Source organism: Nitrobacter sp. MLSD-S21 (assembly GCF_058809865.1).
The window spans coordinates 504,554-560,316 of the sequence record NZ_JBXASZ010000002.1; the positions used below are offsets into that span (position 1 = coordinate 504,554).

General features: G+C 56.9%; 59 protein-coding genes and 6 pseudogenes (2 of these 65 running past the window's edge). 37 read left to right on the plus strand and 28 right to left on the minus strand.

Annotated elements, in window-relative coordinates:
* On the plus strand, positions 1-257 hold the final stretch of the coding sequence (locus AC1RT6_RS08195) for an acyltransferase family protein (RefSeq protein WP_309773894.1). It extends 877 nt beyond the left edge of the window; only the last 257 of its 1,134 coding nucleotides appear in the window; the start codon falls outside the window, past its left edge; the stop codon is at positions 255-257.
* 812 nt (positions 258-1,069) lie between these two features.
* On the opposite strand, the gene AC1RT6_RS08200 is transcribed toward AC1RT6_RS08195, so the two are convergent.
* From AC1RT6_RS08200 to AC1RT6_RS08210, 3 genes are all read right to left on the minus strand, one after another.
* Positions 1,070-1,297, minus strand: a complete 228-nt coding sequence (locus AC1RT6_RS08200) for a hypothetical protein (protein WP_309773893.1) — start codon at positions 1,295-1,297, stop codon at positions 1,070-1,072.
* A complete protein-coding gene (locus AC1RT6_RS08205) occupies positions 1,290-1,463 on the minus strand; it encodes a hypothetical protein (protein ID WP_309773892.1) in 174 nt (57 codons plus the stop codon). Before AC1RT6_RS08205 ends, AC1RT6_RS08200 begins: the two co-directional genes overlap by 8 nt.
* 385 nt (positions 1,464-1,848) lie before the next feature.
* The gene (locus tag AC1RT6_RS08210) at positions 1,849-2,337 is read right to left on the minus strand and encodes a ferritin-like domain-containing protein (protein ID WP_472791223.1); all 489 of its coding nucleotides are present in this window, start codon (positions 2,335-2,337) and stop codon (positions 1,849-1,851) included.
* Positions 2,338-2,990: 653 nt separating this feature from the next.
* Between AC1RT6_RS08210 and ku the strand changes: the two genes are divergently transcribed.
* On the plus strand, positions 2,991-3,845 hold the full coding sequence (ku, locus tag AC1RT6_RS08215; protein ID WP_309775996.1) for a non-homologous end joining protein Ku: 855 nt from the start codon (positions 2,991-2,993) through the stop codon (positions 3,843-3,845).
* Between the two features lie 117 nt (positions 3,846-3,962).
* On the opposite strand, the gene AC1RT6_RS08220 is transcribed toward ku, so the two are convergent.
* Both AC1RT6_RS08220 and AC1RT6_RS08225 read right to left on the minus strand, forming a co-directional pair.
* Entirely contained in the window at positions 3,963-4,289 is a 327-nt protein-coding gene (locus AC1RT6_RS08220; protein ID WP_472791222.1) for a hypothetical protein, read from the minus strand.
* A 632-nt stretch (positions 4,290-4,921) separates the two neighbouring features.
* The gene (locus tag AC1RT6_RS08225; protein WP_309775995.1) at positions 4,922-6,652 is read right to left on the minus strand and encodes a hypothetical protein; all 1,731 of its coding nucleotides are present in this window, start codon (positions 6,650-6,652) and stop codon (positions 4,922-4,924) included.
* A gap of 635 nt (positions 6,653-7,287) precedes the next feature.
* Between AC1RT6_RS08225 and AC1RT6_RS08230 the strand changes: the two genes are divergently transcribed.
* From AC1RT6_RS08230 to AC1RT6_RS08255, 6 genes and pseudogenes are all read left to right on the plus strand, one after another.
* Positions 7,288-7,479, plus strand: coding sequence for a hypothetical protein (locus tag AC1RT6_RS08230; protein WP_309775994.1), 192 nt, complete (start codon positions 7,288-7,290; stop codon positions 7,477-7,479).
* A gap of 107 nt (positions 7,480-7,586) precedes the next feature.
* Positions 7,587-7,778: a hypothetical protein gene (locus tag AC1RT6_RS08235; RefSeq protein WP_309775993.1), complete on the plus strand. Its 192-nt coding sequence runs from the start codon at positions 7,587-7,589 to the stop codon at positions 7,776-7,778.
* A 443-nt stretch (positions 7,779-8,221) separates the two neighbouring features.
* The gene (locus tag AC1RT6_RS08240; RefSeq protein WP_309775992.1) at positions 8,222-9,277 is read left to right on the plus strand and encodes a hypothetical protein; all 1,056 of its coding nucleotides are present in this window, start codon (positions 8,222-8,224) and stop codon (positions 9,275-9,277) included.
* 101 nt (positions 9,278-9,378) lie between these two features.
* A pseudogene (locus AC1RT6_RS08245) lies at positions 9,379-9,492 on the plus strand (MBL fold metallo-hydrolase); the annotation flags it as partial.
* A gap of 303 nt (positions 9,493-9,795) precedes the next feature.
* Positions 9,796-10,011: a hypothetical protein gene (locus AC1RT6_RS08250; protein WP_309775991.1), complete on the plus strand. Its 216-nt coding sequence runs from the start codon at positions 9,796-9,798 to the stop codon at positions 10,009-10,011.
* Complete coding sequence (locus AC1RT6_RS08255) at positions 9,983-10,306, plus strand: hypothetical protein (protein ID WP_309775990.1); 324 nt, start codon at positions 9,983-9,985, stop codon at positions 10,304-10,306. Before AC1RT6_RS08250 ends, AC1RT6_RS08255 begins: the two co-directional genes overlap by 29 nt.
* A 1,641-nt stretch (positions 10,307-11,947) precedes the next feature.
* Here the strand turns inward: AC1RT6_RS08255 and AC1RT6_RS08260 are convergent.
* The 3 genes from AC1RT6_RS08260 to AC1RT6_RS08270 form a co-directional block, all read right to left on the minus strand.
* Positions 11,948-12,958 carry a hypothetical protein gene (locus AC1RT6_RS08260; RefSeq protein WP_309775752.1) on the minus strand — a complete coding sequence of 337 codons (1,011 nt, stop codon included), beginning with the start codon at positions 12,956-12,958 and terminating at the stop codon, positions 11,948-11,950.
* Positions 12,959-13,809: 851 nt separating this feature from the next.
* Positions 13,810-14,109 (minus strand): hypothetical protein, encoded by a 300-nt coding sequence (locus AC1RT6_RS08265; RefSeq protein ID WP_309775753.1) that lies wholly within the window; start codon positions 14,107-14,109, stop codon positions 13,810-13,812.
* A gap of 99 nt (positions 14,110-14,208) precedes the next feature.
* Positions 14,209-14,763, minus strand: coding sequence for a hypothetical protein (locus AC1RT6_RS08270; RefSeq protein WP_309775754.1), 555 nt, complete (start codon positions 14,761-14,763; stop codon positions 14,209-14,211).
* 458 nt (positions 14,764-15,221) lie between these two features.
* Between AC1RT6_RS08270 and AC1RT6_RS08275 the strand changes: the two genes are divergently transcribed.
* Entirely contained in the window at positions 15,222-15,527 is a 306-nt protein-coding gene (locus AC1RT6_RS08275) for a hypothetical protein (protein WP_309775755.1), read from the plus strand.
* 752 nt (positions 15,528-16,279) lie between these two features.
* A complete protein-coding gene (locus AC1RT6_RS08280; protein WP_309775756.1) occupies positions 16,280-16,588 on the plus strand; it encodes a hypothetical protein in 309 nt (102 codons plus the stop codon).
* A 200-nt stretch (positions 16,589-16,788) separates the two neighbouring features.
* Here AC1RT6_RS08280 and AC1RT6_RS08285 read toward each other — a convergent pair.
* Positions 16,789-16,991 (minus strand): annotated as a pseudogene (locus tag AC1RT6_RS08285) (IS21-like element helper ATPase IstB); the annotation flags it as partial.
* Positions 16,991-18,491, minus strand: a pseudogene (gene istA / locus AC1RT6_RS08290) (IS21 family transposase). The pseudogenes AC1RT6_RS08285 and istA, both read right to left, overlap by 1 nt.
* A gap of 167 nt (positions 18,492-18,658) precedes the next feature.
* Here istA and AC1RT6_RS08295 point away from each other — a divergent pair.
* The 4 genes and pseudogenes from AC1RT6_RS08295 to AC1RT6_RS08310 form a co-directional block, all read left to right on the plus strand.
* Positions 18,659-19,009, plus strand: coding sequence for a transposase (locus tag AC1RT6_RS08295; RefSeq protein WP_309775757.1), 351 nt, complete (start codon positions 18,659-18,661; stop codon positions 19,007-19,009).
* Entirely contained in the window at positions 19,009-19,155 is a 147-nt protein-coding gene (locus AC1RT6_RS08300) for a hypothetical protein (RefSeq protein WP_309775758.1), read from the plus strand. Before AC1RT6_RS08295 ends, AC1RT6_RS08300 begins: the two co-directional genes overlap by 1 nt.
* 42 nt (positions 19,156-19,197) lie before the next feature.
* Entirely contained in the window at positions 19,198-19,806 is a 609-nt protein-coding gene (locus AC1RT6_RS08305) for an IS3 family transposase (RefSeq protein WP_472791498.1), read from the plus strand.
* Between the two features lie 75 nt (positions 19,807-19,881).
* A pseudogene (locus AC1RT6_RS08310) lies at positions 19,882-20,078 on the plus strand (Na+/H+ antiporter NhaA); the annotation flags it as partial.
* Between the two features lie 500 nt (positions 20,079-20,578).
* Here AC1RT6_RS08310 and AC1RT6_RS08315 read toward each other — a convergent pair.
* Positions 20,579-21,607 carry an IS110 family RNA-guided transposase gene (locus AC1RT6_RS08315; protein WP_309775759.1) on the minus strand — a complete coding sequence of 343 codons (1,029 nt, stop codon included), beginning with the start codon at positions 21,605-21,607 and terminating at the stop codon, positions 20,579-20,581.
* Positions 21,608-21,728: 121 nt separating this feature from the next.
* Between AC1RT6_RS08315 and AC1RT6_RS08320 the strand changes: the two genes are divergently transcribed.
* The 6 genes from AC1RT6_RS08320 to AC1RT6_RS08345 all read left to right on the plus strand — a co-directional run bounded on the left by AC1RT6_RS08320 (position 21,729) and on the right by AC1RT6_RS08345 (position 25,048).
* Entirely contained in the window at positions 21,729-22,166 is a 438-nt protein-coding gene (locus AC1RT6_RS08320) for a hypothetical protein (RefSeq protein WP_079445532.1), read from the plus strand.
* Between the two features lie 347 nt (positions 22,167-22,513).
* On the plus strand, positions 22,514-22,828 hold the full coding sequence (locus AC1RT6_RS08325; protein ID WP_244553389.1) for a hypothetical protein: 315 nt from the start codon (positions 22,514-22,516) through the stop codon (positions 22,826-22,828).
* A gap of 493 nt (positions 22,829-23,321) precedes the next feature.
* A complete protein-coding gene (locus AC1RT6_RS08330) occupies positions 23,322-23,681 on the plus strand; it encodes a hypothetical protein (protein WP_472791218.1) in 360 nt (119 codons plus the stop codon).
* A 295-nt stretch (positions 23,682-23,976) separates the two neighbouring features.
* Entirely contained in the window at positions 23,977-24,141 is a 165-nt protein-coding gene (locus tag AC1RT6_RS08335) for a hypothetical protein (RefSeq protein WP_158081487.1), read from the plus strand.
* Between the two features lie 444 nt (positions 24,142-24,585).
* Complete coding sequence (locus AC1RT6_RS08340) at positions 24,586-24,795, plus strand: DUF488 family protein (protein WP_472791217.1); 210 nt, start codon at positions 24,586-24,588, stop codon at positions 24,793-24,795.
* Positions 24,796-24,880: 85 nt separating this feature from the next.
* Complete coding sequence (locus tag AC1RT6_RS08345) at positions 24,881-25,048, plus strand: DUF488 family protein (RefSeq protein ID WP_309775761.1); 168 nt, start codon at positions 24,881-24,883, stop codon at positions 25,046-25,048.
* Between the two features lie 143 nt (positions 25,049-25,191).
* On the opposite strand, the gene AC1RT6_RS08350 is transcribed toward AC1RT6_RS08345, so the two are convergent.
* The 5 genes from AC1RT6_RS08350 to AC1RT6_RS08370 form a co-directional block, all read right to left on the minus strand.
* Positions 25,192-25,404, minus strand: a complete 213-nt coding sequence (locus tag AC1RT6_RS08350) for a hypothetical protein (protein WP_079445528.1) — start codon at positions 25,402-25,404, stop codon at positions 25,192-25,194.
* A gap of 812 nt (positions 25,405-26,216) precedes the next feature.
* The gene (locus AC1RT6_RS08355) at positions 26,217-26,600 is read right to left on the minus strand and encodes a hypothetical protein (RefSeq protein ID WP_139372815.1); all 384 of its coding nucleotides are present in this window, start codon (positions 26,598-26,600) and stop codon (positions 26,217-26,219) included.
* Positions 26,601-26,890: 290 nt separating this feature from the next.
* Positions 26,891-27,346: a hypothetical protein gene (locus tag AC1RT6_RS08360; RefSeq protein WP_309775763.1), complete on the minus strand. Its 456-nt coding sequence runs from the start codon at positions 27,344-27,346 to the stop codon at positions 26,891-26,893.
* 318 nt (positions 27,347-27,664) lie between these two features.
* Positions 27,665-27,841, minus strand: coding sequence for a hypothetical protein (locus tag AC1RT6_RS08365; RefSeq protein WP_158081486.1), 177 nt, complete (start codon positions 27,839-27,841; stop codon positions 27,665-27,667).
* 71 nt (positions 27,842-27,912) lie between these two features.
* Positions 27,913-28,419, minus strand: a complete 507-nt coding sequence (locus AC1RT6_RS08370; RefSeq protein ID WP_244553388.1) for a YidB family protein — start codon at positions 28,417-28,419, stop codon at positions 27,913-27,915.
* A gap of 202 nt (positions 28,420-28,621) precedes the next feature.
* Here AC1RT6_RS08370 and AC1RT6_RS08375 point away from each other — a divergent pair, with 202 nt between their 5' ends.
* The gene (locus tag AC1RT6_RS08375; protein WP_079445526.1) at positions 28,622-28,939 is read left to right on the plus strand and encodes a hypothetical protein; all 318 of its coding nucleotides are present in this window, start codon (positions 28,622-28,624) and stop codon (positions 28,937-28,939) included.
* A 13-nt stretch (positions 28,940-28,952) separates the two neighbouring features.
* Positions 28,953-29,573 carry a hypothetical protein gene (locus AC1RT6_RS08380; protein ID WP_079445525.1) on the plus strand — a complete coding sequence of 207 codons (621 nt, stop codon included), beginning with the start codon at positions 28,953-28,955 and terminating at the stop codon, positions 29,571-29,573.
* A gap of 278 nt (positions 29,574-29,851) precedes the next feature.
* On the opposite strand, the gene AC1RT6_RS08385 is transcribed toward AC1RT6_RS08380, so the two are convergent.
* Both AC1RT6_RS08385 and AC1RT6_RS08390 read right to left on the minus strand, forming a co-directional pair.
* Entirely contained in the window at positions 29,852-30,910 is a 1,059-nt protein-coding gene (locus AC1RT6_RS08385; RefSeq protein WP_079445547.1) for an AI-2E family transporter, read from the minus strand.
* Positions 30,911-31,475: 565 nt separating this feature from the next.
* Positions 31,476-31,751 (minus strand): helix-turn-helix domain-containing protein, encoded by a 276-nt coding sequence (locus AC1RT6_RS08390; RefSeq protein ID WP_079445524.1) that lies wholly within the window; start codon positions 31,749-31,751, stop codon positions 31,476-31,478.
* A gap of 252 nt (positions 31,752-32,003) precedes the next feature.
* Here AC1RT6_RS08390 and AC1RT6_RS08395 point away from each other — a divergent pair, with 252 nt between their 5' ends.
* Positions 32,004-32,228: a hypothetical protein gene (locus AC1RT6_RS08395; RefSeq protein ID WP_210189115.1), complete on the plus strand. Its 225-nt coding sequence runs from the start codon at positions 32,004-32,006 to the stop codon at positions 32,226-32,228.
* A 140-nt stretch (positions 32,229-32,368) separates the two neighbouring features.
* On the opposite strand, the gene AC1RT6_RS08400 is transcribed toward AC1RT6_RS08395, so the two are convergent.
* Together AC1RT6_RS08400 and AC1RT6_RS08405 are read right to left on the minus strand one after the other, a co-directional pair.
* On the minus strand, positions 32,369-32,821 hold the full coding sequence (locus tag AC1RT6_RS08400) for a tyrosine-type recombinase/integrase (protein ID WP_309775768.1): 453 nt from the start codon (positions 32,819-32,821) through the stop codon (positions 32,369-32,371).
* A gap of 6 nt (positions 32,822-32,827) precedes the next feature.
* Positions 32,828-33,130, minus strand: coding sequence for a phage integrase central domain-containing protein (locus AC1RT6_RS08405; RefSeq protein WP_374708924.1), 303 nt, complete (start codon positions 33,128-33,130; stop codon positions 32,828-32,830).
* Between the two features lie 49 nt (positions 33,131-33,179).
* On the opposite strand from AC1RT6_RS08405, the pseudogene AC1RT6_RS08410 reads away from it, so the two are divergent.
* The 6 genes and pseudogenes from AC1RT6_RS08410 to AC1RT6_RS08435 form a co-directional block, all read left to right on the plus strand.
* Positions 33,180-33,413 (plus strand): annotated as a pseudogene (locus AC1RT6_RS08410) (DUF488 family protein); the annotation flags it as partial.
* 163 nt (positions 33,414-33,576) lie between these two features.
* Positions 33,577-33,804 carry a helix-turn-helix domain-containing protein gene (locus AC1RT6_RS08415; RefSeq protein WP_079445523.1) on the plus strand — a complete coding sequence of 76 codons (228 nt, stop codon included), beginning with the start codon at positions 33,577-33,579 and terminating at the stop codon, positions 33,802-33,804.
* Entirely contained in the window at positions 33,801-35,057 is a 1,257-nt protein-coding gene (locus tag AC1RT6_RS08420) for a type II toxin-antitoxin system HipA family toxin (protein WP_079445522.1), read from the plus strand. Before AC1RT6_RS08415 ends, AC1RT6_RS08420 begins: the two co-directional genes overlap by 4 nt.
* Before the next feature lie 27 nt (positions 35,058-35,084).
* Complete coding sequence (locus AC1RT6_RS08425) at positions 35,085-36,119, plus strand: DUF262 domain-containing protein (RefSeq protein ID WP_472791214.1); 1,035 nt, start codon at positions 35,085-35,087, stop codon at positions 36,117-36,119.
* 263 nt (positions 36,120-36,382) lie between these two features.
* A complete protein-coding gene (locus AC1RT6_RS08430) occupies positions 36,383-36,919 on the plus strand; it encodes an HNH endonuclease family protein (RefSeq protein ID WP_493029479.1) in 537 nt (178 codons plus the stop codon).
* 210 nt (positions 36,920-37,129) lie between these two features.
* Entirely contained in the window at positions 37,130-37,348 is a 219-nt protein-coding gene (locus tag AC1RT6_RS08435; RefSeq protein ID WP_079445520.1) for a hypothetical protein, read from the plus strand.
* Between the two features lie 252 nt (positions 37,349-37,600).
* On the opposite strand, the gene AC1RT6_RS08440 is transcribed toward AC1RT6_RS08435, so the two are convergent.
* From AC1RT6_RS08440 to AC1RT6_RS08450, 3 genes and pseudogenes are all read right to left on the minus strand, one after another.
* Positions 37,601-37,768, minus strand: a complete 168-nt coding sequence (locus AC1RT6_RS08440) for a hypothetical protein (protein ID WP_158081485.1) — start codon at positions 37,766-37,768, stop codon at positions 37,601-37,603.
* A gap of 445 nt (positions 37,769-38,213) precedes the next feature.
* Positions 38,214-39,119: pseudogene (locus AC1RT6_RS08445) on the minus strand (IS481 family transposase); the annotation flags it as partial.
* Between the two features lie 49 nt (positions 39,120-39,168).
* Positions 39,169-40,047, minus strand: a complete 879-nt coding sequence (locus tag AC1RT6_RS08450; protein ID WP_309775293.1) for a hypothetical protein — start codon at positions 40,045-40,047, stop codon at positions 39,169-39,171.
* 205 nt (positions 40,048-40,252) lie between these two features.
* Here AC1RT6_RS08450 and AC1RT6_RS08455 point away from each other — a divergent pair, with 205 nt between their 5' ends.
* The 3 genes from AC1RT6_RS08455 to ubiG all read left to right on the plus strand — a co-directional run bounded on the left by AC1RT6_RS08455 (position 40,253) and on the right by ubiG (position 41,634).
* Positions 40,253-40,492, plus strand: coding sequence for a hypothetical protein (locus tag AC1RT6_RS08455; RefSeq protein WP_201789004.1), 240 nt, complete (start codon positions 40,253-40,255; stop codon positions 40,490-40,492).
* A gap of 69 nt (positions 40,493-40,561) precedes the next feature.
* Positions 40,562-40,939, plus strand: a complete 378-nt coding sequence (locus AC1RT6_RS08460; RefSeq protein ID WP_493029440.1) for a methyltransferase family protein — start codon at positions 40,562-40,564, stop codon at positions 40,937-40,939.
* Complete coding sequence (gene ubiG, locus AC1RT6_RS08465) at positions 40,936-41,634, plus strand: bifunctional 2-polyprenyl-6-hydroxyphenol methylase/3-demethylubiquinol 3-O-methyltransferase UbiG (protein ID WP_079445518.1); 699 nt, start codon at positions 40,936-40,938, stop codon at positions 41,632-41,634. Before AC1RT6_RS08460 ends, ubiG begins: the two co-directional genes overlap by 4 nt.
* Before the next feature lie 42 nt (positions 41,635-41,676).
* Here ubiG and AC1RT6_RS08470 read toward each other — a convergent pair whose 3' ends face one another.
* Together AC1RT6_RS08470 and AC1RT6_RS08475 are read right to left on the minus strand one after the other, a co-directional pair.
* On the minus strand, positions 41,677-42,900 hold the full coding sequence (locus AC1RT6_RS08470; RefSeq protein ID WP_079445517.1) for a tyrosine-type recombinase/integrase: 1,224 nt from the start codon (positions 42,898-42,900) through the stop codon (positions 41,677-41,679).
* A gap of 266 nt (positions 42,901-43,166) precedes the next feature.
* On the minus strand, positions 43,167-44,060 hold the full coding sequence (locus tag AC1RT6_RS08475) for a LysR family transcriptional regulator (protein ID WP_079445516.1): 894 nt from the start codon (positions 44,058-44,060) through the stop codon (positions 43,167-43,169).
* Positions 44,061-44,227: 167 nt separating this feature from the next.
* Here AC1RT6_RS08475 and AC1RT6_RS08480 point away from each other — a divergent pair, with 167 nt between their 5' ends.
* Both AC1RT6_RS08480 and AC1RT6_RS08485 read left to right on the plus strand, forming a co-directional pair.
* Positions 44,228-45,202, plus strand: a complete 975-nt coding sequence (locus AC1RT6_RS08480) for an alpha/beta hydrolase family protein (protein WP_079445515.1) — start codon at positions 44,228-44,230, stop codon at positions 45,200-45,202.
* A gap of 470 nt (positions 45,203-45,672) precedes the next feature.
* Positions 45,673-47,730 carry a hypothetical protein gene (locus AC1RT6_RS08485; protein ID WP_420799258.1) on the plus strand — a complete coding sequence of 686 codons (2,058 nt, stop codon included), beginning with the start codon at positions 45,673-45,675 and terminating at the stop codon, positions 47,728-47,730.
* Positions 47,731-47,882: 152 nt separating this feature from the next.
* On the opposite strand, the gene AC1RT6_RS08490 is transcribed toward AC1RT6_RS08485, so the two are convergent.
* The 3 genes from AC1RT6_RS08490 to AC1RT6_RS08500 all read right to left on the minus strand — a co-directional run bounded on the left by AC1RT6_RS08490 (position 47,883) and on the right by AC1RT6_RS08500 (position 52,015).
* Positions 47,883-50,330 carry a TonB-dependent siderophore receptor gene (locus AC1RT6_RS08490; RefSeq protein ID WP_079445514.1) on the minus strand — a complete coding sequence of 816 codons (2,448 nt, stop codon included), beginning with the start codon at positions 50,328-50,330 and terminating at the stop codon, positions 47,883-47,885.
* A gap of 121 nt (positions 50,331-50,451) precedes the next feature.
* Positions 50,452-51,414: a FecR family protein gene (locus AC1RT6_RS08495; protein ID WP_079445513.1), complete on the minus strand. Its 963-nt coding sequence runs from the start codon at positions 51,412-51,414 to the stop codon at positions 50,452-50,454.
* A gap of 103 nt (positions 51,415-51,517) precedes the next feature.
* Positions 51,518-52,015: a sigma-70 family RNA polymerase sigma factor gene (locus AC1RT6_RS08500; RefSeq protein WP_173815892.1), complete on the minus strand. Its 498-nt coding sequence runs from the start codon at positions 52,013-52,015 to the stop codon at positions 51,518-51,520.
* 509 nt (positions 52,016-52,524) lie between these two features.
* On the opposite strand from AC1RT6_RS08500, the gene AC1RT6_RS08505 reads away from it, so the two are divergent.
* The 3 genes from AC1RT6_RS08505 to AC1RT6_RS08515 form a co-directional block, all read left to right on the plus strand.
* A complete protein-coding gene (locus AC1RT6_RS08505) occupies positions 52,525-53,526 on the plus strand; it encodes a SphA family protein (RefSeq protein ID WP_079445545.1) in 1,002 nt (333 codons plus the stop codon).
* Between the two features lie 548 nt (positions 53,527-54,074).
* Entirely contained in the window at positions 54,075-55,052 is a 978-nt protein-coding gene (locus AC1RT6_RS08510) for a formylglycine-generating enzyme family protein (protein WP_079445511.1), read from the plus strand.
* Between the two features lie 33 nt (positions 55,053-55,085).
* Positions 55,086-55,763, plus strand: the 5' portion of a protein-coding gene (locus AC1RT6_RS08515; protein ID WP_079445510.1) for an arylsulfatase. Its footprint extends 1,146 nt past the window's final position; the window shows 678 of its 1,824 coding nt (coding positions 1-678); the start codon lies at positions 55,086-55,088; its stop codon lies off the right edge, out of view.

The window sequence follows — 55,763 nt, forward strand, 5'->3', positions numbered from 1 at the left end:
GCATCACGTATCCCCTTTACCTGTTACACATGCAGCTCGGCTACGTCGTCTTCACGGCGCTCGCACCACAGCAACAAAGCCGGGCCTTGACCATGGGTATTATCGCCGGTGCTTTCGCACTCGCCGCTGTTGTGTGGCGTTTCTTCGACCGCCCGTTACATCGCCTAACAAAAGAAAAGCTTGCGACGCTAGCAAGCCGATCCGGACTCCAAGTCAGAGCAAGGCCAAGGTCAATGCGTATTTCTTCGGATCGCTGATTATCTGGCGCTCGCGATGAGAATCTGGGTCGTTCGGCACCTGGTCATTCGTCGGCCCTCACCGGCCTCTAGCCGGCACAGGCCATCAAGCTCGTCGCGATCCACTCAGTCCTAAGCAAGGATCGCCGCACCCGGCGTTCAGCCTATGGTTCAATACCATCCGAGCGATTCGATTGTGGTGAGGGTCAAAGATCGGATGGGCGAGAAAGAAGGCTTGATTAGAGCCCGCTATGCCGTCTCGGTTTTGAGGGTTGCGAGAGGTTCGCCTGCCCAAAACGCGCTTAGGCTGGTGGAAGGCCTAGCGAGAGACTTAGAGACTGACGGCGAAATCGCGGAATCCGAAACCACTTTCTTATACGCCTGTCGACAACTCGTCGGTGCCCTACAAGCGGGCGTCACGGCACAGATCGCATGGGACAGGGCAACCGCGGCGGCGGCTGCGTGGTTAGCGTTACTGGAAGCCAAGTAGCTCATTGCCTCCTTGCCCTGACGAAGCCGCGCTTGCATCGGGGGATGAATGACCTGCCGAGCCGGGGCCGTTGCTGCTGTATGCTATTGAGGTGACGAGCTTGATGGCCTTCTCCATACGCTCCACCAGAGTCGTGAAATATGAGCTGGGCTCGACCTTCACATTGATGCCCGGTCCGAGCTCGGCTTCACCTCTACGTCCACCTTCGCCGGTGCTGATGCGTTGGCATCGACAGGGGGCGGCGACCAACTCTCACCCTCATTGCGAGGATCGGGCATACGGAAATGGAATCCGCTCTCCGCTAAGCGTGCGCCGAGGATCTCGCATTGGCAGCGGGAGGCCGTCAGGGAAGTCCGGGATTTGATTTCGGAGATCGCTCGTCGGCATGGGGAAGAATTGAGCCGTCGGGCAAGCGCCGTGGATCGCCCTTCGGCATCGGGATCTTGCCCTCGAGCGGCGCGTCGTCACCTTTGAGCCAGTTGATAAGTTTGCCGCCACGGGATTCGAGAGGACAATTCCCGGTCTCGATCGTGGAGGTGAACCGTGACAGCGCATTGGCGAAGCTATTCATGCGCCCAATCATGAAACTCGTATTCCCCACCGTTCTTCTCGAGCAGACCGGCGGACTGCATCGCATGCCTTGATTGCTTGGTCTTCCGGCCACCGATCAAGGCCGAGTTGCTGGTCGCAAGCTTCACGCCGAAGCCCGAAGTATGACTTGCCAGGACTGGAAGCACGTTCTCTATGTAATCTTTGGAAAGCCCGTACTTCGCGGCGCCAGCGGCTGCGACGTCCGAACGGAACTGATCTCCGGTGTAGTCTGCGTTTGTCGATCTCGCTATCGACGATGCGTTGAGAAGGATTTGAACTGGTCAGAAATATTGGCTTGACATAACCGTTATCCGAGACCGGCCTTTCACTCGTGCTCATGCTGCTACATCCTACCAGCCGTGCTGTAGTCCAGCAGTAAGATCGCAGTCAATGAATTGCAATGCACAGCCGTAGCTGTCGTCAGATGTGCAAGGTGCGCCGGCTCGCAATTGACGAGCAGCAAAGGCTTGTTAGCTTGCCACAATAGAAAGACCCGCCGGAGCGGGTCTTGTCTGCCCTCACTCGATGAGGCTAAACATCCAAACGGCTGAGATATTTGCCCGTCAACCCCGGCAGATGGCTTTCAAGGTCATCAGCCATCGCAAGCTCTTCCTGCAGAATACCTTCGCAAACCGCCTTCGTTCGGCCATCTCCGACAGCTTCGGCAGCGGCAATTAAAACTTGATACGCCGCGACTTCCATGTGTTCAAACGTGTAGCTCGCCATCGCTCCCTTGATGATCTCATCTTCTACGAACATACCACTCATACCTTGGCCGAACGCGACCATCTTCCCCGCTACATCCTTCAAAGTCGACGTATCGCCACCGCGACGCTGAATGCATTCCTGAAGCGATTTAGCCTGCCTTTGGGTCTCGCCGAGATGCTTTTCGATGAGCGTCTTTATCTCAGGGTAGTCGTCGGTCCGGCCTGCCAAGGCCTTCAGCATCGTCTCGGCTTGTTCTTCCATGGCGTGCGCATCGCGAAGCCAAGCCATGAGGTTCTCTTCAGCCTTGGTCATATCAGGTCCTTCACTTTACCGGTCAGTATTGTTCGCGACTTATTGCGACGGTTGTCTTCGAGGCGGGACATCGCCTCAATGCCATCACCCCTGAAACGTTCCTAATTGGGAATGAGATTCAGAAGGATCCGGTAGCCTGGCTGCCGAGGCCCACCCACACTAGCTTGGACGCGGCCGCTTTAGTTGACGACGCTAGGGCATGCGGGAGCCTATCGGCGCGCATCGACAATAGCCGTTCACAGGACCGTGAGTATAACCTGAGGGGTTGAGGGCCGGACGCTTGCGGCTGAGTGATATAATCGGAGTGAAAATTGATTCGAGGCGACGTATGACCATCGCACGGCAACACAAGATTACATCCTCAGCGCCGGTTGCACATCGCGCCCGCCCGGCTTTTCGCACTCTGCATGGCTGGGCGCTCGGGACCCTTATTGATCAAGGTGCGGTAGTTGAATGTAGGGATCACGGACACAGGCTCGATCGTGCCGATCCTGATGCTTGGAACCGCGCGCGGGAAGAGGCTTGGCGAAACCCTTTCCCCGGTGCCACTCCGCATTCCTGTATAGCTGAGATGAATGCCATAAGGGACGGTCTCGGCGACACGTGCCCGGACTGTTGATCTGTTCGGACTCCTCTTCTTCCTGCCACGCTCTATATTCAGGCTCCCTGCAGCAGGAGTTTTTAGTTCATGGCCCCTCGCGCCATGCCCGATAGCCCTGTTTCCGGCTACCTCGGAGTCCGAAAAGGTCAGCTTCAACCAAATCAATCGCAACATAGGGCACCGTATCAAGTATCAGAAAGTCGATGCTGAAACCGGCGAGGAAGTCGCGAACGAAGACATCGTCAAGGGCTATAAGATCGATACCGACAGCTATCTCGAGATCACGAAAGAAGAACTCGAGAATATCTCCCTTGAATCCACACGCACGATCGACATCGATCAGTTTGTGCCGCGCACCGAGATCGATGACCTCTATATTGTCAGGCCGTATTTTCTGGTGCCGGATGGCAACGTCGGTCACGATGCCCACGCCGTGATCCGGGACACCCTTAAGGCGGCCGACAAAGTGGCGCTGGCGCGGGTGGTGCTGACAAACCGCGAGCACATCATTGCCGTGGAAGCACGCGACAAAGGCCTCATGGGTATGCTGCTGCGCTATCCATACGAGGTGCGACAGGCGGCTGATTATTTCGATGACATCAAGGACGTGAAGATCACCAACGACATGCTCGATCTAGCTAAGCACATCGTCGACCAGAAGAGCGGACACTTCGACCCGGACCGGTTCGAAGATCACTATGAGAACGCCTTGAACGAATTGCTTGCTAAGAAGCAAAAGGGGCTGCGAATCACCGCCCCTGAAAGACCCCAGGGCAGTAACGTGGTTGATTTGATGGACGCGCTTCGTCAAAGCCTGAAGCCTGGATCCGCGCCGAAGGCCGCCAAGGCGCCCGCCAAGAAGACGTCAGTCAGAAAGAAGGCAGCCAAGAAGCGCAAAGCAAGCTGAATTCCTTTAAGACATCGCGCCGGCTCAACCTACGCAGAAGTTCAAATTAACTGACGCCGGGACCTCGAACGCGCGCTAGGGCCAACGGCGGCTAGGCGAAGCATGGCACGTCGGAATTTAGTGCTGCGTGCCGTTACCGGTGGTGGCTTGGAGACGTGCATCGCGCGCTGCGATTAACGCAGCTTCCGCCATCGCTCGGACAGTCGCCTCCGGAAAATTGATCTCGAGCAAATTGAATTCGCTTTCGCTAAATTCTACCAGCGGCGATAACCGCCACGGTATTTGGGTCCATTCACTTCCTCTGAGGCTTTTGCAACCCCCGTCCTTCTTTACCTTGGGCAACTGGCTCTTGGACAACTGGCTGTTTAACAACTGACTCTTTAGCTTGGACGAATGGCCCGTCGATACATTTGAATGAAAGGGGAGAATGTTGTTGTGACTCATCCTCCCAGCGAGACCCGAATTGTTTTCCCGCGATCTCGCATAGCTCCTTTGTCTGATAGCCAGGAATGATTTGAAGTTCCTGGCCCCTAAAAACGAGGGAGATTAGAACCAAGATATATGTCATGAGCGACCTTCGTGGCGTGAGGCAGGGTTAGTTGGTCTGTTAGACGACCCTGGTGGAGGCGTCTGAAAGTGACACAAATCTCGCCCGCGTGCCAACGGCTTACGATGGCTGATGAGAGTCGTCATTCGATGGAACCGCCTTCGCGGCCGACATTTAACTGACAGCGTGGTCTCCAGACCGAGCTGGCTACAGGCCCACAGCACCGGTGGTGGAATGGCCCGCGCGAGGCTAATTCAGTCGTCGTATATCCCGCCTTAGAGAGTCCCTTGTGGGTTGTCATGGCATTCGCGCGGCTCCTGCTTCGCGAACAGCCTTTGGACGTCCCGCGCCAGTTCCAGCAGAGCGACTCCTTCGGAAAGATAGGATTGTCTGCGATCACGCGACGGACCGTCCCTTCGAGAGGCGCCTGAGGCGGCACTACCTTTGCTTCAATCTGACGAAAAGTGCCTCCCGCAGCGAAGCTTCGGGAGACTCATGCAGGTGGTATGCCAGACTAAGGTGCTCTTCATCAATGCGGGCGCCGATACGTCATAAATGCTCCTGCTTCCTGGCGATCTTGATGCCGAGCCGTTTGCACCTGTTCTTCGAGGTTACGAACCGCTTCAAGCCGCTCAAGGCGCGACTCGGCCGGAGCGACGCGCGTGAGTGCCTGCCGCGCTTTCGCGGCTGCCGTTGGCGGTCCTTGACGAGACGACGCGACCGCGCCCGCAGTTGATGAAGGAGTTGGTTGAATGGGCGCTGAAGCGGCGGGCCGCGGGGCAGCGACCGTCTTTGTTGTCGGGGCAACCTTATTTAAGAAGTTATCAAGGTTCTCGCACCGCGCCGGAAGAAAATGCTTTTCTAAGGCTTCTGACAGCTCCCTTTTCTCGGTCACATGCGTGAAGCCACCGGGGGCCGTCGCTGGCCATTTTACGTTCGGCGCAATCTCCTGGCCAACCGAGAACTGGTGGCAGCCACCACAGCTCACCGCCCCGGCTCGTGCCAAGATGTGCTGCGCCGTCAAAGTGGATCCCTGAGGAAGCCTGAAGTTCTTCAGCTCGGAATTCACGCCAGTGGGCAACCCGGTGTTTTCCGCTCGCTTCAGTGGATCATCGTTGTCGCCCTGCGAGATGCTCTCGAACGTGTTGGATCGATTGGGGAAGCGTGCTCCAACGCTAGCAAATAGCTCCGTCGGAGATAGTGTTTTCCCGTCTTTTTGAGCCCTGAGTTCAGTCTCTATCAGTTCGCGCACATGAATGCGTACAAAGTCGTCTTGAAAGTCGAACCGGAGGTCGCCGAAGCCCTCCGCTTCGTTTGTTGCGGCCGCTCCATACAGCGCCGGATGAGGATTGGCCTTCACTGTGTCGGGCACAAAAACGGCGCTGCCGTCAGGGCTGACACTGACGCGCCACTCACGCAGCATCCATGGATTGTTGCCGATGTCGCCGCTTGTCACGAACAGGTTGCCTCGAACTTGTCCGAACGGAAGACCGAAATGTTGGTGATGAATGACAGGCTGGATGTCCGCGGTCCCATCGCCGTCCGTATCGCCCTCATAGTAGAATTTCTCGAGCGCTGTCTTGAGTTCTGGTCCGGTTTTGCCTTTGAGGCTGTCCCAGAACCGCGCTATCCCGAGACAGCCCTCAGGTCTATTCTGTGGGTCAGGGTTGTCGACCGCTGCTTCAAAGATGAGGAAGAAGCGATTTGTCCGTTCGACAGGGTCACCCTTCGCATAAACGATGCGGTGCTCGCCGCAATATTTGAAGTTTGCGGGAGCTAGATCGAGTCGGTTGAACAAACCGACCGGGCGCATGCCTTCTACGTCCTGTGGTGTGAGCAGCTTCAGAGGATCAAGGGCAGCTTCGTTGGGGCGAATCTTAGCGGGCATCGCAACCTTGCTGTCGGGATTGATTCGGTCTGCCACGCGGAAGCTTCGGATCATGCTCGTAAGCAGTGAGACCCGCTCGGCCTGCGTGTTGACCAGCTTCTTTTGAGCCTCAGTTGCAGCGGCGTCCTGAGAGTTCGGCGTTACCGCAGAAGTCAGGATTGCGCCGAGCGTCCTTTCAAGCGAAAAGGCATCGTCTTTAAACACTTCCGGATCTGTGATGACGACGGTACGTCGCAGATCCGTTTCAAGGTGACCTGTGCCCTTCTCGACAGTGCACTGGACGCTGTAAGTAGACTGCTGTGCTTCGGCAGCAAAAGTCGTCAGGGCCAGCGCCGAACTTAACATACTTTTGAGAAAAATATATCGGGCCATAGCAGCACCTCTACCGCCTGAAATGGCGGGCGAGTGTTATCGTTACACAACCTTTTCGGAAGTCAACGGCCGTTCGACAGCAGCCCGCCCTCAGCGTTCGAGGTGACTTGGCACTAGCCCACTTTTACCTCTGATACCCTAAGCGTCGTTCTGGAAAATAATTTGCGACGCCTTTAAAGCTCCGCCCGTTGCTCCCTCCACTCCGTATTCCTTCTCCCGCTGCTCCGTTCGCTGTCCTTGGCTCCTTCCCCCTCCTAGCGATTGGCTAGGTCTAGAGAGGTCTTGTATGCGGCGGCGGCGACTGAAAGATTGTTCGAGCGGAAGCGCTGACCACCAGCAGCGCCAGCGTCGAACTGAGCGCTCTACCGACTGAGCTCCATTCATCCCGTGGCTTGTTTGATGTAATCCCCCGTGCCTTGCTCATGAATGGCGGGACTTGAACCCGCGCCCTGCAATCTTGCAAAGTACGCTCCGCCTCATGTGCCCGGTGTCGTGGAGGTATCCGTGTGGCTCGGCCCTACGCATTGTCCTGTACCGAGAATGGGCTGTCAGTCTAGCATTGCCCGTATTTCTGCCGAGCTAGTTAAATCGGCTCCTGCATCTCCGGTCATGGGTATAGTACAGGGGCTTTTCCCTTGGAAAGCACGGCTTCCAAGCGCATCATGCTGGCGCTCACCTCGCTCGCGGGCGTCATCGCCACGAACGCGATGACAGCGCCCGGTCGACCCAACATGGTCTCGAGCATCGTGCAGCTGATCGTCGAGGCGTTCGTCGCCTCCGGGCTTGCGCACTGCAGCTACACGCTGTTCGGAAGGCGAAGATATTGAGGGAGTCCGGTTGGAACCGGCGCTCGGGGGAAGTGTTGGCCAGAAGGTCAAAATGGTTTCTGCCAGGTTTCGTCAGCGTGGCAGGTTCCCAATCTTGGGAGTGCCAGATGGATTTATATCGGGCGTACGTATTTGACGACGATGGGTATATCCTCGGCTTCGATAAGATGATCTGCCGTGATGATGCGGAGGCGCTTCAGAAGGTCAGCCATCTGCTCGATGATCAGGAGGTCGAAGTTTGGACCGGCCCCAGGCTCGTTACTGTCCTAAGCCCGGAAAGGAACAGAGACGTTCTTTGATCGGCGTTCGTGGCTACTCTTAAGGTTCCGGCATCCCGGCCGAAGGAGCGAAGCCTGCGGGAATGCCAGGATTTCATCACGCCCCCAACTCGCCACGCTCAAGGCGAACGCGTCGAGCGGCTTTCACTGGCTCCACGAAATAAATAGGAAGGCTACCGGCTGCAGGTGCACGCGAGCGGCGGGCGCGCGCGACGCCTACACCCGCAAGCAGAATCTCTTGATCTGCATCAATTGACCCGGGCCGGAACGTGGCATCGGTTTGAACAGCGATCTCGACGGCGGACGACCATCCCAAGAATCAAGGATGTCGTAATGGCTATTGGCGCGGCCCAGACAAAACGTTTCGCAGTGGGGGCGCTGGCCGCTTTGGCGGCATCGGCAGCGTCCATCGCTATTTCTCGCGAGTCCGACTTCAAATTGGAATCAATTATGAGGGAATTGCGATGAAACATTTGCACCTTGCTAAACTCTCGTCGGCGGTGTTGGGACTAGCTTATTGGCTCGGCCCCGCGGGCGCCGATCCTTCGCTTGCGCAGAAGGCGAAACCCGAGGTTATAAAGACCGAATATCAATACGCCGCCAAAGTCGTTTGCTCGTTGATGCTCCCACACCAGGACGGAACGCTCGCGAAAGGCACGTATCGCACCATCGTCAACATGCATAATCCCGGTAGGAAGCCGCTCACAATCGCCGCGAAAGTCGCGCTCTCCGCGGATTTCGGCTCCGATCCAGGCCCGTTCAGCATCTCGCCCTTTAAGCAGGCCGAGCTGGCGCCGGACGGGGCCATGAAATTAAGTTGCTTCGACATTGCGGGCTATTTCTGCCCAATCAATGGCGTGTGCATCGATTTTGCGTTTCTTGAAGGCTTCGTGGTGATCAAGAGCCCCGAGCCGCTGGACGTGGTCACCGTTTACTCCGCAAGGCACACCGACGGCGAAGTGGAGACCATGGACGTCAATGCGGTACAGCCGCGCCAGATGCGCGAAGCCGTGGAGATCACTCCCGCCGAACCCAAGCCAGAGATCAAGGAACGCAAAGACTATCCGTCCAAGGAAAGCCCGGCTTACGGCAAAGATTATTCGAAGAAAATGTGCGGCGGCATTGCCAACATTCCCTGCCCGAAAGGCGAGAACTGCGAGGACGATCCTTCGGATACGTGCGATCCCGCCAAGGGGGGAGCCGACTGCCCCGGCATTTGCGTGAGCGATTATTCGAAGCAGACGTGCGGCGGCATCGCCGGCATTCCCTGCCCGAATGGCAAGAAGTGCGTAGACGACCCGTCGGATACGTGCGATCCGGCCAAGGGCGGCGCCGACTGTTCCGGCATTTGCGTGCGCGATCATCCGAAGCAGACGTGTGGCGGCATTGCCGGCATTCCCTGCCCAAACGGCAAAAAGTGCGTGGACGATACGTCGGATACGTGCGATCCCGCCAAGGGCGGCGCCGACTGCCCCGGCATTTGCCTGAGCGACCCAACACAAAAGCAATTGCGGCCCTGAGGCTTCGTCATAATCATTCCGAACGCGGGCGCGTTCTTCCGCGCCCTCGTTCGCTGTGGGGCTACAACGGCCGCCAGTTTGAATTCCCTTCACGCTAATTCGTGATCCTGCATTCGCTGCAAGTGAACATCCGGGGTGGCCGACTCCCCAAATCAGAAAACAATGGCAAACGCTTTCTCAAAATCCCGCTCGACGCTCTAGAAGGCGAGTCTTGAGACTGAACTAGGAGGTTACCGATGGAGCAAAGAGTGCGAAGGATCTGATGGCGGGAAGTTACCCGGAGGTGGAAATCTTCTCGGGAGAGGACGCCCTGAAGCTCGTTGACTAGCCGAGCGTGATTTTGGGGACGCGCTCGAGTGCGAAGAATTGCGGAAGAGGAAAGCTGAAGGGCGCAGTGCACGTCACACGCGGTCTCCTGGAGCACCAGGCCGACGCTCCGCGAAGCTTGGACACAGCTGGCGGAGCGGCCGCGTGCAGATTTCAACCCCAAGACCAACGAGGCTGCGCTTACGAAGCGCTTGAAGATCTACGTGGAGAACTACACCGCGAGGCAGCACGGGCTGTTCGGCATGTGGTCCGCCGAAGACGTCATCGGCGAATTTGATCTTGCGACAGGTATGCTGATCGAGGAGCGCAGGACCGACATCGTCTACGGCTGGAACGACGACGCGCAGGGCATGCGATCTCGTCTTCGAGTTCAAGCGCTTGGGCCGCTTCGTCACCGGCATCTATAGCCGCCGCCAGGCGGTGGCCGCGATGGTCGGCGTGCTGCTCGATCCCGAAGACGATGTCGTGCCGGCGATCCGCAAGGCGCTCGAAGACAGCGCGCTCGGCACGGTGCTGCGCCTCAAGCCGACGTCAGCGGGCAATCCGATCGCGAGGCCGTCGATCCTGTTCGGAACGGCGGACTTCGACACGGAGCATGAACGCGATGCCGCCCTGGCGCCAACTCATGGCACCATCCGAGTTTCACACTTCTTCCTCGCCTTCGGCTATCCGACATCGACCAAAAAGCCTAAGGCGGCATAGCGGAAGGCCCGCTTTTCGGCCGTCGCTCAGCGCTCTTTTTCTTCTTCGGCCCCATGAAGTGGAGAACCTGCTCGACGCTGATCGCAAATCGCCGAGGGCCGTATCGTCGAGCTTGCCTTTGCCGCCCGCGAGAGCCCACCTCAGGCCGGCGTGGTTCGCGGGCGATATCCTCGTGATCCGCTTGACTGCCGGCGTATCACGGTCGCGATCCGCGCGACCTAGCATCGGAGGGTTGTAAAGTTCGCCTAAACCAACACATGTTCAAGAACCGACGGGCCAGCACTAAATCAGCTCTACTTTAGTAGTAGATTTTGGTTTTACGTTCAATTTAGCACTGGAAGAGATCTTTTGTTCGATCCGTAGAACTTTCACCTTCCAAACGACACCGGGTTCGAAACGCGTTGAACGAAGCGCGCAACCCCATCACTGACGACCATTGAGATCGGAATCTCACATTCAGCGAGAAAACTTCCAACTAAAGGAAAGGTGTTCGGAATTGTTTAGCGATTTGACTTGGAATTCAGTAAAGACTCGGCGCTTTACGATTGCGCCGTTTATATCAGACGGAGCCGCGGACAAATGAACTCCGCAATCTGGCGGGCTGAAGTGTCTGGCATCAACATAGCGATCGATTTGAATACACCATCCACGGCGCCGTTGTCAGTACGGAGGAACAGGACAGGTCCACCGTCACGCTCCATGATAATTTCTCGGATTATCGGAAATTCAACATCACGCTGTCCCTTCGTTGATAGTCCGCGCTATGCAACAGGGGGTTTCGATAGATACCCGGCCGCTCCGGCCACCTACCGGCATCGACTGCAAAGTTATCTTGCCTGCTTATACGTAAGTTCGGGCATTTAATGGCCAAAGGGCCCAATGTGAACGGGCTATCCGGCGACGGGGGTATCCTGCCGCCTGAATCCCCTTTAACGGCCCACACAGCCTCCAGGATTGCCTAAAATAAAATCGCGCGGTCAATAGCCGGACAGCCCAATGCTAATTTCTTGGGGCTTTGCAAGCCCACAAACGGCAAACTTCCCTTAATTTCCCACGAATTCCCTTGTGTCCTAACCGGAAAAGAAGGGCGGGACAATTGTCGTTATCACTCTGCGAACCGAGGTGCACTTCGGTCGCCCGGACCGTCGTTGGACGACATGACGCTTTAAGCCCCCTTCCGTCGACCCTTGCAGAGCTATCACCGGTTCGAAGCCGAACCACGCCCAATGGTCGGACTAAGCAAACTCCTGAACAACTAGATCATAAATTCCGGAGCGCACGGGCTGAACGCATTACGCGCCATTCCGAAGTTTTGCTAAATCGAAAACAGTAATGGGTACGAGAAAACCAAACCTATAGCTTAACGGCCAACAATGCTTTTGCTGTAAGCTCCATCACTGATGATTGCCAGAACGAAATCTTCTCCCGTGAGGGTCTATTCTCTTGTCTCTTGCGGAGTTTTTCAGTGTTGGCCGAAAGCTCTATTATTAGTGATTGGACGGACGTTCACTGATGAGCGGGGCTTATGGCTCAAAATTCTCATCAGGTTGTTTAGCCGTGTAGCGAATGCGATAGCTGCGGCTCTTGTTGGTCCGATGTGTACATAAATAGCTAGAGTTAGCTCGATGTAAAAGGGTCTATTTAAGATGTGTTGGTATTGGTCACCATGAACATAATAAAGTAAGGTTTCAAAAATGGCCCTCGTCCGAACTTATCAGTGAAGCGCTGCAGCGACCTGCTTGGCCAATAAGCACTTTCAGGATGCAAAGAATAAATGCGATAAAGCAGATGACCCCGGTAGGAATCTCGGTTGACTCCGTATCTGTCGATGTACGGCTTTTTTCGCTTTCCGCCCGTACGGCGATTAGAATGCCAGCGACCGAACCGCTCCAGATCTATTTCGTAAAGTGTGCTCGCATGTTTCCTGAAGTATGCACTCAATGAAAATTGAGCTAGATCGCGAGGATGATCGATCTTTAATTTTTTTACGGCGCGTCTGCCCTCATGCTTTCCTTCGAAGTGAAAGCAATTAGGCTCGCGGTTGATCTTGCCCTTCTTGTCGATGTACCATTGAAACCAAAACCCACTCCGGCGACAGCCCTTCGTAGGGCATTTGCGCGTCGTGAATCCGGATAACCCAAGCGGAGGACCCGCAGAGGGGTAGACCTTAGCCTGCTTCCCACGATGGTGCGGCTGCAAAAAACCGATTAGGAACGCTTGAGCGATACGTTCCAGCTCCCATACATCCGGACAAATGACGTCACAAGCTACTTCGACATACGTTACGATCGCATCGGCCGGTAGCTCACAAAGGATCCGGAACGCCGAGCTACGAAGTTGATAGATCTCTAATTGGTGTCTGTAGCGAGGATCAAAGAAGGCGGACTTTCGTGTTTCTATAACTTTACCGCATGCCTCTATCAGCCGACAAATCAAAATCTTACAGATGATCTCCTTTGACCAAACACGAACTTTATCAAAATAATGATAGACCCTTTCAGGCTTGAACGCTTGGAGCCATCGCTTGTTTTCTATTCGCCATTGTCTCCCATCGAAGGCTTTGTATGCGCAAACTTCGCTCTCAAGAGCATGTTTTCTCGCGGTGAGAATTCGTAGACGCAATGGCAAAGTACGCTCTGTTACATGCGGCATGTAGTGCCTCCATGAGTGGTCGAAGTTTGCAAAGCTTTAGATTTGTCACTTGCCGCGAGCGACGATTGGGGACGGGAAAATTCTTCAGCTTGACGCCTCGCCCACGACCGGTACGACGCTATCTAGCCGTTCGGAATGACCTTTGGGTCGGGAATTAAGCCCTCACGACGCCCCTCAGGGAGCGCGGATGCTTTAAATCGATTGTAACGGGGGGAAAGGCCGGCGGATATTAGCCGCCACCCGTGCGCAACCACGGCGGCGCAGACGGCAGAGTTCCTTCGGCTTCCCACAAATTCCTTTGACTTCCTCGGGCAGATGGTAGTTGGAGCGGTATGGCGATCGCGTCGCCATTAGCATTAGGTGCGCCGGCTGAGTGGTGGCTTAGCGCGGCCCTTGACCACCCGAAGGCGTTACCACCCCTTCACAAGATTCCTAACATGAGCCGTTTCCATCTCGAGTACTTGACGACGAGCTTGAATAGTTTCCTGTTCGTCGCGGCGTTCTTTTAGGACAAGTTGTTAGCGGACTGCGATGCAAATTGGCCCATTTATCTAAATCAGCTATAGAATACATAGGGTGACGTCCAAAATATCGGTACTCGGGCCCTTTTCCATTTCGAGCTGCTGCCCAATTGGCTAGTGTCTTTGCTGAGCAACGGAAACCCAGTGTCTGCAGATATTCTGCTGCCTGTTTCCGATTTAAGCGCGGATCCTCAGAGCTACTAGTCATGAGCCTGTCCCCTTGCATTACGTGAACCATACGGGTTCGTGATTAGAATCGAGATGTCGATCAAGATTGTTTCAAGCGGTGCCGAAAAGTCGGATCGTTTTTTCGTCCGGAGCCCGTTATCGCTATCCGCGGGCGCCAGTTCGATCATGGATTTTGCGACGCGCGCCGCTCGATGCGTTGAATTTCCCCATCTCGCGCGTCAGGCTCTCGCGACGGAGCGCCTCAATCACCGCTTCAACTTCATCTTCGGCGAAGGCTATAGCTCTCGGGCCAAGGCGCACCGGGCGTAACCGCGGGATGCTGGTGCCGGGAATAAATTCGGCCCCACCTTCACGATAAACGTAATCGTCATTGAATTTTGTTCGGCCGACCGGCAACTTACCGTGTGGACCATAGACCGTGTTCCTCCGCAACAATCGCATGTGGTTTTCTCCGGACGTCAAAAAGTTGACGCGGACCATACCGGACGTTGTTGGCGCGGTCTTCACCGCCAATTCGCAATTAAGCGCGAAAAAGCAGGGTTACTTACTGCGGCGCTTTCCTCGACGGATAGAAGCCACCGCTTTCGCTTTGTTTATATCGACCTCGTCTCCCGCTTCGGAGCAAAAACTCGCGAAGCTTTCAACTTCCTCCTCGACGCTAACCCCCGACATCTTTCCAAACTTGCGGCGGCGCCTTTTTATGGCAGCTACTGCCACTCTCGTTGTGATAACCCCTTCACGTTCCTCTAGCGGTGTAAACCGACCCGGTTTTCGTCCCCTATGCGCCTCACGATCCTTGCCGGGCTTAAGTCTGAGGTTTATTTTACGGTCAATAAGTTCGGATAGGTCCTCCAGCTGTTCGTGATCGAGAGGCAAATCAGCGGAGCGAAGATATTCGCAGAGGCTGTGTATATCGCGATCTTTGGCCTTGGTGACTGCCAAAGCCCAGCTGCTTATCCTAAGCCTCCTTTGAAGCATTTCTGATGTTCGCGGTTTATATCGGAGGACGGATTTGCGCTTGACATCAATATAGCTCGTCGATGGGAGTTGCTCGTTCGCATGCGGGTGCTCTGCCGGTGCCGAATTTTCGAGCATTTCCCTGAGCTCCGTCACAAGGAGATTTTTGCCACGTCTTGGTCCTCTGCCAGTCTTGCGGCTTATCTTTCGTTCGATGAGCTCGGCAACCTGACCTCGCTGGATTGGGGTAAGCGAGCAATCGCGAGAACGCAAATGTTCACATAGATTTTTCGTATTATTGGCGTATGCGTCAAAGACGAACTGCGACCAATCTGGCATCGCTTTATAACCACCGAATTGATTTCAGAATATACGATTAGTCAATTGACGAAACGGGCGCGTAAGAGCGTATCCGTTTTACAGACAGATCGGCTTTTTAAATGCACTTCCCGAGTGCAGATCTTGCCCAATTGGCTGTCACCCGTCGACCGAATTATTTGGACATAGCCTTGCCGCGCGCGGCCGTTGTCCGGTTTGAGATCCAAGGCTGGAGCGACAAAAGGATAACTAGGCGAGTTTCAATCGGAGGGCCTTTCATGGAAATCATTCTCGGTATCGTGGCCGTTGCTATAGCAGGTTACCTAGTAGTCAACGGCAAGCGAAACTCTGATCCACTCAATCGAAAGTGCGCAGCCGAAATCTGCGCCTATCTGGCGGAGTCGGTTGAGCGTGACCCAACCAAAATCCTCGAGATTTTTATGACTAATGCTCGGTATCAGAAGCAGGCCATGCACGTCATCTCGATGGTGCCTGCGATTTTGATAAAGGCTGGCTATCCAAAAGAGCACGCCATGAGCGAAGTGCCTTTTATTCGAGCGGTGGCAATGTCCTTGCCCAAGTAACGGCCTATTTGCCTCTACGAGTGGCCGCGACGAGCTTACTCCGCGGCTGTACGAAGGCTATTACGTCACCATAAAAAGATTGAGGGAATTTCAAAGGGCTTTCAATTCATCGGACGTGAGCTGGTTCAGCAACTGACATAGTCGGTGATAGATTGCAGTAGGGAGCGGCTATCGCAGGTTCCCTGCGCTCTATTTGCCGCGGTCCGCCACGAATCAGAAGGTCACCTTAGCGCCCTCCGCCAGGCCAGTGATCCTTGACCTCTCCCCGGCGGATGCAGACCAACACGTCCTTACCGCCTCTCTGGCTCGAGGAAGCCATAGCCCTTTGTACTGATTGAACCACTTCACGGTGCGTGCATGTCGCGATTAGGTTGCCTCAAAGTCTTATCGACGCGACGGATGCATGGGCTGGGGAAATGAGGTTTTTCGCTTCGAAACCATACGCCCTTTGAAGATCCGGCTGAGACGAAGGGATGATGACGAAAACTGCGAGGGATAGAGTTTTGTCAAGCATCGCCATCCTCTCTTGCGGCTTTCGTGAGATCTGCCGTTTGAACTGACGAGCCTTGGTACTTTCGCGTTATTGACATTGAACCACGACGATAGACATTGCGATGATTGTCGACCTTTCAAAGTTGGTGTATCGGCGATTTGGTGGGCCCGTCGAGATAGGCAGTTGTCGGCGGTCGCTGGGCGGTGGTTTGGGGAGATCGGGCTGAAGGCGAAGCAATCAGCTTGGGAGGAGTATTTCGATGTCAGACGACCAAATTCGCGCGCTTGTAGAAAAGAACATCTTCGTTGCAAATCAGAACAACAAGATAGTTCAAAGTAAGTCGGATGAGGACGCTCAGATTTTCATGGACTCGTTGTTCGAACGTCATGACGTCGTCTGGGGCGTCTGGCAGAAAGAAGACGGCGGCATCGGCATGTTCCCGCTCAAAGGCGATGATGTTTTTCGAGAAGCCACCGAGACCGGCACGTCACCCCCACTTCGAATGACGGCGATCGTTTGCTCTCGGAAAAAAGGTGAGGCTGCCCAAGCAGCGCGGCGAACTGATTAGCCGCGCCCTTTCTCAAAGTGACGCCGCGTCCCGGCAGAATGAGCGGAAATTTGGTTTCGTCTATTATGATGCTGACTTATGCGCCGGGCGCACGCCCGTGCACATCGATCATCATTTTAAGGCTAGGTTTACCGACGGCGGGACAACTGACGAAAACGCAAGGTTATCGCTCAAGCACTAGATGATATGCTTGGCCGGTTGGCCGATGGCAGCTTGGCGATGGTGAGCTGGTACTTGATCGACCGCGCCTGCTTCTCGTTGATCTCGCGCTTAGCAGGTCGCCGACGATGTGCTGAGGTTCGTGCTGGCGCTTGACGGCCGTCGTCATGATCTCGTCGAAGGCAGCCCTCATGCCGTAGAGTTTGAGCTCACCCATGAGGTCGAAGATTTGGGTTCGTTCCATCAGATGGTCCTCCGGAGGTTGTCGTAGCGGGCGCAATCGGTGATCGGCGCATGGCGGAGGGTCAGTGCCGCCGGCGTCATGATGTTGGTCGGTGCAGCGGGTTCGCGTTGGCGAGCCAGGATGTTGAGAACGACGTCAGCGGAATGGACGCCGTGACCAAGCGCCTCGGCGCAGGCGGCTTCGACCGCCGACAAACCGTCCGTCAGCACCGCATTGAGGATGTGGACCATCTGTCGATTGCCGTCGTCGGTGCTGGCGAGCCTGCGCCGGATCCGTTCGATCGCGGCCGGCAACACCCAGTCCTTGAAGGGTGCGCCGTTACGTAAGGCCCCGGGTTTGCGCGCGAGCACCGGCATGTAGTGCCAGGGATCGTAGGTCGTCTCGCCGCGTCCGAACGATCGCGGATGCTCCGCAACGATGCGCCCGTCCTGACGGATCACGATGCGGTCGGCATAGGCCTGAACCTCGACAGGACGCCCGACGGCGCTGGCCGCGACCGAGTATTTGTTGTTGTCGAAGCGTACCAGGCAGGTTTTGGAGACCGATGCCGGCACCGCGTGGAAGCCGTCAAACCGACCAGCATAGGGAACGAGCTTGGGGCGCTCGGCTTCGAACACATCCCATATCGTCTGATCGGCCAGTTCCGGGTGTCGATGAACCTTGGCGTGGGCAATGCATTTGTCGAGCAGCCAGGCGTTTAGCTCGTCCAGTTTTTTGAACCGCAGCCGCGGCGTGAAGAAGCGTTCCCGGACCAGCCCGACCTGGTTCTCGACCTGGCCCTTCTCCCAGCCCGACGCCGGTGTGCAGGCGACCGGATCGACAAGGTAATGGCTGCACATCTGCATGAAGCGGCGGTTGTATCGGCGATCCTTGCCCACGAAGATCGTCTCCACCGCCGTCTTCATGTTGTCGTAGATGCCGCGACTGCAGGTCCCCTTGAACAGTGTGAACGCCCGATCGTGGGCGTCGAATACACCATCTCCTGCGTCTCGCGCGGATAGGCCCGAGCGAACAGCATGCGGCTATGGCACAGCCGGACATGAGCGACCTTCACGAGCATGGTCACGCCGTTGAGGAGAACGATCTCGTGGCTCCAGTCGAGCTGATAGGCTTCACCCGGCGCAAAGCTCAGCGGGACATAAGCCGCCGCGGTCGATTGCCCGCGCTCCTTGCTCCAACGCCTGGCGTAACGCCGTACGGCATCGTAGCCGCCGTCATAGCCGCGCCGCGCAACTCTTCGAAGATCCGGATCAGCGTCAGCTGTTCGCGAGCCGATTTGGCCGCGTTCGCCGCCAGCAGTTCATCAAGCTCCGCCGCCCAACGCCCGAGTTTGGGGCGTGGCTGGATCGAACGCTCATACTCGAACGAGGTCTCTCCTGACCTCAGCACCTTGCGGACCGTGTTCCGCGACACCTTCAGGTCAGGGCCGATCTCCTTGATCGTCTTGCCCTTGATGAAGTGTTCGCGCCGTATCCGCGCAATCGTCTCCACGATCAGCATCCCCGACCACCTGCTTCATGACAAAGCAGGCAGCGCAACAGCCAACCTATAGGGGGTCAATTTTGAATTTTGGACGCCGATCCCCCGGCCTATGGAGTGGGCCCCTGGTGCCGGACGGGTAAGCAGAGTTGGATTGACCGGGTGGCCGGGCTTTTGGAGAAGAGCCCATGCCGAGACACCGATCCCACAGCGTTGAGTTTAAGCGCCAGGTCGCTCAGGAGTTTCTGAGTGGCGAGACGCTTCACGGCCTGGCCAAGCGCCACGACCTTTCGCGTAACCTGATCCGCATCTGGGTCGAAAAGTACGAGACCGGCGCGCTGGACGACGACGCCCGCGCTGCAGATCTGGTCCAGGAATACGAAGCGCGGATCGCCGCGCTCGAGCGGTTGGTCGGCCGTCAGGCGCTCGAGCTGGAGTTTTTAAAAGGGGCTCTGAAAAACGCACCCCGGCAGAGAAGCGCGACTACATCCGTGATCACCGGCCCCGCGGTCTGTCCATCGCTGAAGGATGCCGGCTGATGGGCATCGCGCGATCAACCTATTATGATGCGCCTGCGGCGCGCATGGGCGATATCGAGCTATTGAACGCAATCACCGCGATCTGCGACGAGTTCGACGCCTATGGCTGGCGCCGCGTGCAGGCGCGCTTCGCCATCGCGGCGTGATCGCCAACCACAAGCGGATCAAGCGCCTGATGCGCGAGCACGATCTGCAGCCGCGCCCGCCGTAGGCGTTATATCGCCACCGCCGACAGCGACCATGATCAGCCCATCTTCCCGGATCGTTCGAAGGGTATCGTCCTTGATGGCCCGGACCAGCTCTGGGTAGCGGACCTGACCTACATCGCCGTCATCGGCGGCTTTGCCTCTGTGGCGATCATCCTCGACGCCTGGTCACGCCGCGTCGTCGGCTATGCGATCGGCAGGTCGATCGACGCGCGGCTCGCGCTCGCGGCGCTGAAGGTGGCGATCGAGCGACGGCGCCCGCGACCAGGATGCATTCATCATTCGGATCGCGGATCGCAATACGCGTCTGGTATCTATCAAGCATTGCTGGCGGCCCATGACTTGGTCGGCTCGATGAGCCGGCGCGCAAACCCGTACGACAACGCCAAGGCGGAGAGCTTCATGAAGACACTCAAGGTCGAAGCGGTCTATCCGATGGCGTTCGAGACCTTCGACGACATCGCCGAGCAACTTCCCAGGTTCATCGACGACGTTTACAATCAACGCCGCCTGCATTCCGCGCTCGGCTACATCAGCCCCGTGCAGTTCGAGGAGCAACATATCCGGCCCATGGTCAAATCAGCAGTCTGATCCCGTCCGGCACCAGGGGCCCACTCCAGTACCGGCTTGAGCGACGGACATGGGATCTCCTAGTTGTGTCGGAGAGCCTATGCAACATGGCCTCAAATGGTCGGCGTTTCGCTCCTCTGCGACATCGGCTTCACGATGAGTCTCTTCATTGGTCTGCTGGCCTTCGAAGATGTAACCCTGCTGGCTCGGGTAAAGTGCGGGATATTACTGGTTTGGTGACTTCAGGGTTGGCGGGGTATTTGGTTCTCCGCCTGTTTCGCTTTTCTCGATAGCGCTGCCTCTCATCGTGAGTTGGTGGCTTTTCGGTTTGCGAGTAATGCCTCAGCGCTGCGTTTGATGCGTTGCTGGCGATACGGGCTCCTTGCAAATTTAAGAACGATCCGAAATCAATTTGTCAAAGGCGGCGCGCGTTGGATAATAAAAGTCCCAACTTGGAGAGAAAAATGTTGAGGGGCTCAATCATCATCGCCGCCGCGGGAGCCGCGTCGGCAATAGTGGCGTTTCCGTCTGCTTCGGAATCCACGCGCACCGATGACATTAATTGGGATATTTATTCGGTCCTTTAATTGCGTGATGTTGTCAAGCTTCCTTGAGATGCCGGCGCTGGGGTCATGGTCCTTTCCGAGGTCGCCAAGCGCCTCATGATGATGTCCGGGTCGGACGCCTCAACGTCTGCAGCGGAGTGCGGACGAGCCGCCACCAGCCGAATAAACGAGGTCGTCGCAACTGCCGTCCCAGCGGGGACATCGCCAGCCCAGCTTGCCGGTAGAGATCAGGCGGCGCCGGCCTGTCCCCATTCAAAGGAAGTACCATCAACCCAGATGCAGTGAAGAATGACGGCGATCTTGCGGGCAACGGCAACCTTTGCCTTCTTCATGCCGACCCGTTTTGCGAGCTTCATCCCCCAGGCTTTGAGAGAGCACCATTTCTTGGTTCGATAAAGCAGGACGGTGGCCGCCTCGAACAGATAAGTTCGCAGGAGCCGATCGCCCCATCGAGAGATCTTGCCGTTCGTGTCGATATCGCCGGATTGATGACGTCGAGGTGTAAGGCCCAGATAGGCGCCGACCGTTGAGGCCGATCGGAAGCGTGATGGATCGTCGATGGTGTGGCGGAATGTCAACGCCGTCACGACGCCAACACCAGGAACCGTCATGAGACGACGGCTTATTTCATCGGACCTTGCCAGCTGACGGACCTGGTTATCGAGCTTTCCTTGCTGCTGACAAACCTGTTCGTGGATCGCCAGTAGCGGTTCGATGACAGCGCTGAGCTGATGCTCCCCGCCCAGCAGCTCACTAACTTTCTTTCTGAACGGAAGTGCGATGGCTCTCGGAAACACCAATCCATATTCTTTGATCATGCTGCGAACCTGGTTCTCGATGTCCCTGCGAATGCTGACGAGGCGAGATCGAGCAACGAGAATGGCGCGGATTTTTTGGCTCTCCTCGCTCTTGACCCTGACTTCACGGTACCAGCCAATCCGAACCAGTTCAGCAAGGCCGCGCGCGTCATTCTGATCGCTTTTGTTCATTCGCACCGAGAGGGCCGCGTGTGCATGTCGCGCGTCGATACAGACCACCGGGAGATCAACCCGTCGGAGTTCGTGCCACAGCCAACTCGACATCGCCCCGGTCTCAAAGCCGACGCGCTCCGTATATGGTGCTCGTTTGCGCAGCAGTTCAGCTAAGGCGTTCGGATCAGATTTTGTCTTTCCCTCGAAGACAATCTGTCCTGCCTCGTTGATAACGCACACCGAGGTTTCCTTTTGCGAGACGTCGAGCCCAACATACTGCTTCATGGTAGCCCTCCGATTTGTTCTTGCGTGAGGGCTTAAGATAGCGGACCATTTTGCCGCGGGTGCCGACCGCAATTACGTCATCGTCTCCGATTATTACGGGGGCGAATACGACTGGCCGCGGTTGAGGCTCGCAGAACCTTCTACCAAGCAGAGCATCACTCGCGACATCGTCCCGCAGATTGAGAATCTCACGCCTGACCAGTTGGCGCGCCTCGCCAAGCAGCAGGATTTCTGCACGGGCGCCTATTCGATCAGATGCTTCGGGATTCCGACCAGCAAGCTGAGGGGCTACGTCGAATGGACTTTGGGCAGGCGCGTCCACAACATGCAGGTCCAATCCGCGAAGGCGGCCGAGCGCTTGGCTGCTTCGGAACGCGAGGCCCACCTGGACGCAAAGCGGGCAAGCGATACCGCACAGCGCGCCATCGTGATCGCCGCCCTGAGTATCGTACTCGCGGTTGGCGCCTTTATCTTGATTCTTTGGAAGGCGTTCAGGCCTACTCCGGGCCTGAGGCAAAAAAGCCCGCATGCCGATAGTGCCGACCTTGAGAGTCGCTAGAGCGCCAACTTGGGTGACGAAGCGTTCCAAAGTTCCTGTACCCGGCGCCAGCCTTGAAAATCGGCTCACGGTCTTGCGATGACCGAATGCCGCGTCGTTCAGCAAACCTGCGGACCGCGTCATGAAGGTACCGCAAATTCAACTCACGTTCGAGCAGATACACCGCAATCCTGACGCATGATTGCGTCACACGTTGTCGCGTCCACGCCGCCGCGAAAATAAACAAAGACCAAAAAGATACACGCGTTCGCCAAGCGGATATCGCAACATGAGCCGAAATTGCCGGTCGCGCCGCACTTAGCGCTGAGATCGATCTCGTGATCAAGGCACAAAAAACGGAGACTCCGATGGGCAAGACACCACTGGACGAACAGATCGCTAATGCGCTCGTTAATAACGCGGTCAACGATGGCTTTCTAATCTCAGTCAACGACAGTGATGAAACGGCCGTCAACCGATCACGGAATGTCACCGAAATAACTAACGCGATGTTCAGCGCGAATACGGACACACTCACCCTTAATGTCGAAGAACACCGCGTCGGTGAGGTCACTTTGATTTACGACCGCGGCGGTAAGGGGCTCGATGTGATCAGCGACCACACTGACATTCCTCATATCAACCGTCTGGTCCAATACACGATGAAGCAGTTCGGCTTGTGATCTCAATGGCACCGTCCACTCGGAAACCCGGCGTCACCTGTAATGCCCTACATCTCAGTCCCTGACTGGATCACGAACCAGGTTCCAGGCGCTGTACGCCTTCGTCTATCCGATCCATCTTAAGAGATACAGAGCGCAGGTAAGCAGGTCGCGTCGCTGGCGAATTGCCTATCAGAGCATCACGTTCCTACGATCGAGAAACGCCCTCGCCATCTTCCGAGCCTGCTCTCGTGATGTAGTGAAGGTCTCGCGAGCGCACCCGTCATCAGCCTTTGATTGCCGGCGCAGAGCTACCGTCAGATCGGCAAGGTCTTTCAGGGTGCAAGGCATCGCGATACTCCACAAACGATGGGGAAAAGGTAACGCTGAGTCCCGCAGTTGTAACCCGCTTAGATTTGTTTTTGGCTCATCGAGCGGGCCGACAACCGGCACCAGGCTAGGAACAAGTCGCTTGGTGCTAGCTTGAGTCCCGGTTCTGAGCGTGGAGGCGATTATGCGTGAATCCGGTTGGACGCCGTCGATCGTCCCGAACGATCGCGATCACACGATCTATCTTGTGTTGGATAGCTACAAATCTGGCTCCGTTTGGCACCAAACAGATGTCGACCGAACCGATCTTGAAGCGGTCATCATGGGCATGCTTGAGGGGCGGTATCAAAACCCAGTTCGGGTCGTTGGCTTCAACACATCAGAGAAATGGTCGGAGGGTGTCTCGGCCGATGTGGCGCACGAGGTCCGCCGGCGCTGCGATCTGCAACTTCGCGACGTGCCGTTCTACTTGGAGGAGTTCGTGGAGCGCCACGAAGGCCGCTACCACGACATGCAGTTGCCGCTTCCGATCCGTCTGGTGTGATCCGTCTCGTCGCTTGCTACGTTTCGCGGGCCGAATTGCAACACGTTGGAGAGGACTGCATGCGCACTTCTCTAATCTGGTAAGAACGCGTAAACTATCAATGTTTTCAAATTGTATCGCTTCAAATTTTCGGCTGTCGTCGTGCCCAAGCCCGCCTACACCAAAAGAAATGGGATCGGACACGATGCAGCAAGTTTCAAACGACAACGCAGGGACACACTCGGAAACTGTTGCCACAGCGCCACCTCGTAAGAATGCCGACGTGCTAGCTAAGGTCCTGCTGGATATTAAGCTCATGTTGGACATTGAGAAGGTGCTCGCCGAGGAGCTCACTCTCGAAATGCCACTAAGGCGGCGACCGGTTCACGATCAGATATTGAAGATTATCGAGGAGGCTCACACCGTCAGCGCTGCGGAGGGAATACAGGCCGGCTTTCGCAATCGCCAGCGATTAAAATAGGTACCCGCGGCCCGATGGTGATTCGCAAAAGCCTGTGCCTTTTGGGGTCAATCGGTGATGAGCAATGCCGTAGGGGAACAACCCTCCATCAAAGTGCATTGATTCAACTGGAACGGGTGGACCCACAATCCATATGATCCCCGACCCGATCAGGCCCGCTGTCGATTCATTCCAGCGGGCCTTTTTGCAATGCCCGTTCAGACCGCGCCCGGATAGGATACGAACGCACGCAGCAACAGTGCAACTAGCACCACGATACCGATCGTTATAGCAACGATAGAAACTCGGTGCATGCGCGGCAACGCTGACGCGGTCACCTTGGTTCACCAGGAACGTCGGCACAGAAGGAACTTTCCTTAGCGGGCGTGGTTAGGAAGCGTGACGAATCCCGTTTACACCGTGGGACATTCCACCCGAACCATCGACGAGTTTACTGAGCTCTTAATGGCTGCGGAAATCCGCACATTGGTTGATGTCCGAAGTTCGCCCACATCACGCGGGTTTCCGCATTTCAACCGGGAATATCTCGTAAATGCTCTGGAGGGGGCCCAGATCGGATATGTCTATTGCGCCGCGCTGGGCGGTCACAAGGGAAAAGAGCAAGACAATCCCTCCGGAGATCAATGCGTTCTGGCAAAATCAGGGCTTTTATAACTGCGCCGATTACGCGATGAGCAGAGAGTTCATAGCCGGCCTGGAGTATCTCATTGAAACAAGTCAGCGCTAATCGACCGCGATAATGTGTGCTGAAGCCGTTTGGTGGAGATGTCACCGACGAATTATCGCGGACTACCTCATCTCACGTCAGATTCCGGTCGGTCATATACTCGAACCCGGCAAGATCGTTGAGGCTCAGATTACGCCTTCCGCCGAACGCCGAGGAGCGGTCATTGGCTATCCTGGTTAAACCTTAGAGGAGCAGTGATTGCTTAGAGTTCCTGGTTTGACTCTGCTTCGTTCTTAGGAAGCGAATCCGGTCGTCGTAAAGCGACCCGCGGCAACCGTTAAAAAAATAGTTCTGAACTGATATCACCCCGTAAGCCGGAGCGATCAACCCCAGCGCACCTCCTGGCGTCTTGTGTATTCCTCGAACGCCTTCTCATGTTCAGGTGCGCACCGGTAACGCGACCAACCGTCCCCCGCCTCGCCGTCGTATTCGGCAAAGAGAAACAGGTAAATACGGAGCCGCTGGTTATCGTCGGAGTTCCGAACGTAAAACGTTCTCATGTCCCCCAGACCTTTGCCCATGGCGACGAGCCGCAAGGGGCTCTCCCTCCACCTGGCCCCTTGTTGAACGATCTACCGATCGTTTGCGCAATGTTGGCATGTCCAGCGCAACCCATTAGACCACCCGGCAAATCATTCGCCCAGGACCGCGACGCCTTGGCGGTTTAGCGATTTGGAACGTCTAGTTCAGGTCTTTTTGGAACGTCTAAGTCAGGCTTTTTCGGAACGTCTAAGGCAGGTTTTTTGGGGACGTCTAGGTCAGGTTTTTTCGGGACGTTTAGGTCTGGAAAGGGTTCCGAGCTCGGAGAAGAAGCCCATTTTTCGGTACTGACGGCGATCTGACGGCAGTGAGCTTTTACGAGCAATCCATCACCGGCGGCACCCAACAGCAGTTCAGCAGCACGCGCTTCTTGAACAGCACTTTCCATCGAGGGAAACGGAGCCGCGCGCTTAGAGTTCCGGGCGATTAGAACCTTCATAAGGTGTGAAGTTCGGCTATCAACGGACCGATACATCAGCCACTACAAACATGTGACGCGCTGTTTGACGCGGCCGCTTTTAGTTGACGACGCCTTAGGGCTTGCCGCGAGCTTACCGGCGTTGCGTCCGAAAACAACCGTTCACAGAGCGTGGGTATGACCTGAGGGTTTGGCGCCGGGCGCTTGCGGCTGGGTGATATAATCAGAGCCAAAATTGATTCGAGGCGACGTATGACCGGTTGGCTTGACTGAATACAGTCACGCTTAAGCAGGAAGCAAGAGTGGCATTTTAAAGCTTTTGAAGTGCTCAAGGGCCAGCGGCGCAGGATTTTGGACGCCGACACCTCCTAAGTTCGGCATGAGCGATGGTTACCTCCCGAAGAAGTAAATCTGCTCAGCCGGCCCTTGGGTCCTGTCAAACGCCATTAAGTTTGGTTGTTGTGAGCGCCCCACCCCTTCCTGCTGCTGTTGCCGCAATTCTTGCTCTTGGTGTTGCTGCCTGCGGGCGGCCTCCTGCCTGGCCTTCTGCGCTGCATACCGCTTGTGACGTTCGCGTTCGGCCGCCTTCTTAGCAACCTGCTTTTGCTCCTTTTCGGCCTGCCGCGCGGCCTGCTTTTCACTTTCTCTGTCCTGCTCGCGAAAATCATTTACCGGAACGGGCGCAACAGCGGGTATAGACTCCACTTGTAGTGGAGGCGTCGATTTAACGATGGTTTCAGCCGGCCTGTCGCTGGACGGGGTGACATCCGCCATGGCAGGTAGAACCACCCTAGCCGCAGGAAGGCTATCTTGCGCTTCGGCAGTTCGCGCTGGCCGAGCATTGACAGCCGCCTTTCCCAGCCGGACCCCGCCTCCAAATCCCGCTCCAATGAGCAGGGCCGCAGTGCCGATCCCTGCAAAAAACATTCCTGGTGCCGAAACCATCGCGACCTCCCTGTTCCCTTACTAAACGCGCGAGATTCAACATGGTTCGCTAGTAAACCTTTTGGTCCCAGAACCTTTTCTTATCACAAACCGTCCCTGACGGTTATCAGACGAGTAAATTAACAAAAATGCCCGCGCCGCTGAAAGATCACGGATTGCCCCTTATTTAACTTAAGGAGCGGCGTTGCGATTTGGTTGTCGCGCTGATGGGGAAGCATGGCGCGATAGCGGGTCAGTAGATGGCGCAAATCGCGGCCATTCAAAGTGCAATTGCAGCTTTGAAGCTGTGCTCGAAGATCTGGACGCTGACGCGGAAGTGGCAATACGCGTGGCATAGTATTCATCGTCCGCGGTAGCCCGGCCCCTCGTCCTAAGCGGAACAATTTTTCATTCGTGCCGACCGGATGCGCTCTTACGTGGCCTTTTTCGTCTGCGCTGCGACGGCGTTCGACGAATCTCATCGCCGGCGTCACAATAATTCCCTGCAGAATGATGGATATTGGAATGACGAGCGCACTCGTGCTCCAAGACAGGTCGGCCTGCTTGAACCAATATTTACCGAGCGCATACGCCAAATAATAGATAGTACCAATTCCGCGGATACCGAAAAACTAATTGCCAGTCGTTCCGCCCAACGACGTGGCGTGGCCGCAAGGCTGAGCCATCCTGACAGCGGCCGAACGACAAGAATAGTTAGAATCGCAAATAACACCGCTTGTCAGTTCAAGGCGTCAACACGTGCGCTCCTTCAAGATCACCAGCGGAAACCATCATCGATAGACGTTGAAGCTGTTCAGCAAAATCGTGCAATGTTTCGTGGGTATCGGTGATTGCGCTCGGCCGCGCGAAGCGCCCGCCGCGGACTCCCGGAACATCGGCTGGCTAACGTGAAATCAAAATCCTTTCTTCCTGCTCTTGTCTAAGCTCACTTTACGATATCGAAAGCGCGGCGGTTTCCTTGGGAGCTTCACGATGCACACCCTCTCCTGGCTGCCGTCGGCATACACCTTCAATAAAAAGCGCTCGTCGCCTTCTTGAATGATTTCAATCTTTGTTGGTTTCTTCGGCATCGGACCCGGCAGTTTCGACTCGGACCTTCGCGCTCAGTCGTGACTGACCGACACCGTCGCCCGCGTGCTCATCATCGCCCGGGCCGGAGCACGACCTTGATCACACCGTCCTCCTTGTCGCGAAATTTCCTATACATCGCCGGCGCTTCCTCAAGGCTAGCTGGATGCGTGAGGACGAAACTCGGATCAATCTTGCTCTCTTCGATCAGCTTAAGAAGGGGTCTGGTATAAGCCTGCACATGGGTCTGGCCGGTCTTGATAGCGCACCGATAGCCTGCTTCAGACGCGGCGCAGGAAGCTCCTGGTTTGACCTTGCCCACCCAGGAATTGGCAGCATCTCCCTGCCCATTTGCCTTAAACCGCTCGAGCAATTCGCTGAGGCCCCCGCTAAGGAGACTACCCACGCCGCCACCAGCCAACACGCCGCTTAGGTGGCCAAGCAGGTTGCCGAGGGGTTGATCCTGTTGTTTTCCAACCTCAGGCTGAGTTTTGTTTCCGCCTGCGCCATTTAACAGCTCTGCAAGCTTGTCCCTGTTTTGGTAGCCCGCCAACGCGAGCAGGCCTAGCAACGCTGTCATCGATGGCATCCCTCGCGACATATTATTTACTCCCATCTGCCAAGAACTCCCGCTCAACGTTTATTTCCAGTGCTAGTTCCGTCTCCTCCCATGACGCAGCCGTTGCCCTTAGCGGCTACGCGGCGGGCTTTCCTTTCCGGGTCGCACAGGAACTTGAGCGCACGCGAGGGGTTAGGAGCGTCTCTATAACACTGGAGGAAATATGAGACGCTTACTCCTTGCCGCCTGTTTCAGTCTGTCGGCGATCACCGTTGCGTCGGCGCAAAATCCGCCCGCGCAGTCGGGACCTAACAACAACGCAATCAACAGTTCCGGCCACAACAACGCGAATGCCCCGGTGGCCGGTCGCAATAGTTTCACGAAAGGACAGGCTAAGTCGAAACTCCAGGAAGCCGGCTACGCAAACATCACTGATTTGAAAAAGGACAACGCTGGTGTTTGGCGTGGAAAGGCCAGCAAAGGCGGCACCGCCACTGCCGTAAGCGTTGATTTTCAGGGCAATGTCCATTCTGCGCAGTAAGGAAACTTGATAGATGACAGTTACGATTTCTCGTCTTTACGATTCACACACGCAGGCGCAGGCGGCCGTTCAACGGCTTCAAACCGCCGGAGTACCCCAATCGGACATCAGCCTTGTGGCGAATAACTCGGACAGCTGGTTTAATACCGATAAGAATGTTGATCGGGACCGCGATGGCGTTGATGATCGCGTAGAAGGCGCAGGCACCGGTGCCGGCATTGGTGCCGGCGTTGGGGCTGCCGCGGGACTCTTGGCGGGCCTCGGCTTGCTTGCGATCCCAGGGTTGGGGCCAGTTGTTGCGGCTGGCTGGTTGGCGTCGACGGCAGTCGGCGCAGCGGCCGGGGCAACAACCGGCGGCATCGTCGGCGCCCTTACCGAAGCCGGCGTGTCCGAAGAGGACGCTCATTCATACGCAGAAGGCGTCCGTCGCGGCGGGACGCTTGTGTCAGCCAGGGTCGACGAGGGGGATCGAGCCCACCTTGAAGCAGCATTGAATGATTCTGCAGTTAACCTGCAGGAACGCCGCGCCGCCTGGCAAAAGACGGGATGGAGATCGTTCGATCCCTCAAGTCAGCCTTATGGAGCGGAAGAGGTCCGCAAAGAACGACAGCGCTACGGCAGTGGTTTGCGCTAGAAAATTGAGCGGCCCGTGGTGGCGGGCCGCTAACACCTTCAATGACGGGCATCTCAAGGGCCAGTAGGGAAGAGAGGCATCCATAATCTCACACCTCTAGAGAGCACCACCAACGCGGGTACATGATGCCGGCGGATAAATGCCCAGAACGGCGTAAGATCGCGACTCGGGGAATATCTGTCGGACCCATGCGTGACAGTGAACAAAGCTCAGAAGGAAACCGCGGTCTTACAATAACCCCGGCTGCCGTTGCTAATTCGGTCTCCGCCGCGCTGCAGTTAGCCGCCATTTTGTACGGCTCCCCGAGATGCCGAAAATATTTCCCAGCTCACCACGAACATTGCCGCGATCAGCGGGCCGATGACAAAACCGTTCAAGCCGAAGACTTCGATGCCGCCGAGCGTCGAAATCAGCACCACGTAGTCTGGCAGTCTGGTATCCTTGCCGACCAGGAATGGGCGGAGCAGATTGTCCACAAATCCAATCACAAGCACGCCATAAAGGCTTAGTCCGATCCCCTGCCATAGGGCGCCGGTCGCCAGTAAGTAGATCGCAACCGGAAGCCAGACCAATGTCGCGCCGACCGCAGGGATCAGCGATAGGAACGCCATCACCACGGCCCATAGCAGTGCCGCGTGGAATCCCAGGAACCAGAACGCAATGCCGCCAAGCGCACCTTGGACGATGGCGACCACAATCCCACCTTTTACGGTGGCGCGAACGACGTCAGCGAATCTCGTAAAGAGCGCGGACTTTTGGTCGCTGTGGAGTGGGATGGCCTTCTTGATCTTTTCAGCCAGTGCTTTGCCGTCCCGCAACAGGAAGAACAAAAGATAGAGCATGATAACAAGACCGACCATAAAGTCGAACGTGTTCACCCCTATACTGAGCGCCTGCGGGGCGAGAACTTGCCCACCTTTCATCAGCCCGGCCGCGAGCCGTTCGCGCAATGCAGAAAAATCCGTCAGGTTGAACCGCTCGATCAGTCCGGTTGCCCAGGCAGGCAGGGCCTCGAGTATCCGCTGCAAGTAGTTAGCGAAACTGTACTCGCCGGACTGGTACTTCGCGAACACGATCGATGCTTCCTGAACCAGGGAGGTCGTGATCAGTGCAAGCGGCAGAATGACGATCGCAATAATGATCAGAACGGTGACCGCGGCAGCAAGGCTTGGCCGGTCGGGCATCGATGTGAGCAACCTTCGATAAGTTGGCGCAAAAATCACCGCCATGACGATCGCCCAGAGCACAGCGCCGTAGAACGGCTGAAGAACCCAGGCGAAAGCCAGCGTGACGGCGACAAGCAGCAACAGAAAGGCTTGATGTTCAATCCTGCGCACGGCTGGCTCGTTCCCGCGTTCCAATGGCGTTGTAGGACCAATCAAGGAGTTGGCAAGTACGGAAGCGGTCGTCCGATCCTTGCCAACGCTCAATCGCCACTTCAACCAATTCGACCTGGCCGAGCAACTTCAACAAAATCGCGACGCGTTCGTGCGGTCTCAGGCCAGCGAGCGCGCATCTAATTTCCGATTGCGAGGCCGACAGCGTACCAAGCTCCGACCGCGAGAACGCTGTCCGCGGCGATAATGGCAATCAGAAACCGTCCCGATTTGCTGCGTTCAAAAGATGTTCGACCGAGTGGAAAAGCCAGGAAGACTCTGCTGGCATGATGGATGAACATGAGAACTCACAAGTTTTGGCTGTTAGCAAAAGGCGGCCGGCCGACCGCAATTAACGCAGCACGTTTATCGGTCTGCCTGTCACGCTACATGACCGACCAGAGGCGCGCTCTCAAGGAGAGGTGCCAGTGAGAAGCGAGGGCGCAGCTGCGCGATAAGCGTGAAAAGGATGTCCGCGGAAGCCTGGATTGTTCTTTGCAACTGACAGATCGTAAGCGGTTAACAGCTAACGGTTTGTGATTAGTTCTGACTCGCCGTGAACGGGAGCGGGAATATCCAGGCCCTTGGCTTCATATTCATTGAGCTTGTTACGCAATGTGCGAACCGCAATTGCGAGTGTCTTTGCTGCCCGCGTCCGGTTGCCATTGCAAGCACGCAGCGTCTCAATAATGAGATCGCGTTCAACTTCAGCAACCGTTTGTCCAATCAGTAAGGCAATCAGTCCCGTCTCGCTGATTATAGCGTTCGGAACAGCTCCTTTCTCACAAATCCAGCCGTTCAATATTTTCGACCTCTATGATCGAATCATACATGCTTCTTGATGCGCTGGGATTGTGACGATAGGCGGGCAGGCAGCGTATGCTGTAGCCTCTACCAACCTTACCCGGCGGTCGACAACGCGAACTAGATAGGCCACCGCAGCTAGCAGTACCGACAAATCCTTTGTGCAACAGATCCGCGGCGAACATGCCACAATTGCGGCGCGAATCGCACAAAATGTGAGTAACTGATGCGCACTCTTTTGGGGGATCGAATGACAAAGGAACGGCTCAGCGTACAGCAAGGTCAGATCCTGCTGGATGGAACGTCGCTGCGGTGCAGGGTTCGTTACCTCACCCCCACATCCGCAACGATACAGACGTGGGATGCGCCGGTACTACCGTTAGCGTTTTCCTTGCGTGTTCCAAATGCGGGCCTTAATGCGCGGTGTCAGGTTCTCTGGCGAGACGAGCGCCGTCTCGGCGTAACCTTCATCTAAACGATCGATGCGCAGCCTTATGGCGCTCATACGCTTGGCGACGTTCCGAGCGATGCTTGACTTGCCGACCCCGGGCAGCCAGCCAGCGCAATAAGTCTGGGCACCTGCTTTTGTGAAATCGTTATGACGAACGACTTACCTTAAGTTTTCGACCGAATTGGTATTACACTCGACCTTTCTTTCCCGATGCCTTCTCGCGCACAGAAGTGTGCCCAATCGGCCGCCAGCCTCTGGCGCTTCACGATGAGATCGCCACGCCGATATGCGGCTTCAACCTTGTTGCCGACGGTGTGAGCGAGCGCCATCTCTACAACATGGTTTGGAAACGCGGTACTCTCCGCCGCCCAGTCTCTGAATGTGCTCCGAAAGCCGTGAACCGTGATGTCCAAGCGATCCATCCGCCGCAGGACAGCCGCCATTGCCATGTTGCTCAGACCGCCCGCTCTTGGTCCGATGAAAACGTACGGATTATTCTTTTCACGCGGCAGCTCTTTTAGGATTTCAACCGCTTCGTCACTGAGTGGCACGCGATGTTCGCGGCCCGCTTTCATCCCGTTACCCGGAACAGTCCAGGTCCGAGCCGAGAGATCGATCTCGTTCTACCGCGCGCCGAGCGCCTCGCCTGTCCGACCTGCCGTCAGAATTGTAAATTCAAGAGCACGCGCTGCGACGCCGTCCCGCTTTCTAAGCAATGCCATGAAAGCTGGGATATCGGCATAAGGGAGTGCGGCATGATGCTGCGGTTTGGCAAGCCGGGAGCGAGCGGGCAATACGTGTTGCAGATTGCCTTTCCAGCGCGCCGGATTGTCCCCGTCCCGCAGCTTCCGCACAGTAGCCCAATCGAGCACAGCTTCGATCCGACTACGCACCCGGCTTGCGGTTTCAGTTTTCGTCGGCCAGATCGGCTCTCTCCGATCTTCGGCGAGTTAGGCGAAGGCGGACACGTTTGCCGCCGCGTTCGAAGAACTAGTCGAGCTTGGCGAAGATCGGCGGCTGGCATTGATGTGTTCGGAAGCGGTGTGGTGGCGATGCCATCGCCGGATCATCACGGACTACCTGCTGATGAACGGGTACGCTGTGGATCACCTCATGGCGGTCGGACATACCGATCATGCCAAACCGACCCCCGGCGCGCAAAGAACCGCGTCAGGGAAGATCATATATCCGGCCGCCGCACTGGCTTGAGTGCCGGATGTATCGAGGAGTCGCGCCACGCACTAGGAAAAATCATCCCGCTCGGGATGCTCTTCTACGGCGAGCCTGCGATTGTACAAAAATAGTCCCGATCGGTTCTTTTTATGGATTTTCGTCCGTGAGCCTGCTACAATCGTCCCGATAGGGATGATTCATGCAACCGGTCACAGACAGCAAAAGCCTCGGCCTTTTGATCCGCAAGGAGCGCAAGGCGCAAAAACTGACACAGGAACAGCTTGCCGGACTCACGGGGGTCGGCGTGCGTTTCGTGCGCGAGCTTGAAGCCGGCAAAGAAAGTTGCCAGATCGGTCGCGCCCTTCAGGTGACGACAGCTTTGGGTCTTAGCATCTCCGTCGCTGGACGATGGGAGAGTACCCCATGACGCACCTGCTGGATGTCTGGTTCGGCCAGGCGAAAGCCGGTGCCCTCAGCCAGGACGAGGCCGGCGCTCTCAGCTACGCCTACTATCCAAACTACCTCATTGGACAAGAGCAGCGCGCCATCTCCTTTTCGATGCCGTTGCAGGAAGCCCCCTATGCGGATCGAATCGTGCGCCCCTTCTTTTCTGGCCTTCTGCCGGATGAAGGTGCCCGGCAGCGTCTGGCGGGCGCGCTCGGCATTTCAGCCGGCAACGCCTTTGGCCTGCTCGAAGTGATCGGCGGCGAATGTGCGGGAGCCTTGTCGCTCTATCCTCCCGGTCAGGAGCCGCAGTCGTGGGATGGCGACGGCGTTGAAATACTAAGCCCGGCGCGGCTCGAAGAAATCCTCGGCATGCTGCGCGAGCGCCCCCTTCTCGGCGGCGAGGAAGGGGTTCGCTTGTCACTTGCAGGCGCTCAGGACAAGCTCGCTGTTTGCGTTGAAGGGGAAAACATCGGGCTTGCGAAGGGCGGTCGCCCCACAACGCATATCCTAAAGCCCTTAATTCAGGCGCTCGACGGCACCGTCGAGAACGAACTGTTCTGCCTGCGCCTTGCGGCGCGCCTGAAACTCCCGGTTCCTTCCGTTGAAATGCAGCATGGCGGCGCGATTCCCTTTCTGCTGATCGAGCGCTACGACCGCTCCCGGCACAAAGACGGGACGATCACACGACTGCATCAGGAGGATTTTTGCCAGGCGCTGAGCGTGCCGCCGGAACTCAAATATGAAGAAGAAGGCGGGCCTGGAGCCGAAAGGTCGCTCGACCTGATCGACCGTGCCACGGCGCGCCCGGCAGCGGATCGGCTGGCCTTCATCCGCATGCTCATCTTCCACTACCTCGTCGGCAACGCGGACGCTCACGGGAAGAATTACGCCTTGCTCTATCGCGCCAAGGTTCCGGACCTCGCGCCGCTCTATGATGTCGTCTGCACGGCGGCCTATCCGCGTCTGGCTAAAAAGCTCGCCATGGCTATCGGTGGACGGTCCCTCCCCGACACGATCCAGTTGAAGCACTGGCTCACGCTGGTGCCGGACACGCGGGGCGCGCAGCGTCTGCTGATCAAGGATATGACTGAACTTGCGGGGCGCATCAGAGGTGAAGCCGATAAGCTTCTGGCCGAGTTCGAGGATGCAGGTACCTCACATGAAATCCTCAATACCGTTCGCGGCATCATCGAAACCCGTGCGGCTCATTTGCTGCGGATAACACACGCTTAAGATTTTAACGGAGAGGACTGGGGGATTATGGCTCGCATCGAAAACCATAAGTACAGCATCGAGGAAGCGTTCCGGGAGTGCTTCTACATCGTCCCCGACTATCAACGCGAATACGTCTGGACCGACAAGGAGGTCAACCAGCTCCTTGAGGATATAAACGAGCAGATCGGCAACGGCCATGTACGTGAGTATTTCATCGGCACGATCCTGGTATCCCCTACCTCGCAGAAGAACCACTACGAGGTCATTGATGGTCAGCAGCGACTGACTACTTTCTTCCTGTTGCTGTGCGCGCTGAAGCATATGTTTCGAGGCGAAACCCAGCAGCAGACCATTAGCGGCCTGATCTCGACCAGCTACACCGACAACAGCGGTGAGACACGGACTAACCTGAAGCTGGAACCGCGATATGAAAACGCCGGAGAGGTCATTGCCAAGCTGGTGGAGCTGGACGCCAACCCTCAAGCCGTTCGTGCCGGCATCCAGGCGGCGGGCATTCCGAGCTTCGGCTCGCTGGAGAATTTGGTCAGCGCCTACAGTACGATCTACCGCTATCTGAAGGATAATTACGACGACACGTCCACGCTGAAGAAATACTGGGGCTATCTGGCGAACAACGTCGTGTTCATCCAGATTTCGACCGACGTCAGCAGCGCACTCAAGATTTTTGAAACGATCAATGAGCGCGGCGTTGGTCTGAACCCGATGGACCTTCTGAAAAATCTGTTGTTCACGCAGGTTCCACAAGCCCAGTTCACGCAGCTAAAAGACGAATGGAAAAAGATCACCAGCCCGCTGAGAAGGAAAAAGAGAAACCGCTGCGTTTCCTTCGCTACTTCCTTATGGCCAACTACGTCATCGACAACGACCGTAGCGACGCCGTGGTGCGCGAGGACGAGATTTACGACTGGTTCGTCAACAAAGACAATGCCGCCCTCTGCGACTATCGCAACAAGCCGTTCGAGTTCGTCCGTAAGATCATCCGCAACGTGGATAGCTACATTTCCTTCGGCAACGGGCTTGGCAATGACGGCAAGCCGAACATCCCAATGGACAGCCTAAAACGGCTGGCCGGTGGTGCGTTCAGTTTGCACTATGTCCTGCTTCTGGCCGCAGCGCCTTTGCCAAAACCCTTGTTCGACCATTTCGTCGCCCAGCTCGAAAGCTTCCTTTTCTATTACATCTTCACCAAAACCCCGACGAAGGATCTGGAGCGGAATTTCTCGTTGTGGGCCGATGAACTGAGGATCATCGCTGGGAAGTCCGACCCGGCGGAGCAACGCGCCGCCCTCAACGCCTTTGTTACGAACCGTTTCCAAAGCAATATGGAGGCGAAATCACAGGAACTGTCCGACGCGCTCAAGCGCCTCACACTTCATACCATGCAGCAATACCGGACCCGTTACCTGCTGGCACGACTCACCCAGCATGTCGAGATGGCATTCAATGGCATCAAATCGCCCGGTAGCCTGGGCTCCTTCGCGGGCCTAGAGATCGAGCATATCCTGCCGAACACGCCTACCGCTGAATTGAGCAATCAATGGGCTGCCGACAATTCTCAGGCCCTCTATGACGACTATAAGAATCGGCTCGGCAACCTGACGCTACTAGAGAAACCGATCAACATCGTCGCCGGGAATGACTTCTACTCCGAGAAAAGGCCGGAATATTGCAAGAGCGGCAACTACCTGACCCGCAGCCTGGTCGAACTTACTAAGGTCGGCCAGAACAGCTCCGTCTCCAGAATCAATGAAAAGCTAAAGGCGTTTCCCGTATGGAACGCCATCTCGATTGACGATCGACATGACATGCTCATCAAGCTGGCAAAGGACGTCTGGCGAACTGCACCCCTGGAAAGCTGACAGCGCCATGGTTAACGCGATCAACCGCTACAATGCTGGTCACAAACGGAAAGGCCAAACAGATCAGTTTCAACGCGCTCGTTGACGCAGGCATGCCGAGGCAGATGCGTACAACGCCGAATGCGTTAAGAAGTACTATGCGGATGACTTGCCGGACGCTCAAAAACTCGCGGCACAGCCTTGATGCTCACACCGCGAAGGGATCATTCCATGACCACGTATCAGCACACCCTGACCATCGGCGACGGCGAGTATCTCGCGCTCTCAGACGCACTCAAACTGATGATTGAGCACTGCGAAGCGCAAATGAAAGCCGGTGAAGGCGCTCCATATAATGCATATAGGCAGTACTGCAACGCGATGCTTGACAGGCTGCGGGCAGCGCCCGCGCAGATAACCAGCACGAACAACTTCTTCAACGAACGATAGACTTCCAAGCGGGGAGGAGATCAACGAGTGACCCCTTCAAGGATTTGCAGAACAGTATAGCTAGGAATGCGGCGCTGATATCCGAGCCGACAGATCATGTGCTTCTCAAACAAGCCGAGGGCAGCAAGGGTCATATTTCGCTGAAGGCAGTCAGCGACGAATACAATCGATTGATACTGCAATAGATAGAACGAAACCGGCCTCGCGGTTTTTGGTCGCGATTGTTCGGCGGATAGCCCCCGACAGACTGATCTAGCCCGGAGCACTTACCAGCGTGTATTCCGACCAAATCGTCTGATTGCGCCATGACGCCAGCCGCCGCACGCAATGAACGCAGTCCTCGCTATCGGTATCTGGGATTGGCGTGTCGTGATAGGTCACATCGTACACCGCTCCGCACTTGCAGGTTTCCTGTGCCATCACTGCTCCATTATGAAAACCAGAACCAAGGCCACGCGATGACGGCGACAAATGTTCCCCGTCGCGACGTGCTAGAAGCAACCGGTGCGGAAAGAAGCAGAATCTCGCTAGCGTTATAAATGGAGGATCGCGGATTCAATCCCGTCCGCCTTACTCGTGGAAATCGTCCTCTCGGCGACGAAATCAACACAGCACATATACAGCCTCGCTCAAGGATTTAATCCCGTGAGTTTAGAGGGTTGCTGTTTTCAGCCTCGTTTCTTCCAACCAAACAAACGGGATCATCAGCCTGGATGATTCCGGAATTTTCAACCCTGAGATGCTCGTCCGCGCGGATCAGAACGCGCAGCTTTTTAAGCGCGCGATACAGATCACGGGCCATAATCAACGCGTCGATATCCTTAAGATCTCGATAGATGTCCGGTGACTCTGCCGCCGCCTTTGAGGTCCAGGATTTGCAGACGGACTCATATGGCGTGAGGCCTTTGAGCGTTTTAAGCCGTCGAGCAAAATTATAGGCGTCAACGAAGTTGGCCAGATGAACGCGTAGTTCGTCATGGCTATCGTAATGATAGCGTTTGACCGTAGCCTCCTTGATAGTCCTGTTCATTCGTTCCACCTGTCCATTGGTCCACGGGTGGTTGGGTTTGGTTAGTCGGTGCTCAATGCCGTGCTCATTGCAAATCTGGTCGAAGCGATGAACCCGGTAGCGCGCCGTCCAACCATTGCGGTTGCGAGGCAGATCCGCGAACTGGATGCCATTGTCGGTAAGGATTGTATGCAGCCGATAGGGCACGGCTGCGATCAAGGCTTCAAGGAAGATGACCGCTGTGGGACGATCGGCTTGTTCATGCAATTGGACGAAGGCGAACTTCGAGGTTCTGTCGATTCCAACGAATATATAGAGTTTGCCTTCCTTCGTCCTGACTTCGGCAATGTCGATGTGGAAGAAGCCGATCGGGTAGGACTTGAACTTTTTCTTCGTGGCCGTGTCGCTTTCGATCTCCGGCAGCCGACTGACGCCATGACGTTGCAGGCAGCGATGCAGGGACGAGCGTGTCAAATGCTTGATCGTGGCCTGAAGAGCATAAAGACAATCGTCCAACGGCAACAGCGTGTGTCGGCGAAAGGCAACGACGATCGCTTCTTCCTCTACCGAAAGAACCGAGGATTTTGGCGTCCTGGGTCCGGTTGGAAGGTCGGCGACCGTAGAACGCTTCTTCCACTTCAAAATGGTCTTGGGGTTGACGTTATAGCGTGCAGCAAGCGCTCTCAGGCTCTCTTGACTATTTTGTATTGCTCGACGGACCGCCTCTGTCGTCGTGGCGCTTCCGTGAAGAATCTGTCCCATAGCGCACCCTTCCAATCCGTGGAAAAGATTGCACCATCAAACCCCGGGATCAAACACCTAGGACCCCCTCAGATTTTCTATTCCTTGATTTCAAATAATACAGTGTCGAATCAATTTCTAGTAGATCACGCCTGTCACGCAGTTTCTTAAAACGTCGAGGATACAACCTTCGATATTCCAAAAGACAGCCTCTTCCGGTTTTTCTTAAAACAGCCCTCACACGCCTGTCTATGTTGATAAAAGGTGATGGTGTCGTTCCTCTTCGAGTAGCTCTAATCGCGCGTTCGGCATAATCACGGATTATCACTGATTTCCAGAAAATCTCATCCGGCTTAATATCGAGCAAATCGATCGGTCTGCTGATGCCTGTGGCTTTCACGCCTGCTGGCGTTTCAAGACGTATCTCAATACGCGGCTTTTCTAGTTCTCCATCGAGCTTGCCCGGCTTGTCGTGATACTTAACGACGATCTTCGATGGCCTTCGCTGGCCATTGAGTTGGCGAATTTTCGTATCAATCGAATAGTGCGTGGCTTGAAAGCGAAAAGTCTCGTCGGTTGACCGTTGATATTTTTGCGCCGTGTACCGATCTAATAGTTCGACGAATGCATCGCGATCGACGTCATCGCGCACATCGAACTCATAGGCGATATGGACGGCGCTAAGAGAAACACCATTCCCGAAATATTCGTCGAGAATCTGAATCGCCTCAGCACTAAGACGCCAGCCCATGAAGTTTTCCCCTACCAAAACTTCTTCATCCCAAAGTTTTGAAACGCCTGCGCTTCGCAAAGCGTTTTTGAGTTCGATCGGAGGCCGCTTTATCCTCCAAAACTGTTCGATCGAGTCACAGTATCCACGGCCAAAAGCGATTGACTTGTTTGCAGCGAATAAGTCTCCAACGTGTCGGCGTCTTATTGACTTTGCCATTCTGTGAGGTCCTTGCGTATTACGTGGTGAATTGACTTGCTGAGTTTTGTAAGCGGGGCACCGTCGCCGCGCTTGGTGGTTTCGAATGACAGATCGTTTGACCATGGTAGGACCTCATAGGGTTTAGATTCAGAATTGCCCGACTAGCGGTCGGGCGCGGTATGGCGTCGTATGCCATGCGTCATTCATCGTCGGGGTCGGCGCTATGATCGTGATGATGTTCTTCGGCATGAGCCGATCGCTGGGCGGTCTTGACGCGCCATGGAGCGTCGCTGCAAACCTTGCCCTGCTTCTTCAGTTTCCGCTTGTGCACTCAGCTCTGCTGGGACGACGCGGCGCCAAGCTGCTGGCGCGCGCAGCACCCAGGCCGATTGGCCAAGACCTTGCAACGACAACTTACGCCACTATTGCCTCCGTGCAGGTAGCTCTGTTCTTTCTGGGCTAGTCTCCGAGCGGAATCATTTGGTGGCAAGCCCAAGGCTTTGCACTGGCAACTCTCTGCACTCTTTATCTCGTGAGTTGGCTCTTGCTTCTCAAAGCAATTCGTGACGCGGGCTTCGCGCAGCAAATAGGCTTTCTGGGCTGGTGGGCCGTCTATCGCAAGGTCCCGCCATGCTACGCGCCCATGCCCCAACGTGGTCTTTTCCGTTTCTGCCGGCAACCAATCTACGTCGCCTTTGCGATGACACTCTGGACGGTCCCAACATGGACCCCAGACCAGCTCGAAGTGGCGCTCGTCCTGACACTTTATTGCGTGACCGGGCCACTGTTGAAGGAGCGTCGTTTCTCCCGTCGTTTTGGCGAACAGTTTCGGGCCTATCAGAAGCGGGTGCCCTATTGGCTTCCCTTGTACCGAAGGCGAATGCCGCCTGCCAAGCCGGACGACGTATGAAAAACGACCTCTCCATCTACGAGAAGCACGCTGACACATGGTGGAGCGGTGAGACTCGATGGCTGCGCACACTACATAAAATGGCGCCTGCGCGCATGATGATGATTGACCCGCTGGTCGGCGATTGGGTCAACAAACGCGTGTTGGATTTGGGCTGTGGCGGCGGCTTCCTTGCGGAAGAGTTGTCACGTCGAGGCGCCAAAGTTGTCGGCGTCGACCCATCGCACGGTGCGATTGCCGCTGGCGTGGACCATGCCCGTCTGTCCGGGCTCGAGATCGACTACATCGTGGGCGCCGGCGAGAGTATTCCATTGCCCGACGCGTCCTGTGACGTGGTCGTCTGTGTGGACGTTCTGGAGCATGTCGCCGATCTTCCCAGGGTGATTGCCGATGTCCGGCGCGTGTTGCGACATGGGGGGCTGTTCATATTCGATACCATCAACCGCACTTGGCTTGCCAAATTCGTAATCATCACTCTGGGCGAGCGCGTTCTTCGATTGCTGCCGCAGGGCGCGCACGACAGTGACCTCTTCATTAAGCCAACCGAGCTTCTCGAAGTCTTACTACAGGCAGGTTTTCAAGTCGGACCTATGTGTGGCTTCGGCCCACGTGGAATTGACCGGCACCTCGACTTTACGTTCGGGCCCCATCCGTTCGAGAGCATTATGTATCTTGGTCACGCGCGAGCCAGGTAGTAAAAATTTCTCGCACAAGCACACAAGCAATGAGCTTCGCGCTTAAGTATTCGACCGAATTGGTATTACGAGCGACTCCGTTTTCCCGATGCCTATCCGAGTGCAAAATTTTGCCCAATCAGCAGCCAGCTGCCGACGCTTCGCTAAGAGATCGCCGCGTCGATATGCGGCCTCAACCTTGTTGCCCACGGTATGAGCGAGCGCCATTTCCACAACATGATTGGGAAACGCGGTGCTCTCCGCGGCCCAATCGCGGAATGTGCTCCGAAAGCCGTGGACGGTGATGTCCACGCGGTCCATCCGCCGTAAGACAGCTGCCATGGCCATGTTGCTCAGACCACCGGCTCTTGGCCCGATGAAAACGTACGAATTGTCCTTTTCACGTGGCAGGCCTTTTAAAATTTCGACCGCTTCGTTGCTGAGCGCAACGCGGTGTTCGCGGCCTGCTTTCATCCTGTTACCCGGTACGGTCCATGTCCGAGCCGCGAAATCGATCTCGTCCCATTGAGCGCCCACCACCTCGCCTGTTCGGGCAGCTGTTAGAATTACAAATTCAAGCGCGCGCGCTGCCACGCCCTCCCTTTTTCTGAGCAATGCCGTGAAAGCCGGAATTTCGGCATAAGGAAGAGCCGCATGGTGCTCCGGTTTGGCGAGCCGCGCGCGGGCAGGCAAAACATGCTGCAGGTTGCCTTTCCAACGCGCCGGGTTATCGCCGTCCCGTAGTTTTCGAACAGTCGCCCAATCGAGGATGGCTTCGATCCGGCTGCGCACCCGACTGGCCGTCTCAGTTTTGATAGGCCAAATTGGCTCAAGGACCAATAGAACCGACCCTATGTCAATGTCCGCCACAGCGAGCTTGCCAATTTTGGGAAAGACATACTCCCTTAGGGTGGAGATGAACTGGTTGCGGTGTTTTGCATTTCTCCATTTCGCTTGATGGGCATCGAAATACGCCGTGGCAGCTTCTTGGAAAGTGACCGCCTTTGATATTTCTAGAGCCGCTTTCGTACGCTCAGCCTTGCGCGCTTCGATCGGATCGACGCCATCGAGAAGTTGTTGTCTGGCTTTTCGGGCGCGTTCACGTGCGTCCTTAAGGCTCACGGTATGAAGTGCACCAAGCCCCATCCAGCGCTCGCGGCCGTTTCGCTCAAAGCGCAGGAGCCAGGATTTCGCTCCGCTGGGCGTTATTTGGAGGCAGAGGCCTTGACCGTCGCCGTAGCGTCCCGGCGCTCTTAGCGTATCAACCTGCCGCGCATTTAAGGCCACCGTTCGGCCCCCGAATTGACCCCCGGCCGAGCAGCCGGTTCTCACCGGTTTATATCGGTAGTCGCTGGCGCTCAGTAAGGTCGTATCCTACAGTAACCTTAACGCTTTTTATCCACTAACGGCTCTCTCCGGCTTCTCTTGAGTTAGGCGGAGGCGGACTCCCTCTCCGCCATTTTGCCCACCACTCCGGTATAGCGCTGGGCACGCCAATCCCCGCCAATTGCCGCACTGATGTCGCGTCTATGGAGGTTGTCCGTTCAAAGCATTCACGCCCGAAATCTTAGCGTCTCCACAAAAAGGGTGAAGGCAGACGAGGCGTGTTGGCGGTGCGGATAATAGAGATGGTAGCCCGGCAGGTCGGGCGTGAATTTGCCCAGCACGCGCATCAGCCGGCCCCCATCCAGATGATGCCGGACCTGGTCGAGCGGCAGGTAGGCGAGGCCGTGACCGTCGAGCGCGGCATCAAGGATCAGGTCGATGGTATTGAAGACGAGCGGCCCGTCGACCCTCACCCGCGTCTCGCGGCCGCCGCGCGCCAGCCGCCATTTGTTCAGCGTCCCGGATGTAGGCAGCCGCAAGTTGATCGCGCGATGATCGATCAGTTGCGCGGGTGAATTGGGAACAGCATGTCTGCGAAAATAGTCCGGCGAGCCGACGACCGCCATCGGCGTATCAGGCCCAATCCGCATCGCGATCATGTTCTTGGCGACTTCTCCGCCCAGGCGGACACCTGCGTCGAAACGATCGGCCACCACATCGGCGAGGCCGTAATCGATGGTCATCTCCACCCTTATGTCCGGGTTGTCCGCAAGCAGCCGCTTCATCGCCGGCACGATGATGGTCTTGGCCGCATGCTCCACCGTGGTAAGGCGGATCGTGCCGGACGGCCGGTCACGAAGCTCACCCAGCGAGGCGATTGCCGCATCTAGATCGTGCAGCATGGGACCGAGCGTTGCGATCAGCCGCTCTCCGGCATCCGTGGGGGCGACGCTTCGCGTCGTGCGCGAGAGCAGCCGTAAGCCTAAACGCTCCTCCGTGCGCCGCACAATCTGGCTGAGCGCCGATTGCGCCATGCCGAGCCGGATCGCGGCCCTGGTGAAGCTGCGCTCCTCGGCAACCACGACGAAAGCCGCCAGATCGGCGATCTCGTCCCGCCGCATTTATCACCTCAATGATAGGCTCAAGCTAAATTACACGCCTAATCGATCAAATCCTTCTGACCTAGATTGTGGGCATGGGCAAGGGCGGCAAGTGAAGGAGCAGACGGCCGGAACCTACGTCAGGAAGCTCACCGTCCTCATCTTCAGCCAAGCAAAGGAATTTTGATATGACCGGAATATCGAAGGAAAGAATGCAGAAAGCCCTGGAGCAGGAAAAAACCATCTCCAAGGAGGATCACGCCAAGGTCAAAGCGCTGGCCGGCATGGTCAAGATGCCGCGCAGCTTCATCTTCAAGAACCCCGACGAATACGGCATGCAAGGCTGGCACGATCTGTCGATCCCGTCGGACGACGGCACGCCGCTCGAAGCCTGGTACATCCCGGCCAAGGGCGGCGAGAGCAACAAGCTCGTCATCTTCAACCACGCCCTTCCCATGTGCCGCGCCGGCTATCCCGGCCACCTGGGCGAGCCGTGGAGCAACTTCATCGAGCCGGTCGAGATCGACTTCGTCATCCAGTACAAGCACCTGACCAATGCCGGTTACAATGTGCTGACTTACGACTTCCGCAACCACGGGCAAAGCGGGGCAGCCAACGGCGGCGTCTGCGGCGTCGGCCAATGGGAATGGCGCGACTGCGTCGGCGTGAAGAAATTCGTCGATGCGCATCCGCGCTTGGGCAAGATGGATGTCGCACTGTTCAGCCAGTGCTTGGGCGGCGTTTCGCAGTATGCGGCGATCACCAAACACCCGGAGCTGTTCGCGAACGTCAGATGCCTGCTCAGCCCGCTGGTACCCAACATGACCTCGGTCTTCTCCAAGCTCTCGGGCTACCAGGGCATCGCGCAGTACCAGGAATTGATCGACCTGGAGATTCTGAAGCTGGGCGGCTTTGCTGCCGCTGACATGTCGGGCAAACTATGGGCTCCTAGCGTCAAGCTTCCTGTCCTGATGTGGCAGTTGCGAGACGACGCGGTGATCAACAACCCGACCGACGCGCAGAGCACATTCGACGCCTTGGGCAGCGCCGACAAGGAACTCCACTGGATCGAGGGCACGACCAAGCGGTTCGAAGACGGCTACAACTGGTTCGGCCGCCACCCCCAAAAGGTACTATCCTTCCTCGACAAATACATGGGCTAATCCCTTCATACGGGTGCCGCAGCGACGACGGTGGCGAATGCCAAGACAGCCGCTGCGGCCATTCCATGCCACAGGCATCGCGGACAGCGCGCGGCCCGGGCATTCCCATGAGCGCATGTAGAGTTCATCGCCTTCAGGTGTCATTTTGGAGGCCTATCGCGTAGACATAATTCTCATCACTATTCCGCACTGCCCGCCAGTTTCGTATAACTAACGGGTTTATTGCTATATTCCAGATTCTCTGTTTCTGACCCGAACCAGCCTGCATTCAACACTGACCTCTGCGTGACCGTGCGGCGACAACCTTTGAGAAAGTCGCGCGTCGCGCCGATTTTCGCCACATCTACGGTGTTTTGCCTGACAATCTGGTTCTCAGCTGTTGGCGCGCGGAACGTCCGCCTGAGAGCTTCAGCGGCTGGGTATGGCAGCTGGCCTCACTGAGGGACAGCGATGGAATATGGAGGCTTAGTATGACGAGCCCTGAACGTCGCTATTCGCAGCCGAGATCGGCGGGACCGAGTGCAGTTCCCGGTTCTTCTAACAAGGTTGGCAAGATTCGTCTCGCCACCCGATTCGCCGCTGCCGCGGCAGCAGCGTTCATTTTCGCGACGACAGACCCGCCGGCCGAAGCGGCCCCAGGCACGTGCGAGCAGGCGACCGGGTTCTCGATCTTGCCCTCGCCGTTTGCACCTTGGAAGGGGACGCCGCTGCGCGTCATGATCGTCACCGAAAAGCCGCTCCAGGGTAAGATTTCGCTGGTTGCGCCCGACGGAAGCGTCGCGGCCAACTCGTCTGAGCGGCGCGGCGGTGCGCCGTACTTCTGGTTTGCCGAGGTCGCCGCCCCGGCCGCCGGTACGTGGCACGCCACCCTGACGCTCGACCACCCAACGGCGGACTGCAGTACGATCACACGCGATATCTCCGTAAGCGCGCGCAAACCAGACCCTCTGCCTGTTCCATCCGGCGCCTTTTGGAAGGTGCGTAACAGTTGGGATCGCGAGACGGAATCCTTGTTCTCTGCATGGATCGAAAAGCTATTTGACGCGCCCCCCGATCAGGATCTGTCTTGGAAAGTTTGGCATGAAATCCTGCACGACCGATCCCGCAATTTCCTGTTCAATTATCTAGGCCGCGGTGAAGATAATGTGCGGACGGGCCTTCGTCCCGACTGCGCAGATTTCGTTTACTTTCTGCGCGCCTATTTTGCCTACAAGATAGGGCTACCGTTCGGCTACTCCAATTGCTCACGAGGCGCCAATGGCAAGGCGCCCAAGTGCTACCAGTGGTTCGACATGGAGCATCCCGAGGTCACGCGTCCGCCGCCGCCTCCGGAACAGGAAATTGCGTCGGCTGCGATCACCAATGCCCCGCCGCCCGAGCAACCGCCCATCCTTCTGCCCGGGTTTGCCCGGCCGCAGTCGACCGGAACGCCTGCGGCTCCGCCGAAGGTGCGGCCAAAACGGCCGACGATGTTCAGCGAATACCTGCGGGACGTTGGCGACGTCGTGCATACGGGCGCCGCGCGCGTCGGCGCGAGTGACGACAACACCGATTTCTATACTGTCTCACTGACCCAAGAAGCGCTTCGCCCGGGCACGATGTATGCCGACCCCTACGGCCACGTGCTGATGCTCGTGCATCGCGTGCCGGAGATGAACGGCAAGCCGGGCGTCTTCCTCGCCGTCGACGCTGAACCCGACGGCTCGATCACGCGAAAGCGTTTCTGGCGCGGCAATTTCCTGTTCGTGCATGATCCTGCGCTGGGCAGCCCGGGCTTCAAGCACTTTCGGCCGATCGTGCGCAACAAAGGCGGCTCGTTGCGGCGGCTGGTCAACGCCGAAATCACCAACAATCCCGAGTACGCAGATTTTTCGCTCGATCAAACAAAGATGAGTGCCGAGGATTTTTACGATCGCATGGATGACGTGATGTCGCCGGAGCCGCTCGATCCCGTGAAAGCGATGACAGACGCCATCGCAAGTCTGAACGAACAGGTGAAGACGCGTGTGACCTCGGTCGAAAACGGACGACAATATCAGCAAAAACACGCCGGAGAGGTGGCTATGCCCAGCGGTGCCTCGATCTTCGGGACGTCGGGAGCGTGGGAAGATTATTCCACTCCGGCGCGCGATTTCCGTTTGTTGATCGCGATCGATGTCGTGCGGGGATTTCCCGATCGCGTCATTCGGCGAGCGCCGCGCTATGCGATGCCGAGCGGCAAGAGCATCGCGGACCTCAAAAGCGAATTGCAAGGGGTGCTGGCGTCCGAGCTTGCCTCGCGAAAAATATCCTACATGCGCAGCGATGGCTCGCAATGGACGCTTTCGCTCAAGGAGGTCATCGACCGGGCAACGCACTTCGAGATGGCCTATAACCCGAACGACTGCGTCGAGGTAAGGTGGGGCGCGTCCGAAGGCAGCGAGGAGGCATCCACGTGCAAGCGGCACGCGCCGCAGGCGCAACGCGCGAAGATGTCGTCGGAGTACCGCACCTGGTTCCACGAGCGGCGTTGGCCGACGAAGACCTAGATCGCGATGGCGGTGGCGGTCTTCCGGATCGCCACCACAATGATATCGGCTATGAGCGATCTCTCACCCTGCCGATCACCGCGCGTGCGGACACAGCATTAAGCCAGCGGAGGTTGCTTTGCAGGCATTGATTGATTTTGAAGCCGTCACCATCACCACTTATAGGAAAGACTTCCCGTGATGCGACGCCGGTCGCCGTAGAAGCATGACGTAACAAAGCCGCAGCTCGCGACATACTGGGTGTCGGCGATGTTGACGACGTTGACCGCCGCGCGCCACTGGTTCGCCCATTCGTAGTGAACCGCCAGATCGCCGAGGACCACCGCCGGTACGGAAAGAGTATTCATATTATCCGCAAAAGACGAGCCGACATAGCGCACGCCGCCGCCGAAACCCAGCCCGTCCAGCGAGCCCTCGCGGATCGTGTAATCCGTCCACAACGAAGCCACCTGGCGCGGCCTCGACGTGGGCACCTTACCGATCAAAGTCTGATCAAGGTCCTTACTGACGAATAACTCGTAGTTGGTGTAGCTCGCGACCACCTTGAAGTCGCGGGTAATATTGGCAAGGGCCTCCAGCTCAAGGCCGCGCGACGTCACCTCGCCATTCTGGGTCTGGAACAATACGTTATTGGGGTCGGTGGTCAGGGTGTTCTTGCGCTTCAAGTCGAACAAAGCGACGCCGAACCGCGCGTTGAGACCCACGGGCTGATACTTCACGCCGACTTCGGTCTGCTCCGCAGTTTCGGGTAACAGCAATCCACCGGCGGAATTCAGGCCAATGATCGGATTATAGCTCGTTGAGTATGACGCATAGGGCGCGAGACCATTGTCAAAGTTGTAGATCAGCCCGGCGCGGCCGGTAAATTTGCTGTCCTGTCGGCTCACGGGCGTATAAATCCGGTCGTTGTTGATCAGATTTACCCAATCGTTGCGGCCCGACAGGATCAGCGTGAAGCGCTCCCACTTGATCTGGTCCTGAAGGTAGAGGCCGACCTGCCCCTGGGTCAGATAAGTGTCCTGGTAAAGCGGGCCGTCGTAGGGTGTGTTAACGCCATAGACCGGATTGAGAACATTCAGATCCGTGCCGGTTCCGATACCCTGCTTGTCGTCAATCGCATAATGCCTGAGGTTGAGACCCATCAGCGTGGTATGCTGGAACGGGCCCGTGGAGAAGCGATACTCGAACTGATTGTCCATATTGAGCTGAGTCGCTTTCGAGGCCGCAAGGAAGTTACCCCGCATAATGTTAGCGTCGGCCGGAGTGGTGGCCCAGCCTTGGCCGAACATTCCCGTGTAATTCACCTCGACATGCGCAGCGCGCGCGTTCTGGCGGAACGTCGCATTGTCCGTGAGATGCTTTTCGAATTGGTAACTGACCATTTGTTGGGTGCGCGTATAACGGTCAGCCGAGGGGTCACCGGTGAAAAGGTTGGTCGGTATCCGGCCGAACGGAGCATTGGTCACGGTGCCTTCATACGGCAAGAAATTCGGTGCTCTGGTCTGGTTGTGAGACGCCATCGCGAAGACCGTCAGTCGCGTGTCTATGTCGGGCATCCACGTCACGGACGGCGCAATGAAATAATTGTCATTATTGACGAAGTTCGTTTGCGTGCCGCCGCCCTGAACCTGGCCGACGACTCTGTAGAGCAACTTGCCGTTGCCCGGCTGCATCTCGACAGGACCGCCGAAGTCGAACTGCGTATAGGCGTTGCCGAAATTATTGACGCCGGCCTCGATATAACGAATGGGCTCCGCCGGAGGCAGCTTGCTCACGGCGTTGACCAGTCCGCCCGGCGCCGATCCGCCGTAGAGAGAGGCCGATGGGCCGCGCAGCACCTCGACACGCTCGAGATTGAATGGCTGCAGTTTAAAGCCGGCGAACGCAAAATAGAAAAGATTCATGCCGTCGAGGAAAAGTGAGTCCTGTTGGGCGTCAAAACCACGGATCATGAACCAGTCGTCGCGAAAATCCGTCCCAAAGGTCCCGGCAACGACACCCGGCGTATAGCGCAGCGTATCATCGAATTTTGAAACCAGCTTCTGATCGCGAATCTGCTCCGCGCCTATGACCGAGATCGACTGCGGCACCTCAATCAGCGGCGTGTTGGTTTTGGTTGCCGTGACGCTTCGGTTCGCGACGTAACCTTGAACCGGACCCGTGGCGCTCTCACCCTGCACATCGATGGTGTCAAGGGCGATCGCGCCAGCCGGCGTCGCGCCGCCACCGCCACTCACTGCCTGCTGCGAGATCGCAACCGTAGTGGCGTTGGTGAAACGGTAGCTCAGGCCGGTGCCCTGAAGAATGCGCGCGAGCGCTTGTTCAGGCGTGGCCGAACCTGAGATGCCCGGCGACGTCTTTCCGGTCCCAATGCTGGTCAGATATGTCACTTGCAGGCCGGCCTGTCGACCAAATGCCGTCAGTGCGCGATTGAGCGGGCCAGCCGGCACATTGAACGAAGCCTGCGCCGCGTTCTGGGCATAAGCTTCGCGATCTGTCACGCCGACGCCGGCGACGATCGCCGTGCTCATCATCAGCGCTGCGGCCAACACCCTGCTTCTGTTGGTCCTGCCAGAAAACGTCCGAGCCTTGTAACCCATAAGTCCCACCCCAAATTCGTCTCGTGAAGGGGCCTGCGGTTGCCTGAACGCTCGGACGCGCCAACCCCTGTAGCTGATACAATCGGGGCCGTGATTTTTTCACGTATCTACGAAGTTATTTTTAGATGGGGGAAATCACCGTCAGGAACGATGAAACCTGCCGGATATGAGCGCCAGCCGGATGCACGACGGCTTCGAGTGCCCGTTTAGGATTATTCAAATCAAAAATACCGCTGACCCGCTGAGAGCCGATAAAGGGATCGGCCATCACAATCCGTCCCGGAATCCAGCGGCCGATGCGCGCCACCAGCGCCGAGACTGCTTCCTTCTCGGCGACGATAAGGTTGTCGCGCCATGACGCGATCTGACTCGCTTCGCGCGATCCGCGCTCGATGGCATGGGTGGCGCTATCGATCGTCACCCACTCCCCGGCCGTGAGCTTCGTGCCCGCCGCGATCGTCGAGCCTGGCGCCTGCGCTTCGACGACGCCATGATCAACCGAGACCGAGAGCATGCCGGCATCGTTGGCAACATCGAAGGCCGTGCCTAGCGCCGTCGCCGTCAGCTTGGCAGCCTGAACGGTAAAGGCGCGCTGCGACTCGGATGCGACATCGAAGAACGACATGCCAGCCAGAAGCTGAACGCGGCGCAGTCGGGCCGTAAAGTCCAAGGCAATGGCACTATCCGGCCCGAGCGTCGCGACGCTTCCGTCCGGAAGATTGACGCTGCGGATTTCACCCTTTGCAGTGACATGGTCGGCCCGGCTGAGAAGCAAGGCACGGGGAAGAATGGAATAGCTGGCGCCGACGGCACCAACGCCGATGAGGCCGCCGATCACGAAATTTCGGCGCGTCAGTCCCAGTTTTTCGCGACGTTCCGCACTGCGACGCCGGGTCAGAACCTTGCCGCTGGCGCCGTGGACCTTGGCTACCCGCGCCCAGATGCGCTCATGCTCGGCGCTGCGCGCGCGCCAGACCCGCACCATCTCGGTCGCAACCGGATTGCCGGGGTCATTCTGCAAGCGGATGACGAGGTCGATCGCTTCATCCGTGAGCCGATTTTGATCTAACCCGGGTTGGCTCATTCATATCCCTTCGATAGGCACCGACCACAGGTCGAGCATCGCGCCTACCATAACTTATACAAACGAGCAGCGTCGAATTTCACACAGCAGACAAATTAAAGGCTCAGAAATCGTCCACTCGCGTCAGGATATGCTGGTAGGCGTTCCGGATCAGAACCCAGGCCCGCGAAGCCGACACGTTCAACTCATCCGCGACTTCCTGGATCGTGTGCTCGCCCAGCCGATGCATCTCAAAGGCCTTGCGCGTGCGCTCGGGAAGCTCCGCCAGCGCTCGCCGTGTCTGGGTGAGGCACTGGCGCGAATAAACGATGGCCTCCGCCGTGGGCGCAGGATCGGCGACGGCGGCAGCCTCGTCGAGATCAGTCGTCTGGATCAAACTCTCCCGACGGTGATGGTTGACGCTAAGACTACGCGAGACCTGATAGAGATAGGCCCGAGGATTGTGCTTGGTGCAGACTGCCGCAGGAGGCGACGCCAGCACCCGTAGAAAAGTATCCTGCGTGATGTCGGCGGCTGTCTCGGCATTGTGCCCGCGACGACGGAGGAAGCGGTTGATTTCGCGAGCGTGCCGGACGAACAGGTTGTGAAAATCCCAGCTCATAGGCACTCCGCGGACCAACCTGTGCATCGTCGGCGCGCAGATTGAGCCGGTGACAGCAACCGCAGATGCACGGAACCGAGAGCAAAAAGAACCATGATGCCAAGGCCAAGGTTTAGGATGCCGAAACGACGTCACCGTCGCGCGATGGGCCTCCAATCGTTATTGCGTCCATAATTCTTCTGCAACCGCAATGATTTATATCCATTCTAAAAACTGTCTCGAGCCAACTGCTCGCGATTGATCCTTAAATTGTGAACTGGCCCCACCGGAAGGTGACCCGCCCCTTGAATCGCGGAAGGGATTCGCCGCCTGAACGGCACCCGGCAATCTTGCTTCCGATTTCACAGCTAGTTCGAACTAGAATGTTGCATCAAGCTTCTATCGACACCCAAGTGGCCCCGCTAAAACAGTGCATCCGAAAAATCGATTGCTGCGCTTTGAGCGATTCGCCTAAGTTTGATCTCCGATTGTGATCGTTGGATCGTTCTCACTCTTAATTGGGGTTGGCGATGCACTACGGCTTGAAAGCGACGTTGGTCGCCGGCGGGATGTTGTTATCGTTTGGTGGATCCGCCCTAGCCGCTGAAGGCGGAGTCGGAGCCTATCTGCTGGGTGGGAAGGGTCCTATGGCCGGCTTCACGCCACCGGAAGGGCTCTATTTCCAGGACGATATGTACTTCTATACTGGCAAGATCGGCGCGGGCCGTGCGCTCCCGACTGGCGGTCTGCTGACAGCCGGTATCAGCGCGCAAAGTTGGCTCAACCTTCCGACGCTGGTCTGGGTGACGCCAGCAAAGGTTCTCGGCGGCGATCTTGCCGTTTCAGTCACCACGCCGTTCGGTGAACCGCGCATCAATGCGAATCTGCTGGTGAATTCTCCCCGGTTCGGGCCCATCGGGCGAAACGTAACCGACGCCGAATTCAACATGAGCGACATTTTCGTCAACTCGTTCGTCGGCTGGCACGCTGGCAAACTCCATTGGCAGCTTGGCGTTGCAGGCATTATCCCGTCCGGAAGCTATGTTACCGGTCAACTTTCAAACGCTTCCCTCAATCGGCCGGCGGTGGACGTATCCGGTGCGCTGACGTGGCTTGATCCAGCTACGGGGGTCGACCTTTCCGCAGCCGCGGGATTCACTTTCAATCAACCCAACACAGCAACCGACTACAAAACTGGAAATGAATTCCATCTCGAATGGGCAGCGTCGAAATCCCTCAACAAGGACATCTCCGTCGGACTCGTCGGCTACTACTATCAGCAGCTCACCGATGATACCGGAACGGGTGCTGTACTTGGTCCTTTTAAAGGCCGAGCGGCGGCACTCGGTGGCACGATTGGATACGATTTCGAGGTTGGAAAACTTCCAATTTCAACGCGTCTCAAGGTGTACCGCGAATTCGATGTGCAGAACCGCATGGAGGGAACGGCGGGATACCTCACCGTATCGCTCCCGATCCACGTAGGCTCATCCTCAGTGCCTTCCGCGACCGCGATCAGAACCAAATACTGACATCCCCATCGTCATCTGCGTAGCCCAAACTGTTTCGCTCTCGTTGACGTCATGACCCTGCAAGTGTCGGAACGAATACTCTGCCTGTCCGCCGTCCAGGAAGCGGCGTGAACAACTCGCATCAAATTTTCTCCCCATTGTCCAAGCGGACGAAAGCCGATTTTTAACGAGCGTGCGGCACCGCGCTACGTTTGCAAAAACCACCCATGACATCCTTAAGGAATTACGTTAAACTGTGCTGCAACTGTTTGACTTGAAGTCATTGCCAAGCGACCGCGGAAGTTCTTTCAGCGAATACTAAAGACAACAAGGCTGACACGTCCGTTCGTTCGGTGGTCCTGAAACACGAGAAGTGGTGGGCCTGACAAATGTCGCTGTGTGAATTTAAAGCCGTCCGTGCTGCATTATCATCTTTTTCGCCAGTGAAATTTTTGCCTGCATCCGCGGCGCCCTCGCCTGGAATCTGCTGGTACTACACGGACTCCTCCCGCAGGCAGGGCTTCTGGGATTATTGCCCCCAATAGCCTTGGAGCAACGGGGGCATCACCATGGCGCAGGCCGATGTTCAGAAACCCGGGCGAGCCAGCGCGTCATTGAATGAGATGGTCTGGATTCCCGGCGGCACGTTCCGCATGGGCTCCGACCGTCACTATCCCGAAGAAGCGCCCAGCCATCGCGTGACGGTTGATGGGTTCTGGATCGACAAAACACCTGTCACGAACCGGCAGTTCAAACAGTTTGTGAAAGCAACCGGCCATGTCACCGTCGCGGAGGTGCCGCCGGATCCCAAGGACTATCCAGGCGCTCGCCCGGAGATGATTTATGCGGGATCGCTTGTTTTCTGTCCGCCCGCGCGCCTAGTCAATCTCCGCGACTGGAGCCAGTGGTGGACGTTCATGAAGGGTGCCGACTGGCGGCATCCTTATGGACCGAAGAGCAACATCAACGTGCAGGACCATCATCCGGTGGTCCACGTCGCTTATGCCGACGCGCTGGCTTATGCAACCTGGGCCGACAAGGAACTGCCGACCGAGGCAGAATGGGAGTTTGCCGCGCGCGGCGGACTCGAGGGGATGGAATTTGCGTGGGGAAATGAATTCACGCCGAACGGCCACCACATGGCCAACACCTGGCAGGGCGAATTCCCGCGGCAGAACCTGAATGAAGACGGCTACGAACGCACTTCGCCGGTAACGGCATTTCCGCCGAATGGTTACGGTCTGCACGACATGATCGGCAATGTGTGGGAGTGGACCAGTGACTGGTACACCCCAAAGCATGAAGCCGATGCGCCCAAGGCGTGCTGCATCCCCGAAAACCCGCGCGGCGGCAGAGAGGACGCGAGTTACGATCCCTGCCAGCCAAGCATCAAGATTCCTCGCAAAGTCCTCAAAGGCGGCTCGCACCTCTGCGCGCCGAACTATTGCCGCCGCTACCGCCCCGCCGCGCGTCACGCCGAGCCGGTCGATACGTCGACCAGCCATGTCGGATTTCGCTGTGTGACAAGGAAACTCGCTGCGCAGTGACCTTCAACTTCCTTGTGAAGAACGGAGAGTGCAATGACGAGCAGTACGAACGACCAAGACAAACCCGTAGCTCCATCGAACAAGGCCGACAATCACGCTCTCAGTCGCCGGAATATTCTGCTGGGCTCGTCGGCACTGGTGACACTGGCGACAATGGCGGCACCCGCGGAGGCCCAGAGACAAAAGGCTGCGCCGGTCACGACAACAACGTCTCCGCCCGGCCGGCAGCCAAATATCTTGGTGATCTGGGGCGACGACGTCGGCATCGCGAATATCAGCGCCTACTCGAACGGTTTGATGGGGTACGAAACCCCGAACATCGACCGCATTGCCCGCGAGGGTCTCAAGATGCAGCACTATTACGGCGAGCAGTCCTGCACCGCGGGTCGCTCGGCGTTTCTCACCGGCCAGCACATCATGCGCAGCGGGCTCAGCAAGGTTGGCTTCCCTGGCGCGCCGATGGGCATGAGCCAGTTGGACCCCTCGGTTGGTGGCCTGCTCAAAAATCTTGGTTATGCGACCGGCCAGTTCGGCAAGAACCATGTCGGTGACCGCAATGAATCACTACCGACCGTGAACGGCTTCGACGAATTCTTCGGCAACCTCTATCATCTCAATGCGGAGGAAGAGCCGGAATTGCCGGACTATCCAAAAGACCCGGCCTATCGCGCAAAATTTGGGCCGCGCGGCGTCCTGAAGTGCAAGGCGACC

Bases quoted from the DNA above. Each gene is read 5' to 3' on its own strand.
- AC1RT6_RS08200 (WP_309773893.1), bottom strand. From the start codon at position 1,297: ATGAATAGCTTCGCCAATGCGCTGTCACGGTTCACCTCCACGATCGAG.
- AC1RT6_RS08210 (WP_472791223.1), bottom strand. From the start codon at position 2,337: ATGACCAAGGCTGAAGAGAACCTCATGGCTTGGCTTCGCGATGCGCAC.
- AC1RT6_RS08220 (WP_472791222.1), bottom strand. From the start codon at position 4,289: ATGAGTCACAACAACATTCTCCCCTTTCATTCAAATGTATCGACGGGC.
- AC1RT6_RS08225 (WP_309775995.1), bottom strand. From the start codon at position 6,652: ATGGCCCGATATATTTTTCTCAAAAGTATGTTAAGTTCGGCGCTGGCC.
- AC1RT6_RS08235 (WP_309775993.1), top strand. From the start codon at position 7,587: ATGGATTTATATCGGGCGTACGTATTTGACGACGATGGGTATATCCTC.
- AC1RT6_RS08240 (WP_309775992.1), top strand. From the start codon at position 8,222: ATGAAACATTTGCACCTTGCTAAACTCTCGTCGGCGGTGTTGGGACTA.
- AC1RT6_RS08260 (WP_309775752.1), bottom strand. From the start codon at position 12,958: ATGCCGCATGTAACAGAGCGTACTTTGCCATTGCGTCTACGAATTCTC.
- AC1RT6_RS08265 (WP_309775753.1), bottom strand. From the start codon at position 14,109: ATGCGATTGTTGCGGAGGAACACGGTCTATGGTCCACACGGTAAGTTG.
- AC1RT6_RS08270 (WP_309775754.1), bottom strand. From the start codon at position 14,763: ATGCTCGAAAATTCGGCACCGGCAGAGCACCCGCATGCGAACGAGCAA.
- AC1RT6_RS08275 (WP_309775755.1), top strand. From the start codon at position 15,222: ATGGAAATCATTCTCGGTATCGTGGCCGTTGCTATAGCAGGTTACCTA.
- AC1RT6_RS08280 (WP_309775756.1), top strand. From the start codon at position 16,280: ATGTCAGACGACCAAATTCGCGCGCTTGTAGAAAAGAACATCTTCGTT.
- AC1RT6_RS08295 (WP_309775757.1), top strand. From the start codon at position 18,659: ATGCCGAGACACCGATCCCACAGCGTTGAGTTTAAGCGCCAGGTCGCT.
- AC1RT6_RS08300 (WP_309775758.1), top strand. From the start codon at position 19,009: ATGGGCATCGCGCGATCAACCTATTATGATGCGCCTGCGGCGCGCATG.
- AC1RT6_RS08315 (WP_309775759.1), bottom strand. From the start codon at position 21,607: ATGAAGCAGTATGTTGGGCTCGACGTCTCGCAAAAGGAAACCTCGGTG.
- AC1RT6_RS08325 (WP_244553389.1), top strand. From the start codon at position 22,514: ATGGGCAAGACACCACTGGACGAACAGATCGCTAATGCGCTCGTTAAT.
- AC1RT6_RS08330 (WP_472791218.1), top strand. From the start codon at position 23,322: ATGCGTGAATCCGGTTGGACGCCGTCGATCGTCCCGAACGATCGCGAT.
- AC1RT6_RS08335 (WP_158081487.1), top strand. From the start codon at position 23,977: ATGTTGGACATTGAGAAGGTGCTCGCCGAGGAGCTCACTCTCGAAATG.
- AC1RT6_RS08340 (WP_472791217.1), top strand. From the start codon at position 24,586: ATGGCTGCGGAAATCCGCACATTGGTTGATGTCCGAAGTTCGCCCACA.
- AC1RT6_RS08345 (WP_309775761.1), top strand. From the start codon at position 24,881: ATGTGTGCTGAAGCCGTTTGGTGGAGATGTCACCGACGAATTATCGCG.
- AC1RT6_RS08355 (WP_139372815.1), bottom strand. From the start codon at position 26,600: ATGGCGGATGTCACCCCGTCCAGCGACAGGCCGGCTGAAACCATCGTT.
- AC1RT6_RS08365 (WP_158081486.1), bottom strand. From the start codon at position 27,841: ATGCCGAAGAAACCAACAAAGATTGAAATCATTCAAGAAGGCGACGAG.
- AC1RT6_RS08370 (WP_244553388.1), bottom strand. From the start codon at position 28,419: ATGACAGCGTTGCTAGGCCTGCTCGCGTTGGCGGGCTACCAAAACAGG.
- AC1RT6_RS08375 (WP_079445526.1), top strand. From the start codon at position 28,622: ATGAGACGCTTACTCCTTGCCGCCTGTTTCAGTCTGTCGGCGATCACC.
- AC1RT6_RS08380 (WP_079445525.1), top strand. From the start codon at position 28,953: ATGACAGTTACGATTTCTCGTCTTTACGATTCACACACGCAGGCGCAG.
- AC1RT6_RS08395 (WP_210189115.1), top strand. From the start codon at position 32,004: ATGACAAAGGAACGGCTCAGCGTACAGCAAGGTCAGATCCTGCTGGAT.
- AC1RT6_RS08415 (WP_079445523.1), top strand. From the start codon at position 33,577: ATGCAACCGGTCACAGACAGCAAAAGCCTCGGCCTTTTGATCCGCAAG.
- AC1RT6_RS08420 (WP_079445522.1), top strand. From the start codon at position 33,801: ATGACGCACCTGCTGGATGTCTGGTTCGGCCAGGCGAAAGCCGGTGCC.
- AC1RT6_RS08425 (WP_472791214.1), top strand. From the start codon at position 35,085: ATGGCTCGCATCGAAAACCATAAGTACAGCATCGAGGAAGCGTTCCGG.
- AC1RT6_RS08430 (WP_493029479.1), top strand. From the start codon at position 36,383: ATGGAGGCGAAATCACAGGAACTGTCCGACGCGCTCAAGCGCCTCACA.
- AC1RT6_RS08435 (WP_079445520.1), top strand. From the start codon at position 37,130: ATGACCACGTATCAGCACACCCTGACCATCGGCGACGGCGAGTATCTC.
- AC1RT6_RS08440 (WP_158081485.1), bottom strand. From the start codon at position 37,768: ATGGCACAGGAAACCTGCAAGTGCGGAGCGGTGTACGATGTGACCTAT.
- AC1RT6_RS08450 (WP_309775293.1), bottom strand. From the start codon at position 40,047: ATGGCAAAGTCAATAAGACGCCGACACGTTGGAGACTTATTCGCTGCA.
- AC1RT6_RS08455 (WP_201789004.1), top strand. From the start codon at position 40,253: ATGATCGTGATGATGTTCTTCGGCATGAGCCGATCGCTGGGCGGTCTT.
- ubiG (WP_079445518.1), top strand. From the start codon at position 40,936: ATGAAAAACGACCTCTCCATCTACGAGAAGCACGCTGACACATGGTGG.
- AC1RT6_RS08475 (WP_079445516.1), bottom strand. From the start codon at position 44,060: ATGCGGCGGGACGAGATCGCCGATCTGGCGGCTTTCGTCGTGGTTGCC.
- AC1RT6_RS08480 (WP_079445515.1), top strand. From the start codon at position 44,228: ATGACCGGAATATCGAAGGAAAGAATGCAGAAAGCCCTGGAGCAGGAA.
- AC1RT6_RS08485 (WP_420799258.1), top strand. From the start codon at position 45,673: ATGACGAGCCCTGAACGTCGCTATTCGCAGCCGAGATCGGCGGGACCG.
- AC1RT6_RS08490 (WP_079445514.1), bottom strand. From the start codon at position 50,330: ATGGGTTACAAGGCTCGGACGTTTTCTGGCAGGACCAACAGAAGCAGG.
- AC1RT6_RS08495 (WP_079445513.1), bottom strand. From the start codon at position 51,414: ATGAGCCAACCCGGGTTAGATCAAAATCGGCTCACGGATGAAGCGATC.
- AC1RT6_RS08500 (WP_173815892.1), bottom strand. From the start codon at position 52,015: ATGAGCTGGGATTTTCACAACCTGTTCGTCCGGCACGCTCGCGAAATC.
- AC1RT6_RS08505 (WP_079445545.1), top strand. From the start codon at position 52,525: ATGCACTACGGCTTGAAAGCGACGTTGGTCGCCGGCGGGATGTTGTTA.
- AC1RT6_RS08510 (WP_079445511.1), top strand. From the start codon at position 54,075: ATGGCGCAGGCCGATGTTCAGAAACCCGGGCGAGCCAGCGCGTCATTG.